The organism is Brochothrix campestris FSL F6-1037 (assembly GCF_000525915.1).
GTDB lineage: Bacteria > Bacillota > Bacilli > Lactobacillales > Listeriaceae > Brochothrix > Brochothrix campestris.
Window position 1 is genome coordinate 1 of sequence record NZ_AODH01000038.1, and the last position, 57,671, is coordinate 57,671.

The window sequence follows — 57,671 nt, forward strand, 5'->3', positions numbered from 1 at the left end:
GTCAATGAGTTGATTGCGGAGCATACGTTTGTATGTGACAATTGAGACGAAGGAGACAACGATGAAGAACGATGGTTAGATGAAATTCAAACACATGTTTGGTGACGATAGCAAAGAGGATACACCTGTTCCCATCCCGAACACAGTAGTTAAGCTCTTTAGCGCCGATGGTAGTTGGGGGTTTCCCCCTGTGAGAGTAGGACGTCGCCAAGCAATGGGGGTTTAGCTCAGCTGGGAGAGCATCTGCCTTACAAGCAGAGGGTCGGCGGTTCGAGCCCGTCAACCCCCACCATTTTTTTGCCGACTTAGCTCAGCTGGTAGAGCAACTGATTTGTAATCAGTAGGTCGCGGATTCGACTTCTGCAGTCGGCATATATTTTTTTGAAAAAAAATTCGGAAAATAGTTGTTAAAACAACAAAAAAAATGTTATACTTATCTTTGTTGACAAAAACAAACAGATAAGAGCCGTTAGCTCAGTTGGTAGAGCATCTGACTTTTAATCAGAGGGTCGCTGGTTCGAGCCCAGCACGGCTCATACGCGAAAGTAGTTCAGTGGTAGAACATCACCTTGCCAAGGTGGGGGTCGCGGGTTCGAATCCCGTCTTTCGCTTGTAAGTAGAATATACCCATATTAGCCGGGGTGGCGGAACTGGCAGACGCACAGGACTTAAAATCCTGCGGTGAGTGATCACCGTGCCGGTTCGATTCCGGCCCTCGGCATTGTAACACAATTTAAAATGAGCGCCCATAGCTCAACTGGATAGAGTACTTGACTACGAATCAAGCGGTTAGAGGTTCGACTCCTCTTGGGCGCATTACCGAACGGGAAGTAGCTCAGCTTGGTAGAGCACTTGGTTTGGGACCAAGGGGTCGCAGGTTCGAATCCTGTCTTCCCGATTGTATGAATTTACAATCGAAATATCATACCCGATTAATGGGGCCTTAGCTCAGCTGGGAGAGCGCCTGCCTTGCACGCAGGAGGTCAGCGGTTCGATCCCGCTAGGCTCCACCATTATTTTTCAATAAAAAATGCAATAAACATCATGGCGGTGTAGCTCAGCTGGCTAGAGCATTCGGTTCATACCCGAAAGGTCGTGGGTTCGACTCCCTCTGCCGCTATTATATTTCCGGAGGATTACCCAAGTCTGGCTGAAGGGAACGGTCTTGAAAACCGTCAGGCGAGTAAAATCGCGCGGGGGTTCGAATCCCTCATCCTCCTTTTTATCATGTATCATTTATATTATCGCGGGATGGAGCAGTCTGGTAGCTCGTCGGGCTCATAACCCGAAGGTCGTTGGTTCAAATCCAGCTCCCGCAATTGCAAGAGATTGCAAACACGTTTTTGGTCTGGTAGTTCAGCTGGTTAGAATGCCTGCCTGTCACGCAGGAGGTCGCGGGTTCGAGTCCCGTCCAGACCGTTTAGTAAGGCTCAGTAGCTCAGTTGGTAGAGCAACGGATTGAAGCTCCGTGTGTCGGCAGTTCGACTCTGTCCTGAGCCATTAAAATAATGGCGGTTGTGGTGAAGTGGTTAACACACCTGATTGTGGTTCAGGCATGCGTGGGTTCGATCCCCATCATCCGCCTTTTATATGCGAGTGTAGTTTAGTGGTAAAACTACAGCCTTCCAAGCTGTTGTCGTCGGTTCGATCCCGATCACTCGCTTTAGCACAAAAAACAGGGCCTATAGCTCAGCTGGTTAGAGCGCACGCCTGATAAGCGTGAGGTCGATGGTTCGAGTCCATTTAGGCCCATTGTTATCCGCAATAGCTCAGTTGGTAGAGCACACGACTGTTAATCGTGTTGTCGTAGGTTCGAGCCCTACTTGCGGAGTTAGGGGAAATACTCAAGTGGCTGAAGAGGCGCCCCTGCTAAGGGTGTAGGTCGCGAAAGCGGCGCGAGGGTTCAAATCCCTCTTTCTCCGTTTCATTTTTTAAGGCCCGTTGGTCAAGCGGTTAAGACACCGCCCTTTCACGGCGGTATCACGGGTTCGAATCCCGTACGGGTCATCTTTTAAAGCATTAGCTCGAGTAGCTGATGTTTTTTTGTTGAAATAATGGGCTCTATGTCAAATAGTGTTGGTGAGTAAACTTTCGCTTAAATTAAGAAGCTTTTTGGATTGTAGATTAAGTTCTACAATCCTTTTTTTGTATATGATTAATTAGTGATGCAGAGAAGAATGCGATTTCGAAAATTAGTGAAATTCTGATAACCAAAACTAACATGTTTGATAAGCTTAATCTTGTTATTGATGCCTTCTAAATGTCCATTTGAATAACGATAGATAAAACTATTAGTGATTGCGTCTGAATATTTACGTAACGTTCGTAGGTTTTTTAAAAATAGTGAGAAACAGCGCTATGTTTTTGATGAAGAAGTGCATTGTAAGCTTAAAAATTACGCTGGTCAAAGACAACTGTCAGTTGCTTTGAATGACTCATTCAAGTGAGTCAAGTAATTTATAATACCAGGAGAGGTCATCATCTATTTGAACAAAGGTGTATAGCGATACGCGACGTCTTAACATCATATGTGATGATGTTGAAATTTTTAGAAGTTCTGCCATAATGAGAGCAGCGCTCTGGTTTATAAGTGAGTGATTCGAAATAACAAATACCCTCAGTACCGTTCACTTTTTGACGAGAACACCAATTTTCAGTGGAGTTTATATTTACAGCTTTAATTCCTGTAGAAAATGCGATCGAATGAGTGGTATGAGACATATATAATTCCTCCTTTGGATTGGTTCAGCGACTTTATTTTAAAGGGAATTTATATATGTTTCTCTTTTTTTGCCTAAAAATAGTGTTAGCGACATATTTCGTCACCAACACTATAAATTATAGAACCCATCAAAAAAAGCCCCACTTCGGATAATCTTCGAAGTGGGAGAGCTTTAAAAGGCTAAACTAATTAATAAGGCTAAGGTCGTTAGCAATCCGTAATATTTAATCGCTTTTGAACAGTTCGCCATACCTGGAATCATTTTGATGACTTCTGTTTGACGCCAAAAGACGATGACAGAGATTGCAGCAGGAGGTATAGCGATTAGAGTTAACAATAAGAATGGTGTTAAATGAATCGTGAAGATGAGTGACCAAGTCCAACCAAAAGAAATTAACCAGAGAGCTGCATATAAGACAGTGCCCCAACGTTTCCCTAAGAGGATGGCCAGTGTTAAGCGACCGTTACGGGTATCTTCTTCAAGATCACGTAAACTATTGGCTAACAGCATATTACCAATCATTAAGATTAACGGCAATGAGAGATAAACAATCACCTGATTGATGAAATCGGTTTGAATAAAGAAACTAATGTAGGTAATAATACCACCCATGAAAAAGCCGGCCATCAATTCACCTAAAGGCGTATGAGCGATTGGCAGTGGCCCACCGGTATATAAAAAACCAACAATCATCGAAATAAGACCGATGAGGGCTAAATACCAACTAACAGTCACACATAAATACAGACCGAGTAGTAAGGCGATGATAAAACTTAAAAAGGCAAGGTTACGGATGAAGCTTGCTGACATTTTTTCGTTTGTAATAGCCCCACCATGCCCGACCTTATTTTCATCGTCGTGCCCACGTTTATAGTCGTAGTACTCATTAAACAAATTCGTACCTGTCTGAATTAAAAAGGCTGCAAAAAGCATTGCTAAAAATGGTAACACCTTAAATGTTGTATAGTGTAATGCTGCGGCGCTACCGACAAATACAGGAACATAACTCGAAGCCAACGTGTGTGGGCGTAAAAGTTTCCACCATTTATTTTGTGTTATACGAGCCAGTTTTGGTGTCTGACCTTGTTTCAAAAAAATCCTCTCCTTTTATCCAACGTTATTCAAATCTAACTATACCATATTAAAGTAGTCGAACAATAAGTAAAAGTATGATAGCACGCTATTTTTTGTTATAATTGTTGTGGCATAGTAAACATAAGCTTATTGAGAACAAGAACAGTTAGAAACTGAGGATAAGTAGGGCCACTAACATCAATAAGCCCATCTATTTAGGAGCGATATAAAATGAAATTAGTAAAGACAGTAACTGCTTTAATTGAAGAAGGAGTTGAGCGAGCAAAACAGAGCGACCAAGCCACCTTAATTAGTTGGGTGCAAACACAGTCGAACAATGACTTCAATACATTATTAACCAATTTATCACCTGGTGAAGATGCGTTTTATTGGCAAACACCTGATGATGAGTTACGCTTTTTAGGGTTGAAAAGTATCAAGGTCTTTGATACAACGACTGCTAGTATTCAGCGTGCATGGGATAACTTGAAAGCAAACGCGATTTTATATACAGATGGCTCAACACGTGATGGCGAACCGCTTATTTTTGGCGGCTTTAACTTTAATGCGGAGGTCCCAACAGATGGGACAATCTGGCAAAACTATGGCAGACAGCTGTTCATGTTGCCCGAAGTGATGTGGCGTAGTACAGTTGACCGCGATACAATCACTCTGAACTATTTAGTACAACCGCATCAAACAGTGGCAGAAGTCGAACGTGAACTGCGGTCGAAAATCGTGTTATCGGTAAAAAAACAGATTAATGAACACAATGCGATTGTGAGTGAAACGGATTTAATTACACCAGCCAATTGGACAATGATGATTCAAAAAAGCATCGATGCGATTAAGGCTACTAGTTTTACAAAAGTGGTGTTGTCGCGTCAAAAAGCAGTTGAACTTAAGCGAGACTTGCACAGTGGTCAGGTGATGGCAACGTTAATTAGCCAACAACCAAACTGCTATCGCTTTTTAATGCGTTATCAAGGAACTAGTTTTTTAGGTGCATCACCTGAACGTTTACTGTTTAAGGAAGCTGAAACGATTTATTCAGCAGGCGTAGCCGGTTCAATCGAAACCGGTTCAACAGACACCGAACGCAACCAATTAGCGCAAGTACTATTAGCCGATGCTAAAAACCGACATGAACATGCAATTGTTGTGAATATGATTACAGCTAAGCTAAAACCGTTATGTCATGATATGGTTTATCAAGAGACACCAGCCATCTTAAGCAACCGCGACATCCAACATTTATATACGCCGATTAAGGCACAATTAAATGCCGGGACATCATTTTTAAGCTTGGTCAAAAAAAATGCATCCAACCCCTGCGTTAGGAGGGTTTCCTTCACAAAAAACGCTCGAGTGGATCGCCCAAGAAGAACCACAAATTCGAGGCTTTTTCGGAGCCCCGATTGGGTGGTACGATGCGAGTGAAAATGGCGAGTTTGCCGTTGGTATCCGTTCACTTGTGGCAGCTAACCAACAGGTTCGATTATTTGCTGGTTGTGGCATCGTGGCTGACTCAGAGCCGCAAACAGAATGGAATGAAACAGCCTTGAAGTTTCAACCGATGTTAAGATTATTAGGAGGCGCTCACAATGACAAAACATCAAATTGAAATGACGCAATATTTAGCCGCATTTATCGAAGAAATCGTACAAGCCGGCGTTAAAGAGGCCGTTATTAGTCCAGGTTCGCGGTCAACCCCATTAGCGATGTTAATGGCAGAACATCCGACCTTGAAAATTTACATCGATATCGATGAACGTTCAGCTGGTTTTTTTGCACTCGGGTTAGCAAAAGCATCATTACGACCTGTTGTGCTATTGTGTACTTCAGGCACAGCAGCTGCCAATTACATGCCAGCTGTCGTTGAGGCGAATTTATCGAACATCCCGTTGGTGGTACTCACTTCAGATCGTCCACATGAATTGAGAGGTGTTGGTGCACCCCAAGCAATCGATCAAATTCATTTATACGGTCACCATGTGAAAGAATTTGTGGAGATGGCCTTGCCTGAGGCGAGTGCCGAATTACTCAACTATGCGAAGTGGCAAGGTGCTCGGGCAGTAGATATCGCCTTAAAAGCCCCTCGTGGACCTGTTCACTTGAATTTTCCATTAAGACAGCCATTGATGCCATTATTAGAGCCATCGCCGTTCAGCGGCGAACAGAAGCGCCATCACGTGCATATTTATTCGACCAACGAGACAGTCAGCTCGGAATTGTTGGCAGAAATGTTAACCCTGTGTCACGGTAAAAAAGGCTTGATTGTCATGGGCGATTTACAGGTTGCACCAGCATTAGCAGCACAAATAGTGCAATTATCACACCAACTGGGTTTTCCTGTTTTAGCCGATCCTCTGTCACAACTGCGTTCTTTTGGTCAGAATGAGTATCAGGTGATTGATCAATATGACAGTCTCTTTCGTTTCGCGAGTGTGAAAGAACAAGTTAGAGCAGAGGTCATCATCCGAATGGGGCAATGCCTGTTTCAAAATTTTTAAGTCAGTATCTTGAAACGCTTGTTGATGCTCGTCATATTATCATCGACCCAGGGTCAATGTGGCGTGATCCAATTAAAGCAGCTACTGATATGGTGCACTGTGATGAAACAGTATTTGTCGAAGGCTTGCTTGCATCAGTCGATCAAGCACAACGTGACAGTGAGTGGTATGACCAATGGCAGCGATTAAATAGGCTGAGCAAAACATGTATGAACCAATATTTAGCAGCGATTGAAACGCTCGATGAAGGCAAAGTCGTGGCACAATTACAACAACATTTACCGAATGAGGCCGCATTATATGTTGGAAACAGTATGCCAATCCGTGATATTGATACGTTCTTTATCCAGACGAATAAACAGGTGAGAATCGTCGCTAACCGAGGTGCAAATGGGATTGATGGTAATATTTCAACTGCATTGGGGATGAGCGTTACCCAACAACCGATGTATGCCTTAATGGGCGATGTCACCTTTTATCATGATATGAACGGGTTGTTGATGGCACGTACGCATCAATTAAATTTGACGCTGATTGTGATTAATAATAATGGGGGTGGTATCTTCTCATTCTTACCACAGTCCGAGAGTCCACGTCATTTTGAACAGTTATTTGGAACACCAACCGATATTTCAATTGAAAAAGCGGCCAATTTATACGATGCAACGTACCATGCTGTGCAAGATTGGGAAGATTTTCAAGACACACTTGATCGCGCCGAACACCATAAAGGCTTAAATATTATCGAAGTGAAAACAAATCGGTATGAAAATGTAGTCACACACCGCAGTGTATGGGATAATATAAAAGCAGTGATTGACCATGAGTTGTTATGAGTTAACGGTCAATGACCGTTCGTATCGCGTGATTGATGAGGGCGCAACACACCTGCCTGTTATTTTGTGGTTACATGGCTTTACCGGCAGTCCAGCAACCTTTGAACGCACGAGTTTAAAGCTATCGCATCACCGTCACCTGCGCATTGAATTAGCGGGTCACGGTCTTGCGGCACAGTCGGCCTGTTCGTATGCTGAGCAAGTGACTGATTTAATCGAAATTGTAAATGTGCTTGACATAAAGGCCTTTGCAGTTGTAGGCTACTCAATGGGGGGCAGGCTCGCACTTGGCTTGACCTGTACATATCCGGAGCGTGTCACGCACTTAGTGCTTGAAAGCAGTTCACCAGGGCTTAGGACACAAACTGAGCAAGAGGCACGTCGCGAACATGATGAACGACTGGCCCAACGTCTTGAACAGGAGGGCTTAGAGGCTTTTATTTCCTTTTGGGAAAAAATTCCCCTCTTTGTCTCCCAACAGCAGTTACCGACACCACAGCGTTTAAGACTTCGTCAACAACGCTTGCACAATAGCGTTGCGGGATTAAGTGCATCATTGCGCGGAATGGGCACCGGTGCTCAACCGAGCTATTGGTCTGAGCTATCGCAGTTGACCTGCCCAATCCTTAGTGTTGTGGGGCGCTTAGATGCGAAGTATCGCCAACTTGCTTCCGAGATGCAGGCCGTTCAGCCACAACTTGAAATTGCTACTGTCGCTAACGCCGGACACATCGTCCATTTCGAAGCGCCAGAGGCATTTGATAGACTACTAATAAAATGGTTCAAAAAATAGGAGGAATTATACAATGAAAACATTTGATTGGCAACCAGTAAAAGAGTACCAAGAAATTAAATTTGAAAAAACAAACCACGTGGCTAAAATTACGATTAACCGCCCACACGTGCGTAATGCCTTTACACCATTAACAGTAATGGAAATGATCGATGCTTTTACAATCTGTCGTGATGATGCCGATACAGGCGTTATTATTTTAACAGGTGAAGGTGACCTTGCCTTCTGTTCTGGTGGCGATCAAAAAGTACGTGGTAACGGTGGCTATGTTGGCTCAGATAACATTCCTCGATTAAACGTATTAGACTTACAACGCTTAATCCGTGTTATTCCAAAACCAGTTATCGCGATGGTTCGTGGGTACTCTATCGGTGGCGGTAACATTTTACAATTAGTATGTGATATTACAATTGCAGCTGATAACGCTAAATTTGGTCAAACAGGACCAAACGTTGGGAGCTTTGATGCCGGCTATGGTTCGGGCTACCTCGCACGCGTAATTGGACATAAACGTGCCAAAGAAGTTTGGTTCATGTGTAAACAATACTCAGCTGAAGAAGCGTATGAAATGAACTGGATTAACAAAGTTGTGCCGCTTGCAGAGGTTGAAGAAGTAACGATGGAATGGGCAACTGAAATGTTGAAGAAAAGCCCGACAGCAATGCGCTTTATTAAAGCAGCTTTCAATGCTGACACAGACGGCTTAGCTGGCTTACAACAATTTGCCGGCGATGCAACAATGCTTTACTATACAACAGATGAAGCGAAAGAAGGCCGTGACGCTTTCAAAGAAAAACGCGATCCAGACTTCGATCAATTCCCTAAATTCCCATAAGGCGAGAAGGTGCAAACATGCGTGTTAGCAATTGGTTATTACAAAGGGTGCAACAAACACCAACAGCAGTTGCGCTCATCACTGATGAACAAACGTTGACCTTTGCCGACGTATGGCAAACGGTCACTCATTTAGCTGCCAAACTGCAAACAGTCGTGGCGGCGGGTGATCATGTTGCTGTACTCGGTGAAAATAAACGCGACTTCTATGAACTGATTTTGGCGTTGCAACAAGTCGGTGCGGTGACGGTGTTTCTTAACAACCGTCTCACACCACGTGAAATTAATTATCAATTGCAGCAAAGCGATGCCACGCTGCTTCTTCATGCCACTAACTTTAAAGAGTTGGTTGATTCGTTGAACGTAACGAATCTGCCTGCTCTTTCGTTTGTATCAGTGGCTAACATGACGGCAACGCCCCTGCAATTGCGCTCAACGCTGGAGCTTAAAACAACCGCATCACTGATGTTTACCTCGGGTTCGACCGGGCATCCAAAGGCGGTGCAACAAACGTACGGCAATCACCTGGCCTCAGCGACCGGAACAGCGATGATGAGTGGTCTCTCAACGACGTCTCGGTGGTATTGTGCCGTGCCGTTGTTTCACATTAGTGGCTTATCGATACTGATGCGTTCACTCTTATTTGGCTGTGCCGTTGTGCTAGCGCCCAAGTTTAGAGCAGAGCAGTTACAACAGCTGTTAGCGACGGGCGCAATCACACATGCCTCAGTCGTTACAACGATGCTCCACCGCTTGATGCAAGCAAAAACACCGTTCACTTGTCATCCTAACGTGCAACTCGTCTTGTTAGGTGGTGGTCCTGTTACACGTGAACTCTTAACAGCCTGCCAAGCGTGGCAGCTGCCTGTGACCCCATCATATGGGATGACCGAAACAGCAGCTCAAGCGGTAGCAATGCCGTTAGATCAAGTAGCAACAAAACTCGGATCAGCAGGCATTCCTCTGTTTCAAACTGAATTACGGATTGGTAATGGCGACACGCCACCTCAAACCGTTGGCGATATTTGGCTTCGTGGTGGCAACATTACACCTGGCTACTACCAGCATCACTCGGATGATTTTATTGATGGTTGGTTTAAAACAGGTGACATTGGCTATCTTGATACTGACGGTTATTTATTCGTTAAAGAACGGGCAGGTGACCTGATTATTTCGGGCGGTGAAAACATTTATCCGACCGAGATTGAGCACGTTTTATTACAACATCCGCTCGTGAGCGATGTCGCTGTTATCGGTGAGTATCACCCTCAGTGGGAACAAGTGCCAATCGCCTACATCGTGAGCGAACACCCCTTGCACAAGGCTGATTTAGAGGCTTTCATCGCCACCAAATTAGCGAAATACAAGTGGCCGCAACGCTACGTGACAGTGGCCAAAATACCGCGGACAGCAACGGGGAAAATTCAACGGCATCGCCTCCGTAACAAAAGCTAGCGTACAGTTTGGGTCAAGCGATAACTTATGGTAAAATGAAATGAATTAAAGAAGCGATTGGAAGGGGAAATAACATGTCACTACGTAGTAAAATGGCAGCGGTAGTAGGGAAAACCGTCTACCTGACCGTTCAAAAGTTAACAAAAGGGGGCAGCAGTTTCCCAGGTCGGGTGGCGTTGAAATTAGACCCAGCCGTGTTACAAGAGATTTCACGTAACTATGAAGTCATCATTGTAACGGGTACGAATGGTAAAACAGTGACATCAGCTTTGATGCATAACGTTTTGAAGCAAGCACATCCAGACACGATTTCAAATTCAACTGGCGCCAATATGTTACAAGGGATTACATCAACCTTTTTGAAAAATTATCAACCGAGCCGTAAAGAAAAACGGGTGGCAATCTTAGAAGTCGATGAAGCCAGTTTAACGAGCATCACAAAATACGTTAAACCGCGGGCAATGGTCTTTACTAATGTTTTTCGCGATCAATTAGATCGCTACGGTGAAGTGTACACCACCTTGAAATTAATGGTTGATGGTGCGAACTTAACACCAGAAACGACTTTATTTGTCAATGGCGATGCCCCTATTTTTCACGATATGGCTGTCAAAAATCCGGTCGTTTACTTTGGCTTTGACCTCGAAAAAGGTGAGGCTCAAGAAGCGCAAACAAATGCGACAGCCACACTTTGCCCACATTGTAAGAAACCGTTAAAATATAACTTTATTACATACAACAACCTCGGTGATTATTACTGTGCAAGCTGTGAGTATAAACGTCCAGAACTGACATACCGCCTCAATGAAGTGACTCGTTTAACGGATCAAGAAGCGGATGTTCAAATCGATGACGAACCGTATCATTTAACGGTGGGTGGGTTATACAACAGCTATAACGCGTTGTCTGCCTATGCAATCGGGCGCGAATTTGGACTCACAACGGCTCAAATTAAAACCGGCCTCGTGTTGGATCAAGCGGTCTTTGGTCGTCAAGAAGCAGTTCAGGTCGGCACGAAGCGTGTGCACGTTATTTTGGTGAAAAACCCCGTTGGCTTTAACCAAGCAATTGAAACGATTGGCTTACATGACGAAGCTTTTTCACTCTTCTTATTAATGAACAATCATTATGCAGACGGCATCGATGTGAGCTGGATTTGGGATGTTAATTTTGAAAAATTAGCAGAAATGCCGATTCCAAATTACAATGTTGGTGGCGAGCGTTACTATGATCTCGGCGTACGTTTAAACGTGGCTGGAATTCCAGAAGAAGAGATTGGGGTCGTGCAACTATCGATGGCTTAGTCGATGCTATTCAAGCGGTAGAAACAGAAGACGTTTATGTTTTAGCGACCTATACTGCGATGTTGCGTTTCCGAGAAGAACTGTATAAAAAGAACATGTTGAAAGGAAAGTGGTAACATGGAAATGTCATTAAACATGTGCCATTTATATGCCAACTTGTTAAACACATACGGCGATAATGGTAACTTACTTATATTAAAACACCGTGCGCAAGTACGTGGCATTGCCTTCAATATTGAAACCGTTAGTATTGATGAAACCTTTGATGATTCAAAATATGACATGGTCTTTATTGGTGGTGGGCAGGATTATGAGCAACTGCTCGTTGCTAAGGACATGCAAACGAAAAAAAACGGCTTTAACGCAATATATTGAAGACGAGAAAGTCATGCTCGCGATTTGTGGTGGTTATCAAATGCTCGGTCAATATTATTTAGATGCCGATGGTAATAAAATTGCGGGTATTAACGCAATGCCTCATTACACCGTTAACGGCGATGAACGTTTTATCGGCGATGTTATTTTACACAATGCTGATTTCGATGAAAAATACGTGGGCTTTGAAAATCATGGCGGACGTACGTACCTTGGTGAAGGTCAAAAACCATTGGCACGGGTTGAAAAAGGCCGTGGTAATAATGGGGAAGATGGTACCGAAGGCTCAATTTATAAAAACACGTATTGCTCATATTTACACGGGGCGTTATTAGCGAATAATGCGGAGCTAACTGACCGTTTATTGTTAACGGCCTTACAACGTAAATACCCAGAGGTGAAAGAATTACCGCCGTTTGCGAGCAAGTTCCAACAAACAGCTAAGGCTGAACGCTTGGTGGGCCGCGACGCTACTGATAAGTAATAAAAGCTGAGACAGGTCATTTAACTTCGAAGCGATTGGAATTCAAGAGAGTGTCGACTATTTACCGTCGACAGGAGAGAAATTGGAATTTCAAATGTTCTGGTTGAAGGAACTAGAAAAATAAAACAAAAAGAACAGTCATGCCCATAAGGTATGACTGTTCTTTTTGTTTTATTGGCAAATGAACTTCGAATCAGTTATGATTACATGTAAACATAATGTAGAACCTATGAATAAAATACCGGTTGGACGATTTCAGAGAGGATACAAGTCAAATAATAAAATATTTTTTCACTTAGTAGTCTTATTAAATAGAAGATAAGATTATATAGCAGATGGAGGGGATAGCGTGATGAATAAAATGATTTTAGTTGGTGCAATTATTTTTGGAATCGGATTATTTATTCAATTAATTACCGCAAAATGGAGTTGGAGACTGGGAGGGTATTATAAATCGAAGAACAAACCACTTTCCCTCATTGGTTTATGTATCATCATATTAGGTTTAGTTATCATCGTGATGTCAGCAATTGCTAATGGGCAATTGAAAATCTAACAGCTTAAAGAAAAATAAAATAGGTAAATAATAAAGCATTTCTTGTTGAATTCAGATGAACTTAATTCAGCAAGAGATGCTTTTAAATAGCCATCAAACAAAGCGTTCTTGTTTGACGATTTAGTGTCGCTAGTCCACCTGTTTGTGAATTTAATCAAGCATAAGATGGAGAATAGCCAATTTTACACCTATAATTGAGAATACATTACTTGAATACCCTTTCAAAAAGGGAGTGTTCATTCGTTACACGCCAATAGCATAAGAAAATAATAGCTAATTTCCTAAGTAGGCGGAAATAATGCATTTGTATGGATAGGCAATTGAAAATATACTAAGGTTATCAACAAAGACAAACTAATAAAGGGGAGATTGAAATGGAACGTGTATTACTAATTTGTGGTGCAGGAGCATCGAGCGGTTTTATGGCACAAGCAATTCGAAAGGCAGCAAAGAAAGAAGGGTATGAGCTGAAATGTGAAGCCCGCAGTGAAGCGCAGCTAAATGAGTACTTAAGTGAAATCGATATTTTATTAATCGGGCCACATCTTGCTTATATCAAGGCTGAAATTATGAAACAAATCGGCGATCTGCCAATTAAAGTAGAGGTTATGCCTCAAAGTATCTATGGTATGTTAGATGGCAAAAAAGCGTTGGAACTTATAAAAACACTATAAGTAATTGAAGGAGGCGTATGATGAATAAGCTCTTTGAATTCATGAATACAAAGTTTGCACCAATCGCGAATAAAGTGAGTAAAAACTTTATTGTGTCGTCGATTCAAGATGCAATAATGACGATTTTGCCACTTATTTTAGTCAGTTCAATCGTAACAATTTTATCGCTCATTAATGAGATAAAACCGGATTTAGTGAATCTTGGTAAAATGTCTGATTTTTCTTTTGGAATCGTCGGCATTGGTGTTGCCTTTTTAATCGCTTACAACATTATGGAAAAAAGCAATTTAGGTGATAAAAAACTGTTGGCAGGTGTGACATCATTATCGTTATTTTTAATCAGCATCGGTCCTAAAATAACAGATACGGGCACCATAAGTTTTGAACAAGCTCGCTTTGGCGCAACCGGTTTAATCATGGCGATGATTGTTGGTATCTTTGTTGGTGTCGTGATGCGCTTGTTTTCAAAATTTTCATTTTTCAAACAGGATTCAGGGATTCCCGATTTTGTAATTGTGTGGTTTGACTCATTGATTCCCATCACATTAATGCTTGGATTCGGCTTGATTTGTACCGATTATTTTAATCTCGATATTTACAATGTGATTTTAAGTGCGTTTCAGCCGCTATCTGGTATCATCCAAACATTCGGAGGCTTTGTGCTGATTAACTTCATCCAAGCATTCTTATACTCTTTTGGTATCAGTCCCTGGATTTTAACACCGATTGCCTATCCGGTCTATATGCAAGCAATTGCAGATAATCATGCGCTTGTTGCAGCTGGTGGTGAAGCGGTTAATATTGCAACAAATGAGACTGTCTACGGTCTATTTTTAATCGGAGGCTTAGGTGCGACATTAACACTTGTGCTATTGATGGCGTTCATGGCAAAATCAATGCGCTTAAAAGCAATTGGTCGAGCGACACTTATTCCTTCACTCTTTAACATCAATGAACCGGTCATCTTTGGCGCACCAATTGCCTTCAATCCGTTCTTTATGGTAGGGATGTGGATTAATGGCTTGCTCTTACCAGCACTTGCTTATCTCTCAATGTATTGGGGCTTTGTTAATATTCCGAGTGATTCCTTTATGCTTTGGTATTTACCGTATCCACTACAGAGTTTCTTTGCCACAGGTGGCGACTGGAAAGCGATTGTTGCCTGTTTTATCTTCATGGGCGTGTCATTACTTGTCTGGTTCCCGTTATTCAAGATGTACGATGCACAGCAGCTTAAAGTCGAAGCAGATACGCAGGATTAATCAACTAAACTAACGGAGGTTACTTATGATTACAGAAGAGATGAAAGAACAGTTTAACGAACAATCAATGTTAATGATTTTACATGCTGGTGATGCGCGCGAAAAAGTTAATGAGGCGCTCGATCAAGCAATGACTGGTGCTTATAATACCGCGGCTGAACTAATTAAAGAAGCTAAAGAAAATATAAATAAATCACATAAAATTCAAACAGTTCAAGTGCAAAAAGAAGCGAAGGAAGAAGCGTATTACTATTCAATGTTATTTGCCCATGCGCAGGATACATTAATGACAGTACAAAGTGAATACAATATCACCAAAAAATTAATTCCATTACTCGAACGATTGGAACAAAAGATAAATGAAATAGCGTAAGGTTATTAACCTTAAAGGAGAACATGGATGAAAGAAGTCAAACTTTTAAACGTCTTAAAAGATAAAAAAAAGCCCTGCATCTGCCGTGTTTTGGCTGAGAGGCTGAAGGTATCGGATCGAACGATTCGTAACTATGTAAAACAAATCAATCAAAAACTAGGTGAAGAAGTTATACAAGCGAGCACTAAAGGTTACTATCTTGATAAAACACTCTATGAAAAATGTCTCTATTTGTATGAGGATAGCCGCATGCAGACAGTCAATGGCCGTATCAATTACTTAAGTGGTCTATTGCTTAAAGAAAGTGAACCTGTGACGACAGATGCCTTATTAGCTGAACTAGAAGTATCTGAAACAACATTACAAAAAGATTTACGACGTTTGAGTGATTATTTTAAAACGCATAATTTGCAATTAGTCAAAAAAGCAGGACATTATCAATTACTTGGGTCAGAACAACAAAAACGCACGCTCATTCGACAAATTTTTTCGGCAGAAACACAAGATCAAATGACCGCATTTTATACGAACCAAGATGTTTTAAAAGAATATGAAGTAACACAACTACGAGCGATTGTGGAAAAAAACATCAATAGCGCACAGTTGAAAATGAACGAGTTCGCCTTGAGCAATGTTATTTTACACTTGGTTGTTGCTATCATGCGCTTGAAACAACGGAAGTATATTGAAAGTAATGAAAGTGTTAATCGTCATAGTGAATCAGCAGAGTATCTCGTATCACAGGCTATTTTTAATGCGCTTGCAATTCAACATGACTTTCAAGTGACAATTGAAGAAGTCGAAGCGTTGCGTATTTTATTAATCGGTAACACGACATCCAACGAAGGGGATGTTGTCGACGCGGCTATGATTAAACTCACAAACGAGATTGTTGCACAAATAAACCAAACCTACTTCCTCGACTTTGATAACCATGCCTTTATACGTCGCTTCTCGATACATTTAAATAACTTAGTTGTGCGTCGAAAAAAAGGCATCTTTAATAATAATCCAATGGTTGAAATTTTGAAAAAACAAAATTTAATGATGTATGATCTGGGATTATTTGTTGCTAACATTATCGAAGCAGAGATAGGTATTGCTGTGCCTGATGATGAAGTGGCCTATCTAGCCTTACATATCGGTATCTTTTTAGAAGAAGAATCGTCTAATAATCTCGTATCTGTCGCGATTGTCTCACCCGCGTATAATGAGATGGAACAACGTATTGTACAAAACTTAGAACATTATTTTCAAGACCAAATTAATATTAAAGAGATAATAACAACCTACCCTGATAGTACAAAAGAAATCGAGGCAGATATTGTCATTTCGACCATCTCATACATAGGCACATCCGAACAAGAAGTTATCATGTTAACACCCTTTTTCAATATGTCAGATATTAAAAAGGTTGAGCGCAGTATTGCTAAAATAAAATTAGCAAAAGATGTTAAGTATTATCAACGAATGGCACATGACTATTTCGATGAAAACTTTTTTTATTACGATGTAATCAAAGAGAGTAAAGAGGACTATATCGCTTTTTTAGGGCATGAATTAGTCGATGCAAAAATTATCACGTCAAGTTATTACGAATCCGTACTCGAACGTGAAAAAATGTCTTCGACCTCCTTTAATACAGTTGCGATGCCACATTCGTTATATCGCACGGCTAAACAATCAATTTTTGCAGTCCTATACAATAAGGCCCCCATTATTTGGGATGTTCACCAAGTCGACCTCGTGTTATTTATGGCGATTTCACAAGATGATTCTGATCGGTTTAATGATTTTTTACAGCTGATTATTGAAATAGCATCGGATCCAATCGCTGTGAGGGCGATTGTGGAACAAACGCATTACGAGGGTTTTATGACAGTAATTACAACCTTAATCCAAAAAAAATTAGAGAGCGAGTGATTTTAAATGAAAAAAAATCCAACAGTATTTCCAAACGATTTTTTATGGGGTGGCGCAATTGCCGCTAACCAAGCAGAAGGGGCTTATTTAGAAGATGGTCGTAAAATGTGTGTCCAAGATATTTATCCATACGATAATACAGAAGATATTAAGAAAAAATCAAATAAAGAAATTACAACCGATGCCATTCAAAAAGCAATTGAAGACAAGGTCAATTACTATCCAAAACGTCATGGTATTGATTTTTATCATACCTACAAAGAAGATTTACAAATGCTAGCTGACTTAGGCATCAACTCATTCCGTATTTCAATTAGCTGGGCACGTATTTTTCCTAATGGTGATGATCAACAACCGAATGAATTAGGTTTGCAATTCTATGATGATTTACTCGATGAAATGATTCGTCTTGGGATGGAGCCACTTGTGACGATTTCACATTATGAAATGCCGTTGAACTTAGCGGTTAAATATAACGGGTGGTATAATCGTAAAACAATCGACTTCTTTACTAATTATGCAGAAGTCTTATTCAAACGCTATCAAGATAAGGTGAAATATTGGATTTTAGTCAATCAAATTAATCTTATTGTCCATGAATCATTTAATCATTTAGGTATTCCAGCTGATAAAGTTGAGAATTTAAAAGAAGCGAAGTACCAAGGCGTGCATCATGAGTTAGTCGCATGTGCTCAAGCAACGAAACGGGCAAAAGAGATTAATCCAAACTTTGAAATCGGTATGATGTTGTTAGGTGAATTGGCGTATGCTGAAACAGCAAAACCAGCTGATCAATTGGCAGCAATGAAGTTCAATCAAATGGAACTGTTCTTCTCCGATGTGTTAATGCGGGGCGCTTATCCTGGTTATGCTTTCCGCTACTTTGAAGATGAACAGATTAATATTACTTTTGCTGAAGGTGACGAAGAAATGCTTAAAAACACTGCCGATTTCTTAACTTTTTCGTACTACTACACAGCGATGACAAATGAAGCAGTTTATGAAAAAGGCAAGGCAAATGACACAAAACGCTTTTTGAAAAATGATAACTTAACTGAAAGCGATTGGGGTTGGTCAGTCGATCCAATCGGCTTACGAATTACACTTAATGTTTTATATGAGCGCTATCAAAAACCAATGATGATTACTGAAAATGGCATGGGAGCATTTGATGAATTGACATCAGATAATAAAATTCACGATCCCTATCGTGTGGATTATTTAAAACAACACATCGAACAAATGAAAGAGGCCATTCATGATGGTGTTGAGCTGATTGGTTATTATCCATGGGGACCAATCGATATTGTAAGTTGTTCATCGTCAGAAATGAGTAAACGCTATGGCTTTATCTATGTCGATATTGACGATTATGGTAACGGTTCAAAAAAACGAATCAAAAAAGACAGTTTTGATTGGTACCGTCAAGTCGTGACATCAAATGGTGAGCAACTGTAATAAGACGATTAAACGGTTGGAAGTGACTTCCACCGTTTTTGTCGTTTTAGAGATGAGAGGAGAATAAGAATGAAACATTTTTTTTACAAAAAAAAACAGCCATAAATGCATTGCTAATGCTTGTTGGGACGCTCTGTATCGCTATCGGAATTCACGTGTTTTTTCTACCATTTAACATCATTGCAGGTGGGATGAATGGGATAAGTATTTTATTTTTCCGTCTCTTTAATATTTCACCTGATTTGACGCTGTTTGTCTCAAACTTTCCCTTGTTACTGGTGAGTTTCTTATTTTTAGGGAAGAAATACACCCTCAATACGATTGTCTGTGCTTTTTTATTACCATTCTTCCTTTGGTTAATAGCAGATATGCCGATATACAAAGATAATGCCATGTTGGCAGCCTTATTTGGTGCAGTTATTACCGGAGCTGGGATTGGCCTTGTTTTCAAAGGAGGGAGTTCAACTGGCGGAACAGCGATTATTCAACAAATTGTGCACAATTACTTTCATATGCCGTTGGGAACCGCGGTGTGGCTGATCGATGGTCTTGTTTTATTATCCTCGTTTATTTTCTTTGACTTAAGCACGGGAATGTATTCAGTCATTTCATTGGTTATTATTGGAAAAATGGTCGATTTAATTCAAACAGGGGGGCAATCAGCGAAGACACTCTTTATAATTGCAAATGAACCAAAAGAAATCGCGAGGCAGTTAATTGTGCATCACAATTTAGGTGTGACACGAGTGGATAGTTATGGGGCCTATTCAAACAATGCGAATGGCTTGTTAATTAGTACCTGTCCACCGAGAAAAATCAAAGCGGTAAAACGAACAATTAAACAGCGGGATGAAACAGCCTTTTGTCTTGTGTTTGATACGAAGGATGTAATGGGAAACGGGTGGTGAATTATGACGAATGCATGAATAATATCGTTTGCTGAGGTCGTAATCAATCACTAATGGTATACTAAAGGTGGATTTTATCGACAAGGGAGCGAAACAGATGAAGATTACGATTGTTGGAGGCGGTATTGTCGGCATGACAGCGGCTTACCTCTTATCAAAAGAACAAGACATACAAGTGACGGTGATAGACCGTGAAGGAGCGGGGCAAGCCTCCGCCGCCGCATCAGGGATTGTGTGTCCTTGGGTATCGAAACGTCGTAATAAAACCTGGTACCGATTGGCAGTAGAAGGGGCCCGTTTTTATCGCGAGTTGATGCCACAGTTAACAGCGGAAGCCACGGTGAATCCTGGCTACGAACAAAAGGGAGCGTTAATTTTACGCGATTCACTAGCAAAAATTAACGAGTTAGCGGGGATTATTGAGGAACGTCTTGTTGAAGCCCCTGAAATTGGTGACTTAACCGTCTTATCAGCGGCAGCGATTCAACAACAGTTTCCCTTTATCGCAGAAGGACTAAGCGGTTTACATGTCTCCGGTGGCGCACGTGTGGATGGCAGTAAACTGGTGGCAGCTTTAAAAGAAGTCGCCGTTCACAACGGTGTCGATTTTATAACAGCAACAGCTCGTCTGGCGCGTAAAGACAACCGCCTCACTGTCTTGGTTGAAGGACTTGAAATCGCAGCGGATAAAGTGCTGTTAGCCACGGGAGCATGGCTCGGTGAAATGTTTGATGAAGCGGTTTATTGTGATATTACGACCCAAAAGGGGCAGTTGCTCCATTTGAAAACAATCCAAAATAGCAGCGACTGGCCGGTAATTATGCCAGCTTCAGCCTTTAGTTTTGTCCCATTTGCTGATCATGTTGTCATTGGTGCCTCACATGAAAAAAACAAAGGGTTTAATCTCGCCCCAACTATCGGTGAATTGACCGCAATTGCCAATGAAAGTTTACGGTTTGCTCCCGGATGGGAAACCGCTGAAATTATCGGTGTCCGCACAGGAACCCGGGCTTATACAGCGGATTATACGCCGGTGCTTGGTCAAGTCCCCTTCGCTGATAATGCCTATGTTGCCAATGGTCTAGGCGCCTCTGGCTTAACTGTGGGTCCTTATGTCGGCAAGGTATTAGTCGACTTAGTACTCAATCGTTCAGTCAAAATCGATTTAGCCCAGTATCCGGTTGAGCGTTACCTCCGGTTAATACACGAATAATTAAAAGTTATCCGTTCTCGCAATTCAAAGAGAAGGATAATTTTTTTTTTTCCAAAACAGGTTGCTTTTGAAGAAAAAAAACGCAAGAAATATAGAGGGAAAGGCGGTTATACTAGGACTATGTTTCAACTGAAACGAATAGATGACTAACAGTTGTTAACCGAAATGAGGTTGAAAAAGTGATTGTGCAGTTATGCAATTGCTTTTTTAATGAGGAAATAGGAGCTCGTTAACTGTGAGTGGATAGGAGGTTGTTAGATGGAAACAGTGCTCGAAAATGATATCAGTCGGAAATTAACACTTATTAGTGAGTTGTATAGCACCCATCATTATCTTGAAATACAGAAAGTCGCTTGTTTGTTAGGATGTTCAAAGAAAACCTTAATTAAAGACATTGCCCAAATCAATGAGCATCTAGCTGTTATTCAAGTGCATCGAACAAAGGGATTGTTGTTTGATCGGAGCAAAGGCGTCAATTTTCATTATTTTTACTCGGTCTATCTTAACGATTCAATTTCAGTCAAAATGTTGTATGAAATCCTTAAAAAGGAACCGTGCATTACCAGTTTGGCGCTCGATCTCTATGTATCAGAATCGAAGCTTAGAGGTCTAGTGGATAAATGGAATGCGTACTTTTTAAAACGGCAGTTGCGCATGTCAATCAAAACAAAGTTAAACGTATTATCACTGACAGGAAACGAAACAAATATTCGCTTGTTTACGCATTACATGTTATATGAACTACAATTCAATCAAATATACACCCGCGAAATCCGCAAAGATGAAGTCTATCAAGCTTATATGGCCTTTATTAGCAGTCAGTTTCAGCTCGAACACAGCGATCATTACGAAATGACACAGTCGTATTTTTACGTGTTAGCCTCAATTTATCGGACTAAAAAAGGACATTTCGACCATAATCTCCCCAATTATTACTCGGCAGTAAAACACGTCGAAACAGAAGCGTTTTCAACTTGGCAGGAAACGATGATGAAAGCCTTTCAATTGCCGTTTACGCTCACTGTAGCCAATCAATTATTGCATCGGTATTATTTAGCCCGTTATTGTCGCCAAACAGTGTTGCATTATGAGATTCAACAAAAAACCAGTCGATTCGTTGAGGTTGTCTTACAAAACTTCACAAAATTAACTGTTTCAGACCAACTGAAGCAACGAATGATTAAAGATTTAACCGTTAACTTTCAATATGAACCTGATGTTACCTTCTTTCTTTTTAACACCTCTGCGTTAATATTCAAAAGTCAGCATGAGTATTATCACCTGTTTTTTATGGAACTCGATGCGATTTTCAAAGAGAATGAACTGAAATTTTCGACAATTGCCCGTAAGCAGTCGTTTCATCGTGAAATGATTTATACGATGAATGCCGAAATAAACTTAGCGAAGTATATTTTAAAGCGGCCGATTGTAGCGGTTTATTTATTTGAACGGGAAGAAATTATTAAGGCATTAACGAATGTTTTACAGATGTTTTTTGGCGACCGCATCGAGATTCAACGCGTGATAGAGCCTAACTTGCAACTGGAACAGGCTGACTGGGTGATTACGAACTATCAATTGCCGGATGAATTTGAACAGCAGCGAATTGATTTTCAAGGGATTGTAACGATTGACTGGCTTTATCGGATGGATGAAAAAATCAAACTGCAATCGCTGCTTCGAGAATAGTAGGTGCCGTCTTATTTTGTTTGGTCGCTAGAGAGGTCACGATTAATACCAACTTGAATAAAACTAATAACGAAAATAACCACACCAATCAACAGTATGGTGAATGCTGAATAGTCCGTAAGGCAGCTGAAATAGATAGTGGCGATTATACTGAAGAGCAGCGACTTGGTGAATAGTACGCCAAGCGGCGCTGTTTTTTTGTTAGCCAAAAAAGCACTGCTAGAAACAATTAGGAGCGACATTAACATGAAAATAAAAGTGTCACGAGCCGAAAGTTGTAAAACGAAGAGAGCGAAAATAGCGGCGCCAAACGTTAAGAGATAGGGTAGAGTTTTAGTTATCATTCGTAGTCATCTCCTCTGATTAGTTATAGCTAGTATGACAGGGAGTAGCATTAGTGTCAATTTAGAACAGACGAATGTTTGATAGGCGACCGCTTAATTTGATATGCTGAAAAAAAGTGCGATAGGGGGATGGTAAATGACCTATGTAGCAGTGAAAAACGTCAGCAAGTTTTATGGGACACACTGTGCACTAAAAGCAGTGTCGCTCACAGTTAATAAAGGGACAATGGTTGCCATTTTGGGAGCTAATGGTGCGGGAAAATCGACTTTAATTAGTCTGTTATGTACTTTAACAACGCCGACTTCAGGCCAAATTAGCTTGGCGGGTGACGATTTGACGACTGCAACAACTCGTGTCCGCGCTAAAATTGGGGTTGTCTTTCAACAAAGCGTTCTTGATGAGCGTCTCAGCGTCTATGAAAACTTACAGATACGCAATCGTCTCTATCAAGGCGATGAAGTGGCTGTAGAGCGAAGTATGACCGCGTTAAACATTGGTGGGATTGCCAATCGGTGTGTTGGTGCTTTGTCAGGGGGGCAGCGTCGCCGTGCTGATATTGCTAGAGCCTTACTGCCGCAACCAGAGGTATTATTTTTAGATGAACCTACAACTGGCTTAGATGCGCAAACACGTCGACAATTGTGGTCAATCATTAAAGCAAAACAGCGGTGTGAACAGTTAACGATTGTTTTGACGACCCATTATTTGGAAGAAGCCGAACAGGCGAATTATATTTATATAATCGACCAAGGTCAAATTGTACGTGAGGGTACACCTAGTGGCTTGAAGCAACACTACACCCAAACGCGTATGCTCATTTATAAAGGCAATTTGCAACGGATTATCACGATTGAACGTGCGGCAGGACGACCGTGTGAATGGGAAAATCAGCATCTTTTAATCGTGCTAACATCAGTCGCACAATGCGTGGCGTTATTACAACGCTATCAAACAGACATCAGCCGGTTTGAAGTGAAGGAAGGCAGTCTTGAAGATGTCTACCTCAGGAGGTTAGATGATGGCTAATCCTTTAATTAGGCGGAATCTACTGCTGTTCTTCCGCGACCGTTCAGCTTTGTTTTTTGCAATGCTCGGTGTCTTTGTGGTATTGCTACTTTACGTCATTTTTTTGCGTGAAACAATGCGCGTTAATTGGGCAACAGTGCCAGCAGCGGGCGAATTACTCGATTGTTGGATTTTAGCGGGAATGCTTGCTATTACTGGCGTTTCGACGACCTTAAGTGCCTATGAGCAAATGATTAATGATCGTGCGACCGGTATCATCAAAGATTTTAGCGTGTCACCGCTCAAACAGCGGTGGGTGCTGTTGAGTTATATTAGTACCGCTGTTGTGATTGGCTTTCTTTGTACGGTGTTTGTACTCGTGTTAGGTTTGGCCTATCTCTCCTTCGTCAATGGTTTTAGCATCACCATGTTGCTCGTTATGCAGTTGCTCGGACTGAGCTTACTGTCCGTTCTAAGTGGGGCCAGTTTGAATTTAGTGATTGTGAATAGCGTGCGTTCTTACAATGTGTTTAATTCGATTGCGACGATGGTGGGAACGTTGTCGGGTTTTATAGCAGGTGTCTATGTGCCACTTGGTTCCTTGCCAACCGTAGCGCAAACAGTCATTAAATGTTTTCCAACCTCTTATGTGGCAGCCCTCTACCGGCGCGTGTTGATGACTGACGAGGTGAATAACAGTTTTATTAATGAAACTGTGGCTCAGCGCAATGATTTTGAAATACAGATGGGGATTGGTTATGAGCTGGGGCGTTTCCCAACAACCACTTGGTTGGAACTAAGTGTTGTCGTCGGAGCAATTGTCGTGTGTTTTGGAGTGGCATTAATGAAGCAACAAGCAGAGAAACGTTGATATGAATAAAAAGCAGCACACAACGATGGTCGGTTGTGTGCTGTCGCTGTATAGTGGGATTAGCCACCATAGCGGATGGCTGATAGGGCTGTTAGTTCTGTGAAAAGTACTTGTGTCGAAGGATCTAACACGAGCGGATGCTTTAATAAACACTGCGCGATGCTTAACTGCAGTCGACTTAAAATAAGAGTCAGTGATTGTGTCGGCTGTGTGAGTTCATTCCGACCACTTTCGAGAACGGTTATTAACGGCTGTGCAGTTTGAAAATCTAATGAGGCAATTAGTTTTGTAATGAGAAGTTCAGCTTCAGTTGCTCGTTCTGCACCTGATGCGTACCAATGGACCATGATAACACCTCTTTTCTTGGTATAGTGTAACATAGCAGATAGAGAAGACTAAAAGCCAACATTAAATAGTGATATTAAGTAAAAGCTTTAGAAAGTAATATGAGGATGCTCGATATCATATTAATTGCAGCACTTTAGGCTGCTCTGAAAGGGTGAAATAGGAAGAGAGCATTTAATTATTGTCTAGGAACTTTAATTAGACAGGCTCATATTGAATGAGTCCTTTTTTACTTTATTGTGGTGCACTCATAGTACAATTCGGCATGCAAAAAAAGCCAGCTTAACAAGGTGGTTTAGAGAGTAGACAAAAGCGAATTAACCTTCTTTTTTTGAAAACAACTGAAGTAACTCTGGCTACGAAATAAGCTCTCAAGTGCAATCAAGCAAAAGTTTTCAACAAATAGAACCACGTGTATCTTCAGTCTAAGCCACTTAAACAGACTGTCCAATGATATTATTTTAAAAAAGCTCCCATAGATTAGCATGCTTTTATATGTTTCTAAATAATTATGAAATGTGTAAAGATAGCGATAAATATTGTCATACCTATGTTTCACATCAATTAATAACCTGCCTCAACACTCGCATTCACGATGTACATCAAATCGTTTTTGTCACCTTTTTCAGGGATAACGATGCCATGAGTCGTAACCATTCCGCCACGTTGAGTTTCAACAGTAACTGTGCCGAACGGAATACGGGCTTTTACCGCATTAACATCTAGCTCAGACACATCTGTTGGAATCGCGAGTTTGACAGTGACACACATATTATTTAAGTCTTTCCCAGGCAATAAATCCTTAATGCCTGACATTGAATTGTGGTAGATGGCATGGTTAACGGCACGTACAGCTGCTTTCGTAACATCTTGGCCATGAACATCGACACCAAAACCGGTTTGGATAAAGAGACATTTTTTCATTTTCATTCCTCCATTCAGTTACGTTTAGTATAGATGTCAACCGCATGCAAATCAAGTTGTTAACTGTGAAACTTAAATGATATAATAAAGACACAAGCAATAGCATTGCTGAACGTGCGTTCAAGCTGTTGCTCAAATAAGGCAAGTCGAGGAGCGCTTATGACAGATAAAACAATGCGAACGATGCAAACAGAAGTCGATGATCATATTAGTCAATTTAAAACCGGTTATTTTTCACCGTTGGCAATGATGGCACGTATCACCGAAGAAACGGGGGAATTAGCGCGTGAAATCAACCACTATCATGGTGAAAAACAAAAGAAAACGACTGAGACGGAAGTAACAGTCCAAGAAGAACTAGGTGACTTATTGTTTACAGTCATCTGCATGGCCAATGCTCTTGAGATTGATTTACAAGACGCACACGATCACGTGATGCATAAATTTAAAAACCGCGACAAAGACCGGTGGGAACGAAAGGATGAAGCAAAATGATTAAAATTGCAGTGACAGGTTACACAGGACGAATGGGATCAGAAGCGGTTAAACTTGTCTTAAATGATGAGGCGTACGAACTTGTTGCGGTGTTAGGTCATTCGGCCAAACATCAAAACCTTAATGAAATTAATGCGTATGCAGAAACCGATGTGCCTGTTTATCATGAGATTGAAACGTTGTTTGCAAAAGAACAGTTCGATGTGTTGATTGAATTGACGACCCCAGAAGTCGGATACAAACATACGAAACTGGCATTATCTCACCGGGTGGCACCTGTTGTGGGCACGACTGGTTTTACGCCAGCTCAAATTGAAGAATTACAAGCGTTAGCCCTGGCAAATGAAACCGGCGGCTTAATTGCACCGAACTTTGCAGTTGGCGCTGTCTTAATGATGAAATTTGCGCAAATGGCAGCGAAATATTTCCCTGATGTTGAAATTACTGAACTACACCATGACCGTAAATTAGATGCACCATCAGGAACAGCTGTTAAAACAGCTGAAATGATTGCTGAAGTACGCCCGGCGCACGAGCAAGGACATCCCGATGAAACGGAAACAATGCCAGGTGCACGTGGTGCCAACTATGAAGGCTTGCGCATTCATAGTGTGCGTTTACCCGGTTTAATCGCTCATCAAGAAGTATTGTTTGGTGCATCGGGTCAAGGCTTAACGATTCGTCATGACTCTTATGATCGTGCATCGTTCATGTCAGGGGTTAAACTAGGAGTTGATTATGTGACGGTTCATCCAGGATTAGTTTACGGATTAGATAATATTTTAGATTAGGTTGTGAGAAGATGTTAACAGGTAAATTTTTGGAGGCGTTACCGCTCCTAGAAACATTAACAGCAGCGGGATTTGAAGCATACTTTGTGGGTGGTTCTGTCCGCGACTTCCTCTTGAACCGTGAGATTGCCGATGTCGATATCGCTACCTCAGCGTTTCCGGATGAAGTGAAGCAGCTGTTTAAACATACGATTGATACGGGGATTCAACACGGAACGGTGACGGTAATGTTAGCTAAAGAAGGTTATGAAATCACGACGTTTCGAACAGAATCGACCTACCAAGATTTTCGTCGCCCTGACGAAGTAACGTTTGTACGTTCACTTGTCGAAGATTTGAAACGACGCGACTTTACGATGAATGCGATTGCGATGGACCAATTTGGTGTCATGCATGACCCTTATCACGGCCAAGCAGCAATTAAAGCAGGTCATATCGAGGCGGTTGGCATTGCGGATGAGCGTTTTTCAGAAGATGCTTTGCGGATGATGCGGGCCCTGCGGTTTGTTAGTCAATTGGGTTTCACGCTCGATGAAGCAACGAAGGCCGCCATTACCGCCAATAAAGCGTTACTTTCGCATATCGCGGTTGAGCGTTGCTACATTGAAATGACCAAGCTATTAACTGGTGCGGATGTCATTAAAGGCTTAGCCTTAATTAAGGAGACCGGCTTATTTACCTATCTTCCGGGTATGACTTCAAGTGCAGCGACCTTAGCGCAATTGCTCAACTGCAGTTGGTCAGAGCAGCGCACACCGTTAGAGGCGTGGACACTTTTATGTGCGGTTGTTTGTCCGACAGAGGCCAAGCCCTTTTTAAAGCAATGGAAGGCTTCGAATGAGACAATGACGACCGTGGCAAAAGCGTTACGTTATTACGAAGAAATAAGTAGTTGGTCTGACTTAACCTTGTATGATGCTGGCGAAGCAACCATCAAACTAGTTGAACATCTGAAAGCGGCACAACAGATTGCAACGGATACCGCAGCTGTGTTTGCCCAATATGAGGCGCTACCAATGCACAGCCGTGCTGAATTGAAAGTGAGTGGGCATGACCTTATGGCATGGTTGGATAAAAAACCCGGTGCTTGGTTAGCAAATGCCCTACGACAAATTGAAGAGGCGGTTGTGCAAGGGGAGTTAAGCAATGACACAGCGGCAATTAAGGGGTGGGTATTAGATGAAAACAGATATTCGTAAAGCCTTGCTTGAACTTTTTTCGGCAACCGAAACAGCGTTTGTATCGGGACAAACGATTGCCGATCATTTAAACTGTTCGCGTACAGCAGTTTGGAAACATATGAACGCCTTAAAAGAAGAAGGTTTTTTAGTTGAAGCGGTCCGCAATAAGGGCTATCGACTTGAGCAAAACACCGATCAAATTTCCGAAAACGAACTGTATTTAGGGCTAAAAACAACCGTTATTGGTCAAAAAATCGTCTATCATCCTGAGACGAGCTCGACACAATTAATCGCGCAACAATTGTTGCATCAAGGCACACCAGAAGGCACATTAGTCGTGACCAATTTTCAAACCGCCGGTCGCGGACGGCTCTCACGCGTGTGGCTTTCACAACCTGGCGACAACATCGCGATGAGTTTAATCTTAAAACCACAGTTATCGATGCAGCAGTTTCCACAATTAACGTTTCTAGCATCCGTGTCGATTGTGGCTGCCATTAAAGAAGTGGTCGGTATCGATGCTCAGATTAAATGGCCGAACGATATTTTTATTGATGGTAAAAAAGTATGTGGTGTTTTGACCGAACTAGTGAGCGATCCCGAAGAAGTTAAAGCTGTTATTATTGGGATGGGCATTAACGTTAATCAAGCGGACTTTGCACCTGAAATTAAAACCATCGCAACGAGTTTACGACTTGCGAGTGGTGAAACGTTGCAACGAAGCGCCTTGATTCAAGCGATTCTAACAAAATTCGAAGCTTTTTATCAACAATATTTAACCGAAGGCTTTGCCCCGATTAAACGCAATTGGGAGGAACACGCCTTGCAATTTAATAAACACATTAAAGCGCGCTCGCTTAAAGGCGTTTTAGAGGGCGAATTTAAAGGCATTACCGATGATGGTGTCTTAGTGTTGCAAGATGCTAACGATGAATTGCATTATGTGTATTCTGCGGATATTGAAGTGTAGGAATAAAAGTGAAAGCAACCGGTTAGAAGCAAACAGCTTGGAAGATAAAAGAAAGCGACTATTTCCCGTCGCTGCCATTTATCTGAAAGTTGAAAGCTTCTGGTTGATGTAACTGGAGGAATAAAAGTGAAAGCAACCGGTTAGAGGCAAACAGCTTGGAAGATAAAAGAAAGCGACTATTTCCCGTCGCTGCCATTTATCTGAAAGTTGAAAGCTTCTGGTTGATGTAACTGGAGGAATAAAAGTGAAAGCAACCGGTTAGAAGCAAACAGCTCAGAAGAAAAATGAAAAGAATTCTTTCAGTCTTTGTGTACAATCTGGACAGTCCCTTAAGGGGCTGTTTTTTACTCTGAAAATAATAAAGGATGAGTGGCATCTCTGTTTCTAAAGACAAACAGCATAATATGATACGGGTGTTCAAAACGGTAAGGAGCAGCTTAAATGAAGAACTCCCGGAATCTATTGGTGCTTTTCATGATAGTGCCTTTAATGTCAGTAAATATCGTTAGCCAGGCAAATGAAACTCATAATAACAGACAGATGGTCAATGATCCAAGTGCGTTTGATAACAGTCAGTATTGCATTTCACAAACAGCAACTGGTCGAGTGGTTCAGGCTATAAATGGGTTATTGGTGAAAATATCAGGAGAAACTTCAGGTAGTCGAACCATTCAATTTAAGGCGGAAAGTCGCAAATAAATCGCATCTATAAAGTTATTTTAATATCAAATGGGGGTCATAAATTAGTATGGCAAGATGTTGGTCGAAAACAGCAAACAGCGACTTATTCTGCTTACGGGGGAGCTAAAGCTGATATGAAAAACAAGCCATCTTCTAACTTGAAGACAGAACATGGCTATTTACGAGTCAAGGATGGCTCTTATTGGACGGACTCGCGTCTATAAAGGAAGGAACAGCAATGTTATTTTATGATCAACTACCGAAATTTATCAAAATGGTGTTTGTCTATTTGGTGTTGTCGTATGCCTATGCGTGGAAACAAAATGAATTGTCATTACGATTATCCTCCTCTTGTTATTGCCACTCATCCACGAGTGGTTGAACTATTATCGAGTGACAAATCCATCGTAAAAAATAGAGGGAAAGGTTTGTGAGACACAAGTCGTTCTCTTTTCAGCATAAAAGCAGAGGTATCCGCATTTTAATGCATAACTGTAGGTGTTTTCTAAGAGAGGGTTGTAAGCGCTTCATGATATAATAAAAGCATCAGAGAAAGGAGCATGAATAGATGACATTAGCAGCAATTATTTTAGATATGGATGGAACCTTACTTAATGAACAGCAACAAATCAGTGAGGAGACACGCAAAAGTCTTATCGCCGCCCAACAGCAAGGCATGCAACTTGTACTGGCATCGGGCCGACCGACCAAAGCAATGTTTGCCTATGCGGCAGAACTCCAAATGGACCGTTATGATGGTTTATTGGTGTCTTACAATGGGTCAAAGGTGACCGATTATGCGACCAAAGCGGTCTTGTTTGATGAGACCATCGCGGTGCCAACCGCAAAAGCCGTATTGGAGCACTTGAAACAATTCGATGTCAAAGTAATGATTGAACGCGGCGATTACATCTATGTCAATGATGTGTATAATCAAGCGATTCAGCATGAAGGAACGACTTATAACGTATTCGAGCATGAAGCCCGCAGTGGCGATTATCGCTTATGTGAGGCGCCTGATTTAGCTGTAATGCTCGACTTTGACCTTAATAAAATTGTGGTGGCTGCCGAACAAGCCTATTTACTTGCACATCATGAGGCTATCTATGCTCCGTTCAAAGAAAGCTTAAATGCGATGTTTACCGCGCCGTTTTATTTTGAGTTCACCGCGCAACATATCGATAAGGCGGCTGCGCTTGCCGCAGTGCTTGAACCGCGTGGGATTACCCCGGCCCAAATGGTCGCCTTTGGTGATGGTTTGAACGATGTCAGCATGCTCACATACGTTGGAACGGGTGTGGCAATGGGGAACGCAGTGGCAGAATTGAAAGAAATCGCGACAACTGTGACCAAATCGAACAATGAAGACGGGATTGCACAAATGCTCCTTAGTTTATTAGCTTGTGACATGAAAAATAAGGGTCAGTAAGTTATCGATTGCTATGACTTTACTCTTATCGATGGTGGATTAGCTGTTTTTCGTATTCAACACAGTAATAAAAGAGCGTCACATCAATACTGTCTGATGTGACGCTTTTAATGTGTTTGAAACAGTGTTTTAGGAAGCTGTAGGCTGTCTTTGTAGTATTGCTGATGCTACTTGAATAGAACTTCAAAAGAAACAGCTTGTTTACTGCCAACAATGCGTTCTCTAGGTAGCGAAAAGGTAACGATTCCATCCACATCATCATGTTGTTGCCAATACTCGTTGTTTATGACTACACCGTCAGTTGTTTGAAAGGTAACGGATTGGTTAAGTCCCTGATAGTGCGGTGTTAGCCATAAAAATGGTAAAACAGATAGACTGGTTGCTTGAGGATCGGTTTTGTGGATTTTGAGCGATACTTCAATCCGATAGACATCTTCATCTCCTTGGTAGCAGGCTGTTGTTTTTGTTGCTGTGATATTAAAGTTAGGGGTACTCACATGTTCATTTAATTCAAAAGACCGTGTCTGTAGTTGCTGTGCATTGACTATGCGATTCAGACTGTAATAGCGATAACTACCACAAATCACAAGAATAGCGATTATAATTAGTGAAATCCGTTTTTTTTGTAAGGGTCATAGCAAGCGACCGCCTTCCATTGTAAAGTGTTCGTCAGCTACTTCTTCGATAAAACTAGTATCATGGCATGTTAGTAAAATGGTTGTGCCGTTGGCTGCTAACTTTTTTCAAGGTTGTTTTAAGGCGAGCGATGCTGTTAGCATCGAGGGCATTGGTCGGTTCATCTAAGACGAGCGGTTCATTATTACCTAAAAAGGCTTGGGCGAGTCCTAGTTTTTGTTTCATTCCGAGCGAGTATTTTTTTGACCTTGCGTCGATCAGAAGGATCTAAACCGACGAGGAGTAAAGCATCCTCAATATCTTTTTGAGTGGTGTTGGTCTGGAGATGGGCAATTAATTGCAGGTTTTTAACGGCTGAGAATTCGCTAATGACACTCGGGTGCTCTAGCAATGCCCCTACTTTCACAGGAAAAGGTTGGTTTAACGTAACGGGTTGTTGTTTAAGTGTAATCGAACCAGTCGTTTTTATGAGGGCTAGAATAGCTCGCAATAACATTGTTTTGCCTGAGCCATTAATACCGTTAAATCCATAAATTTTACCAGCATCGAGTGAGAAAGTTATATCATCGAGTACCGTGTAACCGTTGATTTTTTTTGAGACGTGATTAACAGAAAGGTAAGTTGTCATGATTTGGACTCCTTTAGATAAAAATATTGTCGTAAGAAAAAGTGAATGCCGCAGATTAAGACAACACCGTAAAGTAGTAGCCAACTGCTGACTTGAGCAAGGGTCGCGTCTTGCCAACGACTCAACATTGAGAAATTGAATGGGTTACAAAAAAATATTTTTTTATTGTGGTTGTAAGTAAAATGAGGCAGCTAAGTAGTGATAGCAGCGGGGTTAATTTGAGTGAAAAACATAAATGTATGTGCTGTAACAGGCACAATAGTAAGGTTTGTGAAACAAATAGTAGCGTGAACAGAATGAGCGGCTGCTGCAGACTGACTTGTCCTATTAAATGTGTAGGCAATGTTTCATCACTTAAAAGAACTAATAGCGTTAAACTAAAAAAAAGTGTAGACGGATATAAAGAGCGCCTGAATAAACAGGTGAATGAACACGATCGTTTGTCGGCGAAACTGTTGTAACAACAAAAAAGGCAAGCGATGAAAAATGAACCGTTGACAATAACCCGCTAAAAAAAGAGTGGGGCGATATAATAACTCAACCAAAAAATCGGGAAAGTAAAGCCTCTTTGAGATCCGGGCTGCCTAATACCGTCAAAAGCAGCCACAATTAAGCTGTCGTGTGATGAGCCGATTGCAAAAAAAAGCAACTAACGCAATAAGTGTAAGCAAGAACAACAGTAGTGGACGCTGCATTAGCTTGATGAAATAAGTAAGTTCACAGCGAAGTAAGTGTGCCATTGATAAAATCCTTTCTTAACATGAGCCAAGTGAGCAGCCACAATAGTAATAATTCCAGACTAAGCGTTAACAGGCCGTTACTGATAATCGCTAAAGAAGTCGGTTTAAATCCAAAAAAAAGTAATGAGGGCAGATGTGCCATCCGCAAAAAAAAAGTTACATAGCAAGAGCCCAATCGTTAAGAGTAGCGCGGAAACTGTGAGCAGTTTTGTTTCTTTGATCAGCAACGTCAAGGCACCCATAATCCCTAAACAAAGCGATTGATTGAACAGTAAGCCAATCACTTGTAATAGCTGTATGTGGGAGAGCGGTGGAAGCGTGATGAAGAGGCCGATACTGTAGAAGAAAGTCATCGTCAGTTGTAGCGATAGAATCGCGATGCGTTGTTTGACAATAAAGGTTAGACGTGTTCCGGTAGCAAACAAATCAGTTAACTGATAGGGATTCAATGAAAAAAGACAAATGATAATCAAAGGATAACAAACAAACGCATGTAACTATCATTTATTTCGTCAAAAATTAATAAGAAGCCGTCGTCTTTTGTAACGTCAATCGCGTGAAAAAGCAAGTATGACATCGTCAGGAGTATGAGTGAACAAAGAACTAATTGACGCCATTGTTGATCAAACACTGATCGAAAAAACTGTTTAGAGCCAAACATGACGTTTCACTCCAATTACATAGAACAACGATGAACAAACAATCAAGCAAAGGGCCGTACTGAGGACAACACTTAACTGCACGCTCCGCAATAAAACTGTTTCTGGTAAAAAGTCAAAGGGTGTGATGGTCGTGTTCATAAATAGGAGTGAATTGAGTAAATAAAGGAGGAGTTGTAAAAGAAAAGCGGCAAATAGTGCGACTAAAGGCTGTTTAAGCCAGAGAGATAATGCCAACGTAAAACAAGCAAACAAACCAAAACCACCGAAGATGGCAGCTAGTAAAAGGTAAAACAGTTGGTGTAATACAGGATGGCTATAATAAAGACCAACGAATAAGGTACTATTAGCCCGCATTGCGATGTTATTATTGAGGAGTTCGTCAGGAAGGTAACTCGGTAGAACTAAACTGCTTGCGACTAAATTAATCAGAAGCGGTAAAGCGATGAGACAGGCACCGCTAATGAAGGTGACCCAAAAAATGATGCGGTAATACCGTCGAATCGGCAAGCTTAATTTTATTTGTTGTAAAAATCCACTCGTAATGTCACGTTTAAGGAAATCGGCAAAGGCCAAACTACTTAAAAAGGGCAATAACAAATAAAAGAGGAGGTTGAGGACACTAAAGGAATCAATTCCAAGCCACATCGTAAACGGTGTAAACAGAACATCATTTGAGGTTATGAGTGGCAATACGCGTGTGAATACATGTAGCAAGGCGAGTAACACACCGAGCCAAATGCCGACGTGAAAACTTTGCCGCTGCATCCGCTGCCAAATAAATTTTGTCATAAAAACACGTCCTTTGATTAAAAAATAAAAGCTGCTACGGGATGATAAAAGGTTATTTTAAGCTGTCGGGACTCCAAACGCCTATGGCTGATCCATTACCAAACCGTTGCGAGTCAATTCGAACTTTTTTGCCAGGATGTTTTTCGTGGGCAAGGTTATATACAAAGGTGACATCACCTTTGTATGTTTTATACGTGTGACCGGCAGAAACATCAGTCCCATCACTTAGGGCAGCCCAGACATTAATATAAAGCAGTCCTTTAGTTAATGTCTTGATTTTTTGATAATAAGCCGTTCCATTATCTTTTTTTCGAGCAGGTGTATGGTCATTGGGACTCCAAATGCGGTATTCATTGGCCCAGTTGGTATCACCTGTATTGGCAGCTAAGACAGTGCCGTTAATGCCTAAACAGAAAAGGGTGATAAATAAAATAAGTGTGTTTTCATTGTTAATACGCTCCGTTTCTATCCCGTTAGCAACTTAATGCCACTTTAATATTTCTTTGAGCGTTTACAATGTCAAAAAAAACCGTTTAAAACAACCGATTTGATAGAACATATCTATGCGATTGTCAATAGGTTTCTTTAGGGTTACACTGATATTACTAGTAACTACAAGTATGTCTAGTTTAAAGATATTTTGTTTTTTGTGAAACAACACTCGCTTTTAAGATGATAAATCGCTATCATTTAAAGAAAGAGATAGAAGCTAAAGGAGACGACCAGATGCCAACAGAAAAAGGACAACTCAGTGTGAATGTCGCACGGCTATACTATGAAGCCGAATTAAGCCAACAAGAAATTGCCAACCAACTGCAAATATCACGACCGACTGTGTCGCGTCTGTTAGCCTATGCCAAAGAAAAAGGCTACGTCCAAATTACAATTGCCGATCCCTTCAGTGATATCGAAGGCGTGCAACGTCAATTGCGAGAGCGTTATCAACTAAAAGATGTTCAACTGGTGTTTGCACCAAGCATTTCTGAAGCTAAATTGTATGATACCTTAGGTGAGTTTGCCGCCCGTTACATCGAAACGCTAACGCAGGATGATGACGTTATCGGTGTCAGTTGGGGCAAAACGATTGAGGCGATTGCCAAACATTTGCGACCGCAAGAAACCAAAAACATCCAAGTGGTGCAATTAAAGGGTGGCATCAGCCAATCGAAGGTCGATACCAATGCCAACGAAACGTTAAATACCTTTGCCCGCGCCTTTCGGACAATGCCACACGCCTTACCATTACCGGTTGTGTTTGATAATGAAGTGACGAAACAAGTTGTAGAAAAAGACCGTCACATTCAAGCGGTAAGTAACCTTGGTAAACGTGCGAATACCGCGATTTTCACTGTCGGTACAGTACGGCCAGAAGCGCTGCTGTTTCAACTGGGTTATTTAACTGCGGCTGAAATAGAGCTGCTAAAAACAAAGGCAGTCGGTGATATTTGTTCCCGTTTTTACGACGCTAGTGGTGCCATCTGTGCACCAACGATTGATAATCGTACGATGGGAATTGAACTGGCGGACTTACAAATGAAAGAACATGCCATTCTTGTGGCCGGTGGGGTGCGAAAAGTGCAGGCGATTGATGCCGCCTTAAAGGGGAAATATGCTAACATTCTCTTGCTTGATTACGAGACAGCTAAAGCGTTGTTAACGTTTTCGACATAAAATAACTCGATGTGAACAAAAGTTCTTTGGTTGTTTGCACAAACGTTCATCATGTAGTATACTCAAGCTATTAAACGAAAAGGAGTGATTTAATCATGACATTAGCAAATATGATTGATCATACATTATTAAAACAAGACGCAACACGCGCACAAGTAGAAACATTAATTGCGGAAGCACGCGAACATGATTTCGCTTCAGTTTGTGTGAACCCTTACTGGGTGCCGTTAGCAGCAGAAAAATTAGCAGGCGCCTACGCTAAAGTATGTACTGTTATAGGTTTCCCTTTAGGTGCAACATCAACTGCTGCTAAAGTATCAGAAGCAAAAGATGCTGTGGCAAACGGAGCCGATGAAGTCGATATGGTGATTAACGTTGGTGCTTTAAAAGATGGCGATAACGCAACAGTGCAAGCTGATATTCAAGCAGTGGTTGAAGCGGTTAAAGGCCAAGCACTCGTGAAAGTAATTATCGAAACATGTTTATTAACAGATGAAGAAAAAGTACGTGCCTGTGAATTAGCAGTCGCTGCCGGCACTGATTTTGTTAAAACATCAACAGGTTTTTCAACGGGAGGGGCAACAGTAGCAGACATCGCTCTAATGCGTCAAACAGTCGGACCAAACATCGGTGTTAAAGCATCAGGTGGCGTTCGTTCAAAAGCAGACGTTGATGCAATGATCGCAGCCGGCGCAACACGTATTGGCGCAAGTGCAGGTGTCACAATCATCGCAGGTGGCACATCAGATTCGAATTACTAATCCTAATGAGCTAAGTTTTTTGAAAATTTCTCTTATTTTTCACCAATAGCCTTCAAGATGTTGTATAATATTTGATGGAAACGATTGCAATATTAAACTAATAAAAGGTGGTCTATGATGAAATATTTAATTGGTATTATCGGTCTGATTGTCGTCTTGCTCTTAGCGTGGTTATTTAGTAAGGAAAAGAAAAAAATCAAATACCGTCCAATTGCAATAATGCTCGTATTACAATTTTTACTCGCGGCATTGTTACTTAATACAAGCTTAGGTAATGTGTTGATTGGTGGGTTTGCTAAAGGGTTCGAATTCTTATTAGGGTATGCAGCCGAAGGTGTTAACTTTGTCTTCAGTGGTTTGCTTAACGAAGATGCCGGCTCAAACTTCTTCTTAAACGTCTTATTACCAATCGTCTTTATTTCAGCTTTAATCGGTATTTTACGTTATTTAAAAATCTTACAGGTCATTATGGGTGGGATTGGTTACCTCCTAAGCAAAGTGAATGGTATGGGTAAATTAGAATCATACAACGCGGTTGCTTCAGCTATTTTAGGCCAATCAGAAGTTTTTATTTCAGTTAAAGATCAACTAGGTTTATTGAATGAAAAACGTTTGTACACCTTATGTGCGTCAGCCATGTCAACTGTATCAATGTCAATTGTTGGTGCATATATGACAATGCTTGAACCAGAATATGTTGTAACAGCAATCGTCTTGAACTTGTTTGGTGGCTTTATCATCGCGTCAATCATTAACCCTTATGAGGTTGATCCAAGTGAAGATATTTTAGAAGTAAAAAAAGATCATAAACAATCATTCTTCGAAGTGCTTGGCGAATACATTATGGATGGTTTCAAAGTAGCCATTACCGTTGGTGCAATGTTAATCGGTTTCATCGCGATTATCGCCTTAATTAACGGGATTTTCTCAGCTATCTTCGGCATCTCATTCCAAGACATGCTCGGTTATGCCTTCTCACCATTTGCCTTCTTAATGGGTGTGCCGTGGTCGGAAGCAATTCATGCCGGTAGTGTGATGGCAACTAAATTAGTCTCAAATGAATTTGTTGCAATGGAATTCTTAGCGAATAATACGTATGACTTCTCTGGTCGTACAACAGCGATTGTTTCAGTATTCTTAGTGTCATTTGCTAACTTTGCGTCAATCGGTATTATTGCTGGTGCTATCAAAGGACTTAACGAAGAAAAAGGGAACTTGGCCTCAAAATTCGGCTTACGTCTTCTTTATGGTGCGACATTAGTTAGCTTCTTAACAGCAACAATCGTAGGTTTAATTTATTAATAAACAAAGCATGTGATGCTGTCAGCGTCCGCGTGCAACAGAACAAATTGATTGGTACGAACTAAATTGACAAAGGACTGGTGATTTTACATGAGAATGGTTGATATTATTGCAAAAAAAACGTGATGGTAAAGAATTAACAACAGCAGAAATTAACTTCTTCATCGACGGATATACAGCAGGCGACATTCCGGATTATCAAGCAAGTGCTCTAGCAATGGCGATTTTTTTCCAAGACATGACAGATTCTGAACGCGCGGATTTAACGATGGCAATGGTCAATTCAGGTGATACGATTGACTTATCGGGTATTGAAGGGATTAAAGTTGATAAACACTCAACTGGTGGCGTTGGTGATACAACAACGCTTGTATTAGCACCACTTGTTGGGGCGTTAGACATCCCAACAGCTAAAATGTCAGGGCGTGGCTTAGGTCATACGGGTGGAACAATCGACAAACTTGAAGCTGTTAAAGGCTTCCATGTTGAAATCTCAAATGAGAAATTCATGGAAATCGTTAACCGCGATAAGGTAGCGGTGATTGGTCAATCAGGGAACCTAACACCGGCGGATAAAAAAATGTATGCGTTGCGTGATGTAACGGGTACAGTCAACTCGATTCCCTTAATTGCAAGTTCAATTATGAGTAAGAAAATTGCCTCTGGTGCTGATGCAATTGTGTTAGATGTTAAAACCGGCGCTGGCGCTTTTATGAAAACGGAAGAAGATGCGCAAAACTTAGCACACGCAATGGTTCGTATCGGTAATAACGTTGGTCGCCAAACGATGGCCGTTATTTCAGATATGTCGCAACCACTTGGTTATGCAATTGGTAATGCACTTGAAGTGCAAGAAGCAATTGATACATTAAAAGGCGAAGGCCCTGCCGATTTAACTGAACTTGTATTAACATTAGGTTCGCAAATGGTTGTGTTAGCAAAAAAAGCGGATACGTTAGCCGAAGCACGCGTTATGTTAGAAGAAGTGATGGCCAACGGTAAAGCGTTAGCAAAATTCAAAACATTTTTACGCAATCAAGGTGGCGACGATTCAGTTGTTGATCACCCAGAACGTTTACCGCAAGCGCAATTCAAAATCGAGGTGCCTGCTAAAACAACGGGTGTTGTCGCTAACATGGTTGCCGATGAGATTGGGATTGCTGCGATGTTGCTCGGTGCAGGCCGTGCGACGAAGGAAGACGAGATTGATTTAGCAGTTGGCTTAATGCTCCGCAAAAAAGTGGGCGAGGCTGTTGAAGCAGGCGAATCACTCGTAACAATTTATGCCAACCGCGAAAATGTGGCGGATGTTATCGCTAAAATTTACGACAACATTACGATTGCCGATAGCGGTGTTGAACCAACTTTAATCCATTCAGTTGTCACTGAATAAAAAAGTACTTTCAACCGTTTATCTTCAGTCTTAAGGAACCGACAACATATTGTCGGTTCCTTTTTTGTTATCACGGTTATTCACCTAACAACTGTAAAAGTAAGGGTATATTTGTTATAATAATAGAGATTATTGTAAACAGAATGAAGGCATCAAAGAAAAGAGGGAACTCGTGTGACGCGCTACGTTGTTGTAGACATCGAAACAACAGGTCATCGTCCAAAGGAAGGCGACCGCATCATTGAATTTTCAGCGATTGTAATTGAGCATGGTGAAATTGTCCATGAGTTTTCGACGCTCGTAAATCCAGATCGAACCATACCACCGTTTATTGCAGAACTCACTAAAATAACGACTAAAAAAGTCGCTGGGGCACCTTATATCGATGATATTATGGCAATTATTGCAAGTCTTCTAAGTGATACCGTATTTGTCGCTCATAACGTCCAGTTTGACTGGCCGTTTATCGAAGCAGAAGCACATCGACTTGGCTATGATTTTACGATTGCTCGTAAAATTGACACTGTTGAGTTAATGCGTATTTTATATCCAACATTAGACAGTTATCGTCTCAGTGATTTAAGTGAAGAATTTAATATTAGCCATGATCAACCGCATTCCGCTGCAAGTGATACGTTAGCAACGGCAGCCTTGTTTTTAAAGGCAATGACTGCCATTAAACAACTGCCCTTGCCAGTCTTGCAAAAACTATACGCGTTAATGCCTGAATTGCTCAGTGATTTTTCGAACGAATTATACGAGTGTATCTCTTATAATGAGCGTCATAATCAGTTACTTGATCCGCAGTGGACGGCTTTTGAAGGGTTGGTGTTTAAAACACCTGAAGCGATTGCAAACAAGGCTGTGTCAAACAGCGTGTATCCGCATGAAGAAAGGGCCAAACAGGCCTTAATTAGTGCGGTTTTCCCCGATTTTGAACCACGTCCGAATCAATTTGTGATGATGGATACCGTCTATGAGCAATTACGACTTAATCATCATCAAGCGATTGAGGCAGGAACTGGTATCGGCAAAACGCTCGGCTACTTATTGCCAGCAGCCTATTTTTCGCAAACGGGTCAACCGGTCGTGATTGCAACGTATTCGTTGTTGTTACAAAATCAAATGATGAGTCAAGATGTGCCCCGTCTACAGCAAATGTTACCGTTTGATGTGACGGTTGCCACCGTCAAAGGCCGATTGCATTACATCAGTTTATCGAAATTTGCCACTGTGCTGCATGGGCCATCAACGAATTATGATGAGGCGTTAACAAAGGCGCAATTACTCATCTGGTTATTACAAACGAACACCGGCGATTTAACCGAACTTAATCATCCGGGTGGTGGTAAAAACATCGTCTATCAAATTACGAGTAGTGCTAAGGATGATGGCTCTATCTATGAGCCATATGATTTTTATCAGCGGATGAAACGGAAAGCGGCTGCCGCTCACTTGATTGTGACAACCCATGCCACGCTTTGGCTCGATACGGTTGAACAGGTTGATGTGTTAGGAGATTATGACCATGTCATTATTGATGAAGCGCACCATATTCCAGATTCAGCCCGCCAATTTTTAGGGGCGCAGTTTTCGTTGCAGCAGGCCCGTTTTATGCTGAATCGCATTGCCGCCCTCCATAAAGAGAACGGCTGGAGCATAATGAAAAAAGAAACGACATTACAACCGTTATTATTCGATATTGGCCTAACAGTCACGAGCCTTGACCTAGGTTTAACGCAATTATTTGATGACATTAATGACCTGTTTTTACGTGAAAAAGAGAAACGACCGAGTGCTTTTAGAGTGGCGTTGTCAGATGGGCAAACAGAAACGTTAACGCAACTGCGCCCACAGGTACAAAAAATCTATCGTCGTTGTCAACACTTATATACAACCTTAGTCACTCAACTAACTGAGCTTGAACAGCAACAAGCTGTGAAAGGTGAACCGCTGTTTGAAATAGAAGTCAGTCGTGCCCTTAGTTTTTCAATTGAGATGCAACAACAACTGACGCGCTTAATGGCTGATTCGACAGTACCAATGGTTGTTTGGTATGAAACGGACCGCAAGAACAGTCGTAATGGGAGCCGTTTGATGGGTGAACCGTTAGAAACTGCTGACCTGATTCAAAACAGTCTGTTTAGATCCAATGCAGCGGTTATTTTAACCTCAGCGACGTTGGCCACGAATCAATCGTTTGCTTACTTCGAACAGCAACTCGGTTTTAGAAAAGATGAATTACCGACGATGTTGTTGGCGGCAAGCTTTGATTATGCAACGCATGTACGCCTGTGTTTACCGAACGACATGCCATCAGTGAAAGAAGTGTCGTTGCACACTTACGTTGATCATTTGGCGCGTTATTTAAGTGAGTTGGCACAGCAAACAAATGGACGCATGCTCGTGTTGTTTACCGCCTACGACATGCTGAGTGCAACCTATCAAAAACTAAATCATAACAAGCAATTGGCGAACTACCGAATTTTGGCACAGAACCTGACCTCAGGCAGTACGCAACGTTTAATCCAACAGTTTAAGCGAACCGATAAGGCGATATTGCTCGGTACGACCAGTTTTTGGGAAGGATTAGACATTCCTGGTGAAGCGCTCAGCTGCTTAGCAATTGTCCGCCTTCCATTTGTGTCACCCGAAGATCCGTATATGAAAGCGCAAATGAAACGTTTTAAGGCACAGGGAGAAAACGCCTTTAGAAAGTACGCGTTGCCGCAAGCAATTCTGCGTTTTCGCCAAGGATTTGGCCGGTTAATGCGACATGAAAATGACCGGGGAATTATTGTTGTGTTTGACCAGCGGATTGATAAAACCGATTTTGGTCAGGCCTTCTTGCAGTCAATCCCATTCGTGGATATGGTACAGGGAAGTCGGGCAGAGATTCTACCAGCAGTGGCCGAATGGTTGCCGCTAAATAGCGAGGACTAAGCGGCTTAAACATTATGTTGAGATGATAACTTTCGCTTTATTTTAAGGCGTAAGATTGCTATAATATGCAAGTAAGACTAGCACAGGCATATGACTTTAAGAGAATTAAAATAAAGGATAGAAAGTGTGAGACTTATTAAAATAAAACTGCAAAACAAAGGCTATCAAAAGAAAAAAAAAGTGGCCTTGGATAGTAACAGGTTTGATTGTCGCTATCATTGTTTTTTTAGTTGTGAGTTATATGATTGCAACGGCACCAAAACGTGAGGCGAAGGCCGAGGCATTTAAAATTGCCCAAGCAAAAAAAAGGCATTCAATCAATTAGCGCTTTTTATTACTATAACGGCATTAAAGATACGTATTCAGTCATCGTTGGTCCAAATAAAAAAGGGGTTGAAACCGCCGTTTTTGTTCCACGTGGTAAAAAAACAAATAAAAGTTCTAAAGTTGTTAGTTATCGAATGAGTGATGGTATTAGTAAAAAAGATGCTAATAATATCGCCATCAAAGAGAAACAGCCAGCAAAAATCTTAACGACCAACATTGGGATGGATGAGGGAACACCAATTTGGGAAATTTCATATCGTAAAGAAGATGGTACCTTGAATTATTTTGAAATTAACTTTATTACAGGTGCTTGGTATCGTCAGATTAACAACTTATAAGGGGGTCGTAAAGATGAGTTTTACATTATCGCAACGCGCGTTAAATATTACACCATCAGCAACATTAGCAATCACAGGTAAAGCAAAAGAAATGAAGGCCGCCGGTATGGATGTGATTGGCCTTGGCGCAGGTGAACCGGACTTTAATACACCTGAGTACATCTTAACGGCTGCCAAACAAGCGATGGATGAAGGGAAAACAAAATACACCGCAGTCGGTGGTGTGATTGAACTGAAACAAGCGATTGTTGATAAGTTAGCTGTTGATAATGGTTTGACGTATACAACAGACGAAGTGATTGTTACAACCGGCGCTAAAAATGCAATTTACACATTATGTCAAACAATCTTAAATCCAGGCGATGAAGTCATTGTTCCATCACCTTATTGGGTGAGCTATACTGAGATGGTTAAATTGGCCGATGGTGTACCCGTTATTATCGAAGGGAAACATGCCAATCAGTTTAAAGTGACTGCCACAGCAATTGAAGCAGCAATCACACCAAAAACAAAGGCCCTTTTTATTAATTCGCCTAGTAATCCAACCGGAACGGTATATAATAGAGAAGAGCTTCAAGCGATTGCGGATGTGGCTGTCAAACATCAAATTATGGTTATTTCGGATGAAATATACGAAAAATTACTTTTTGGTGAGGCAGAACATGTTTCAATCGCCTCATTAGGTCAAGCGATTAAGGCGTTAACCATTATTATTAATGGTGTCTCTAAATCGCATGCAATGACGGGTTGGCGAATTGGCTATGCAGTTGGTGATGCGACGGTTATTAAAGCGATGACCCAATTAAATGGTCACGCGACAAGTAACCCAACCTCGATTGCCCAATATGCAGCCTTAGGCGCATATACAGGCGATCAAACGGCCATCGCGACAATGAAACAAGCCTTTGGTGAACGTTTAGATACGATTTACCCACAAATCACTGCGATTCCAGGCTTTCAAGTCGATAAACCGAGCGGTGCGTTTTACCTCTTTATCGACGTCAGTGAAGCGGCAGCTAACTGTGGTTATGACACGGTGGATGCCTTTGCTACCGCCTTGTTAGAAGAAGCACAGGTCGCAGTTATTCCTGGCTCCGGCTTTGGAACACCACGTTACATTCGTATCTCGTATGCAACATCGTTAACCTTGCTAGAAGAAGCAGTACGACGAATGAAAAACTTCGTAGCAACGAAACAACACTAATATTTATTGGAGGAACACAAGTGAAAATTACAATTAAGCAAGCTAAAGATTACGTTGGACAAGTCGTTACAATCGGTTGTTGGTTAGACAACAAACGTTCAAGCGGAAAAATCGCCTTTTTACAATTGCGTGATGGCTCTGGTTTTATGCAAGGTGTAGTCGTTAAAGCCGAAGTGTCAGAAGAAATGTTCGATTTAGCAAAACACATTACACAAGAAACAAGCCTTTATGTAACAGGTGAAATCCGTGAAGATTCACGTTCTAAATTCGGCTTTGAAATGGGTGTTCAATCAGTTGAAGTAATTGCTGAAGCGAAAGATTACCCAATCACACCAAAAGAGCACGGTACTGAATTCTTAATGGATAACCGTCATTTATGGTTACGTTCAAAACGTCAACATGCGATTATGAAAGTACGTAACGAATTAATTCGTGCAACGTATGAATTCTTTAACGACAATGGCTTTACAAAAGTGGACCCTCCGATTTTAACAGGAAGTGCACCTGAGGGCACAACTGAATTATTCCATACAAAATATTTCGATGAAGATGCCTTTCTTTCTCAAAGTGGTCAATTATACATGGAAGCTGCAGCAATGGCTTTGGGTCGCGTGTTCTCATTCGGACCAACCTTCCGTGCTGAAAAATCAAAAACGCGTCGTCACTTGATTGAATTTTGGATGATTGAGCCTGAAATGGCCTTTGTTGAACACGAAGAAAGCCTCGAAATTCAAGAACAATATGTGTCTTATATTATTCAATCAGTGCTTAAAAACTGTGAACTGGAATTAGATGTACTTGGCCGTGACACATCAAAACTTGAACTTGTAACAGGCGACTTCCCACGTATCACTTACGACGAAGCGATTGAATTGTTACATAAATTAGACTTTGATGATATTGAATGGGGCGATGACTTTGGTGCGCCACATGAAACAGCGATTGCGAACCACTTCGATAAACCTGTCTTTATCACAGAATACCCAACAGCCATCAAATCATTCTACATGCAACCAAAACCAGGCCGCCCAGAAGTCGTATTATGTGCGGACTTAATTGCGCCTGAAGGTTACGGTGAAATCATTGGTGGGTCAGAACGTATTCACGATGCAGAATTAATGTTACAACGCGTTAAAGAACACGGTTTAGATCCAGAAGCTTACTCATGGTACCTCGATATTACTAAGTTTGGTGATGTGCCACATGCTGGTTTTGGTTTAGGATTAGAACGCCTTGTTGCTTATGTAACAGGTGTTGACCATGTTCGTGAAACAATTCCATTCCCTCGTTTATTAAACCGTATTTACCCATAGGGATATGAAAAACAAAAGTGGCTTCAACCGTTCTGAACTGTAGAAATTGGAACTGTCGACCATGCCGATTTTTTTCATCGGCAAAGGAGCCAGTGAAATTAAGTTAGTCAATCACACATTTAAGCGCAGCATCATGTCAGCATGGTGGTGCGTTTTTATTCAGAGAAGGAGGAATCCAGATGGATTATCAATTTTTAGCAAAAAGCATGATGAGTGGAGCGGCAAATGTGCCATTACCCTTGTTGCAATATCACCATCAATTAGGTCTTAGCGATGCGGATGTACTGTTGCTGATTCACTTGCATGCCTACATTCAGCAAGGACAAGTACTGCCACCAATTACTGAATTAAGCACACGGATGTCAGTCTCACAAAGTGAGTGTTACATTCGCATTCAACGCTTAATTGATCAAAAAGTATTGAAGATTAACACCGAAATTGATGCGCAACGACGTGTAACAGAACGTTATGATTTAACCCCATTATGGGAAAAAATTGCCTTGCAAGCTTTGAATCAAATTGAAGAAGCCCAAGTTGAACAAAAAGCCCAACTCGATATGAGTGTTTATGCGTTAATTGAGCAAGAATTCAGCCGCCAATTATCGCCAATTGAAGGAGAAACGATTGCCAATTGGACAAAAGAACAGCATTCAAATGAGTTGATTAAAGAAGCTTTAAAGGAATGTGTTATTGCGGGTAAAAAGAATATCCGTTACATTGATCGTATTTTAACAAATTGGCGCAATGAAGGTGTAAAAACACTTGAAGATGCTAAAAAAGCGAGTGAACAATTTGGGGCTTACACGATGAAAAATCATACAGGTTCGACCCGTAATCTAACATCTGAAGCAAAACCAGTTAAACCATTTAAAATGTATAACTGGCTCGAAGATAATCAATCGAAGTAAGCCATAGGAGGTCATTATGCTTTCAAAACAAAAAACAACCGAAGTCGTTGCTGAAATGGGCCGTCTTTATCCGAATGCTCATTGTGAACTTGTTCATGCAAATCCATTTGAATTACTCGTCGCTGTGATGATGAGTGCTCAGTGTACCGATAAACTTGTTAATCGTGTCACCGCCGACTTGTTTGCCAAATATCACTGTCCCGCTGATTATCTCGCGGTACCACTCGAGGAACTGATGGACGATATTAAATCGATTGGACTCTATCGCAACAAGGCAAAAAACATTCAAGCGACTGCGAAGATTATCCATGAACGCTATCACGATACCGTGCCTGAATCAATGAGTGCCTTAGTCGCTTTGCCGGGAGTAGGGCAAAAGACCGCCAATGTTGTTATGTCAGTTGCCTTTGATTATCCCGCGATTGCGGTCGATACACATGTCGAACGTATTTCGAAACGTCTAGGTATTTGTCGTTACAAAGACAATGTCAAAGAAGTCGAGTCAACCTTGCAAAAAAAAAATACCAAAAGAGTTGTGGTCAGTCTCACATCATCGCATGATTTTCTTTGGTCGTTATTTTTGCACTGCCCGTAATCCGAGATGTCCCGAATGTCCTTTTCTAGATATATGTCGCGAAGGTAAACAGCAAGCAAAGGCACGTGGCTTTGATGGCTAGCGCAATTGACAAATAATCAGTCAATCGTTAAGATAAACACAGAAGTAACACAGCTCCAATTCCTTTGAAGGAGGCAACTTCGATGGTTAAACAAACTAATCGAGCGTTAGAAATGCAAAAAACGCGACAACGAATCATCGTTACAGCAGAGCGTCTTTTTATGGATAAAGGCTATCGTTTTGTAACAACGCGTGAAATCGCGAAAGAAAGTAATATTACGCAACCAGCACTCTATCATCATTTTAAGGATAAAGAAATGATTTATGTCGCAGTCCTTCAAGCAGTTACCACAGATGTCCGTCAAGGCATCGATAAGCTCAAAATGGAAAGAAAAACAGCTAAAGAAGCATTGACGGCATATTTTAAATTATTAATTGTGGAACATCCCTCAAATTTAGCGATGATGGTCAATGATATCAATTCACAAATATCAGCAGAAAATCAATTGTTATTGTTTCAATTATGGCAATCGACCTACTTTATCCCAATGATTGCTTTTTTTGAAGAAAAACAAGGTGCGAATGAAATAAGAGCTGATAAATCCGCTAAAGCAATGACACAATATACCTTTGGAGTCCTGATGTCACTTGTATCTTTAAAGATACCCTACCAAACAGAAGAACAACTGCTAATTAAAGTAAGCGAAAGTGTTGATTTTTTATTGGAAGGTATAGTAAGATAAACACATGATTTAGTTGCCTTTTAACTAAGGCTTTTTTTACGGAAATTCACTTATCAAACGATAAGTAAAAAAGGAGAGACAGACGATGTTTTTAGGATGGAAAGAAATAAAGCATGCCAAATTACGTTATGGTTTAATTATTGGTGTGTTAGTCTTAGTGAGCTATTTAGTATTTGTGCTATCAGGTTTAGCAAATGGTTTGAAAGATTTAAATCGTGAGGCCGTTGATTCATGGGGTGCATCAGCCATTATTTTAACAGCAGATTCAGATATTAGTTTACCATCATCATCATTTTCGTTAGCAGAGGGTAAAAAGATTGATGTACCAGAAAAAAACAAAGCCTACTTAGGTAACTTATCAACTGTTATTCAAAAAGTAAAAACAGAGGATAAAGAAAAGGTATCAATTTTCGGAATTGATGAAAAGTCATTTGTAATGCCTGAGCTTTCGTCAGGTAAAGCATTTAGCAAAATCGGCGAAGTTGTGGCCGCAGATGCGCTTAAAGAAGATGGTTATAAAGTAGGGGATACATTTAAAGTAGCGTCGTCAGATAAGAAGGTGACGATTGTTGGTTTTACACCAAAAGCTAAATTTAATGCAGCACCTGTTTTATATACATCAATGGATACATACCAAGACATTAAATTCGACCGCATTGCTGAAGATGATAACTTTGCAATTAATGCGATTGCCTTAAAAGGTAATAAGGCAAGTAAGGTGGACGTAAACAGTGATTTTGAAGTCACAACAACAGAAACATTCATTGAAAAATTACCGGGTTACTCGGCACAAAGTTTAACATTAAACTTCATGATTATTTTCTTGTTTGTGATTGTGTCAATCATTATCGCTATTTTCTTATATGTGTTAACAATTCAAAAAGTGAGTATGTTCGGTGTGATGAAAGCTCAAGGGATTTCAAGTGGTTTCTTAGCCCGCTCAGTTGTAGCACAAACATTTATTTTAGCATTTATCGGCGTTGTGATTGGGTTTGGGTTAACGGCGATTACTGGAGCTGCCTTACCAGCTGCCGTACCAATTTCAATCGATTACATTACACTTGTCTTTTATGCGATTCTTTTTATCATCGTAGCGATTATCGGTGCACTTGTATCGGTTCGTACGATCGTGAAAATTGATCCATTGAAAGCAATCGGAGGTTAGGATATGTCAATATTACAATTGAAAGATGCCAATAAAACATACGGTGAAGGTCATAAAAAGGTTGAAGCAATGAAAAACACTAATTTTGTCGCTGAACAAGGTGAACTCATTGCGATTATAGGGCCATCTGGTTCAGGTAAAAGTACCTTTTTAACGATTGCAGGCGGACTGCAATCACCAAGTGAAGGCAGTGTCTTCATCAATGGTCATGATTTTACTAACATGAAAGAAAAACAACGAGCTGCGACGCGTTTACAAGAAGTCGGTTTCATCTTACAAGCGTCAAACCTTGTGCCGTTTTTAACTGTTGCAGAACAGCTAACGTTATCGGATAAGGTGAAAAAAGATAACATGAACGCAGCAGAACGAGATCGTTTATTAACTGAATTAGATATTACCGACTTATTAAAAAAAATACCCTTCTGATTTGTCAGGCGGGGAACGTCAACGTGTGGCGATTGCAAAAGCGCTCTATACGAAACCAAGCTTGATTTTAGCCGATGAACCAACAGCTTCATTAGATTCAGACCGAGCGTTTGAAGTGATGAAAATTTTATCGCGTGAAACAAAAGAAAATAAAAAGGCGACAATTATGGTTACTCATGATCAACGTCTAACTAAATTCTGTGACCGCGTCTATAAAATTGTTGATGGTAAATTGAGCGAAGAACCACATACAAAAGCTCAATAAAAAAAAAAGAAACCCGTAGCGGTTTCTTTTTTTTTATTGAGTATAATACTACTCACATCGTAAAAAATAATATTATAAAAAAGAAACTTAAGTATTCCTATTATCGTAAGGTCGTAATGCTAAACTAAAACAAGTAATACAGATAGAAAGGGATGATTAGGTTGGGGAAAGCAATAACAGGACAAACAAAAAAAAAAATCAGTTTCTCAATATTTTCGAGACATTTGGTCGGTCATTTTTATTACCAGTATCGGTATTGCCAGCTGCTGGTATTTTAAAAGGTATCGGTTCTGCTTTTACGAATGAAAATACAATGGCGATGTATCCATGGATGAATAACGTAGCCTCCAATTTATTATGGGGATGTTTAATATGTTAGGCAGTGTCGCCTTTGATAACTTACCGGTTGTCTTTGCAGTCGGTGTTGCAGTTGGCCTAGCGAAACATGAGAAAGGTTCAGCGGCTTTATCTGGTTTACTTGGCTTTTTAGTCCTTCATAACACCTTGAATTTTTTATTGTCGGCTAGTGGTAAATTGGTCGATACGTCGGCTGAAAACGCAAGCGCTTTAATAGCGAAAAGTATGCAGACAACCGTTTTAGGTATCCAAACAATGGATCTCAATGTCTTTGGTGGTATTATTACGGGTGTCATCGTTTATCTCGTTCATAAACGCGCGATTAAAATACAGGTTCCACAGGTGTTCGGCTTTTTTAGCGGTCCACGCTTAGTTCCGATTCTAATTATTCCAGTGATGGCAATTGTCGCTGTAGGTTTCTTTTTTATTTGGCCCTTATTACAACAAGGCATTAACGTCTTATCAGAACTCATTTTAAAATCGGGCTATATCGGTACATTTGCTTATGGTGTGATTGAACGCTTATTATTGCCATTTGGCTTACACCACGGTGTGAATTGGCCAGTACGTACGACTCCACTAGGTGGTGTCTTTAATATCGATGGTGTTGATTATGCTGGAACGGTCAATGCTTACATGGCTGCGTTGGGGAGCAATGGCGCGATTGATCCAATGATTACTCGTTTCTCATCTGGGAAATTTGTAATGAACATGTTTGGGTTAGCTGGTGCTGCCTTAGCAATGTATGTGACAGCAAAACCTAAAAATAAAAAAAATTGTGGGTTCATTGTTATTGACGGCTGCACTGACAGCTTTCCTAACAGGTATTACCGAGCCACTTGAATTCACCTTCTTATTTATTGCACCTGCATTATATGCAATTCATGCACTGCTAGCTGGTGTCACCTTATTAGTAACTAATATGTTAGGTGCAGCCTTTTTAACACCGACTGGTCATGGCTTGATTAACTTTATTATTTATGGTGTGTTACAAGGCGAGCGAACCAAATGGTATCTACTTCCAATCATCGGTGTATTCTGTTTTGCAATGTACTTCTTTGTATTCCTATTCGTAATTAAAAAGTTTAATTTCAAAACACCAGGTCGTGAAGATGACCCGTCAACAATTGTTTTGCATGGAAAAGATGAGACCCGTAAAAAAATGGGGGTTGAAACACAAAAAGATCTAGCAGCCAATCAAGCGATTAGTAAAAAACTTGATTTAACAACGCAGGCAGAAGCTTTAATTGCCGCTCATGGTGGCGCAGACAATATCGAAGCAGTTGATGCCTGTATCACCCGTTTACGTATTAACGTAAAAGATGCCAGTGTAGTTGATAGTGAACATATAAAACGTGATCTAGAGGCGTTAGGTTTTAATCAATCGGGTATGCAAATGCAGTCGATTTACGGCGGTCGCGCTAACCAATTAAAAATTGAAATCCAAGACATGCTAGGGATGGGAGACTAGAAGATGACAAAAACAAAAGTGCTAATGACTGATCTGGACGGCACCTTAGTGAAGGACTCAAAGACTGTCACTCAGACCGATAAAGCAGTGTTAATTACGCTAAGTAAAGAGTATGAAATTGGTATCGCAACGGGTCGTTCAATTAAAGAAATCGGATATGTTGAAGCGATAACGGGAGTGTTCGCAGTTTATAAGATTGGGTTTAATGGTGCAATCATTGCTGTCAATAATACGATTGTTTATGAGAAACCGATTGCTCAAGCCGAATTGAATCAGGTGTTAGATTTTATTAAAAAACAGAAATTGTTGTTTGATGCCTTAGATGGTGAAGTCCGTATCGGAACATACAGTGAAGCTGATCAGACACGTCTTTGGAATATGGAGCTGATTACAACAAAAGACCCTTATGCCGATATCGCGACACGCAAAATTTTCAAACTCAATATTAGACCACAGGCTGCTAAAGCTGATGAGGTGTTGAATGCGTTACAAGTGGCGTTTCCATCGTTAGCAATTTGTAAAAGTGGCCCGCGTCGAATTGAAGTGACAGCCGCGGATGTTACGAAAGGTAACGCAATTGCCTATTTACGTCAACACTATCCTGCTTCATATATCGCAGTGGGAGATTCCGAAAATGATGTGTCGATGTTTGTCGAAGCTGATACAGCTTATGCGATTAGTGATACGACGACCGTGACAGAGGTGACGACTGCTGCTGATTATATCATTTCTAATTTTCATCGCTTAGGTAATTACCTATAATAAAAAAGGCTGTATCCAATAAGGAGACAACCTCAGTCTGAAGTAGTAAACCATTAGGGTTTGCTACTTTTTTTCGGATTTTTATGATCGAGTATTATTTTTTTGCATCATCAACGTTTCGTATAAGACTTCGGCAGCGACTGAAAGCATTAAGCGTGAGCGATACTTGCGTCGACCTTGTAATGATTGGTGAGTCATGATTGCAAGATTACTTAAGTTATTGAGGCGATTGACAGAGAGGCCAGTCACTGATAAAATTTGGCAACCACTTGCCTTACAAGACGAAATGAAATCAATGATTTGTGGCTCAGCCCCGCTTAAAGAAAAGACTAAGATGGCATCGTTGGCTTGAATGATGTCGGCAATATCACGAATTTGAAAAATTTCGGAGTACTCATTGGACCAAAAACCAGCACTCTTAAGTCGGCGATTAAAAGTATGTGCAACACTAGCACTTGAGCCGATCCCCACACAAAAAACGCGGCGACAGGTTAACAGTGTATCAGCCATTGCGATTATTTTTGTTTGATCGAGCATAGCCATTGTTTTTGTGAAATCAGTTTCAATAAGGTCGGTGATTTGGTCAAACGAATTAAGTTCCGTTGTTGTTGGTGTAACATCTGCATTAGTATTTAACAGAGCATATTTAAACGCTGTAAAAGAAGGGAACTGTAACTTTTTGATTGCTCGAACGATAGTTGGTGCACTGACGTGTAGTTGTTCTTCGATGATTTTCAGCTTGAGTTCGGTAGCGTCGGGGTAGCGTAACATAAAATCAATGACTAATTGTTCTGTACTTGAGAGCGTGTCATAATGGTTTTGTAAGTGTAAAAAGACAGAGTTCATTATCATCATCCGATCATTTAAGGTTTTATAAAAAGTATAGCATAAAAATAATCGCTTATCTATAGCTGTTGTAAGCGGTTTAAATCGCAAGGGAACTCAAATTAATTTTTCGATAGATAACGTTTTCATTCGATGGTTGTGTTCTTTTTCCAGAGAATAGTACGAAAAGACAAGCCATTTGACTCAAAATAAGTTATAATTAAAAGCGAGTGTAGTGCGATCATGAACGTAAAGGAATCGCAACGAAGGAGAGAAATCGAATGACAGATAAAAAAAACGAAATTTGATATTTTTGGTTTTAAGCCATTTATCAACGAAGCAATTGCTAAAAAGGCATTCTTTAAACCAACAAAAATACAAGAACAATTAATTCCAACAATCCAACGTGGAGAGTCGGCAATTGGGCAATCACAAACAGGGACAGGTAAAACACATACGTATTTACTCCCTCTAATGGATAAAATTGACCCAAGCTTGAATGAAGTCCAAGTGATTATTACAGCACCTAGCCGTGAGTTAGCTTCGCAAATTTACGAAGAAGCCCGCCAAATGGCAAAATTATCTGATCCGGAAATTCATACCCGTCTGATGATTGGTGGAACAGATAAAAAACGTGCGATGGGACAATTAAAAACACAACCGCAAATCGTTGTCGGTACACCAGGTCGTATTTATGACTTGATGCGTGAAAAAGCATTAGAAGCTTATACAGCAACAACACTCGTTGTCGATGAAGCCGATTTAATGTTAGATATGGGCTTTTTAGAGGACGTTGATAACATTGCCAGCCGTTTAGCTGAAAAATTACAAATCCTTGTTTTCTCAGCCACTATTCCAGAGAAATTGAAACCATTCCTTAAAAAATACATGGAAAACCCTCGCTATGCGCATATTCAACCCGAAGCGATTATTTCGCCAACAGTAACGAATATCTTGGTTGACTTAAAGTCGAAATCACGTGAACAACTTGTTTATGATATTACGACAACGATGACACCATTCTTAGCTTTGATTTTCTGTAATACGAAGGCAGAAGCTGACGTATTAACAACGTTCTTGTTAGAGAAACAAGTAAATGTTGCTAAGATTCACGGTGGTGTGCCTGCCCGTGATCGTAAACGAATTATGAAACAAATTCGTAACCTTGATTATCAATACGTTGTAGCAACTGATTTAGCTGCCCGCGGTATTGACATCGAAGGTGCCAGCCATGTTATTAACCATAATTTACCAGATGATCCTGATTTCTTTATTCACCGTGCTGGCCGTACTGGTCGTGCCGGTCAAGAAGGTATTAGTATCTCAATTTACGAACCAGATGATGAAGAAAAATTAGTGGCGCTTGAAAAACGTGGCGTTGAGTTTTCTTACCAAAATCTTAAAAAAGGTGAATGGATTCAAATGGCTGACCGTAACCGTCGTAAATTCCGTAAAGAAAAACGTGACGATGTTGATGCACGTATCGGTGGAATGGTTAAAAAAGCGAAAGCGAACATCAAACCGGGTTATAAGAAAAAGATTAACCGTGCAATTGAAAAAAATAAAGAACGTGCCAAACGTGCCGGTACCCGTGCTGGTAAAAACTCACAAGGTAAACATAATTAAGTAGGAGGTAGCGTATGTTGAAAATTGGCTCACATGTCTCAATGGCCGGGACGAAAATGTATGCTGGAGCAGCAGAAGATGCTCATAGTTATGGTGAAACAACGTTTATGGTTTACACAGGCGCACCGCAAAATACGCGCCGTAAGCCGATTGAAGACTTGAAAATTGCTGAAGGACAAGCGCTAATCGAGCAATATGGCATGAGCGACATCGTTGTGCATGCCCCATATATTATTAATTTAGCGAACACAACAAAACCAGCAACTTTTGAATTAGCAGTTGAGTTTTTAACAAAAGAAATCGTTCGAACAGAAGCGTTAGGCGTTAATCAAATCGTCTTACATCCCGGTGCTCACGTTGGTGCTGGTGCAGATGTTGGAATTGCGCGTATTATCGAAGGTCTCAATCAAGTGTTGCACTCTGGTCAAACAGCGCAAATTGCGCTTGAAACAATGGCGGGAAAAGGCACTGAAATCGGCCGTTCATTCGATGAACTCGCGCGTATTATGGACGGTGTTACTCATAGTGATAAGTTATCTGTCACGATGGATACGTGTCACGTCAATGATGCGGGTTATAACGTTAAAGAAGACTTTGATGGCGTGCTCAACGAATTCGATAAAATCATCGGGTTAGATCGTCTCAAGGTGCTACATATTAACGACAGTAAGAACGAACGTGGTGCAGGCAAGGATCGACATGCCAATATCGGCTTTGGAACGATCGGTTTTGCCGCCCTTAATTACATTGTTAACCATCCACAACTGCAACATTTACCGAAAATTTTAGAAACACCGTTCGTTGGTGAAGATAAAAACAATAAAAAAGCACCTTATCGTTTAGAAATCGAAATGTTTAGAAAACAAACATTTGATCCGGATATTTTAGCGAAAGTGTTAGCTGAATAATAATGACAACCACTCGTACGTTAGGGTGGTTTCATTTTTACTAAAAAGAGAAAAGAGAAAAGAGGAACAGACAGATGAGTTTATGGATTGTAGCAGTTATTCTTGGAATTGTCGAAGGATTAACAGAGTTTTTACCTGTGTCGTCAACCGGCCATATGATTTTAGCAGCAGAACTGATGGGTGTACAGGATACCTGGAAGCAAATCAATACGTTTGAAGTGGTGATTCAACTCGGTTCAATCATGGCGGTTGTCGTCGTCTTTTGGCGTCGTTTATGGGCCGTTGTAGGTGTCCGCACCGGTGAGTATAAAAACAAACAAGGTCAACTGAATTTAATGCACGTTATCGTCGGCTGTATTCCAGCGATTATTGCGGGTCTATTGTTTGATGACTTGATTGATGAGCATTTATTTTCGTATCAAACGGTCATTGTTGCGTTAATCGCGGGTGGTATTTTAATGTTAATCGCCGAAAAAGTAGCGGCGAAAAACAATCATTTATCAGAGTCATTGGATAAATTATCATACCGTCAAGCCTTTTACATCGGCTGTTTTCAACTGATTGCTTTGTGGCCAGGTTTTTCTCGTTCAGGGTCAACGATGTCTGGTGGGTTAATCGTTGGCGTTGGACGTAAGACCGCTGCCGAATTTTCGTTTATTATTGCGGTGCCAATGATGATTGGAGCGACCGGTTTAAAAGTGTTTAAAGCACTTGATACAATGAGCATGAGTGATGTGCCCGTCTTTATCGTCGGTGCAATTGTCGCATTCATTGTCGCGATGATTGCCATCGTCTTTTTCTTGAAACTAATTAGTAAAGTCACCTTAAAAGGCTTTGCGTATTACCGCTTTGCCATCGCACTGGTATTCATCGCTTATATGATTTGGCGTTAATAAAAGCATCGAATAAAAGGCCCGTAATCAACTGATTACGGGCCTTTTATTGTTAATTATCGTTTTTTTTATCTTGATCAGTAGGCGGTTTAGGAACTTTGACGGCTTCTTTCGACTCTGATTGACTACTTGAAGATGGTGGAGTCGTAGCGCTAGTCGAACTGCTCGATGTTGATGTGCTTGAACTGCTTGTACTTGATGACGTTGAACTTGCAGTTTGTTCTTGCGTTTCCTTTGCAGTGGAAGAACGAGCAGCTTCTTTTTTCTTTTTTGTTTGGCAGCTTCAGCTTTTTTCTTAGCTGCCGCCTTACGTTTCTCGGCATCAACAGGAGATACTCCGTATGAAGTTGGCTGTGTGCCATCAATAAACAATTCTGTAACAGCAGTCGTTCCTTTAGCTGCTAATAGTGGTGGATTTGATTTGGCCGCAATACTACGGCTGACTACGTCGTTTGGCTGAACAAAGTCATTTGTTGAAACCTTGCTGGACATATAGCTCATCATTTCACGATAAA

Annotated in this window: 50 protein-coding genes, 19 tRNA genes, 1 rRNA gene and 6 pseudogenes (1 of these 76 running past the window's edge); 65 read left to right on the top strand and 11 right to left on the bottom strand. The window is 41.0% G+C overall.

The window, feature by feature from the left end:
- Positions 1–97: 97 nt before the first annotated feature.
- From rrf to BCAMP_RS08520, 20 genes are all read left to right on the top strand, one after another.
- Positions 98–213, top strand: a 5S ribosomal RNA gene (gene rrf / locus BCAMP_RS08425).
- A gap of 3 nt (positions 214–216) precedes the next feature.
- Positions 217–292: transfer RNA gene (locus BCAMP_RS08430), tRNA-Val, on the top strand.
- A gap of 7 nt (positions 293–299) precedes the next feature.
- A tRNA-Thr gene (locus BCAMP_RS08435) sits at positions 300–372 on the top strand.
- Positions 373–463: 91 nt separating this feature from the next.
- Positions 464–536, top strand: a tRNA-Lys gene (locus BCAMP_RS08440).
- Positions 537–539: 3 nt separating this feature from the next.
- Positions 540–611, top strand: a tRNA-Gly gene (locus BCAMP_RS08445).
- Positions 612–635: 24 nt separating this feature from the next.
- Positions 636–721: transfer RNA gene (locus tag BCAMP_RS08450), tRNA-Leu, on the top strand.
- Positions 722–742: 21 nt separating this feature from the next.
- Positions 743–816 (top strand) — tRNA-Arg (locus BCAMP_RS08455).
- An 8-nt stretch (positions 817–824) separates the two neighbouring features.
- A tRNA-Pro gene (locus tag BCAMP_RS08460) sits at positions 825–898 on the top strand.
- Between the two features lie 39 nt (positions 899–937).
- Positions 938–1,013, top strand: a tRNA-Ala gene (locus tag BCAMP_RS08465).
- Between the two features lie 33 nt (positions 1,014–1,046).
- Positions 1,047–1,120: transfer RNA gene (locus BCAMP_RS08470), tRNA-Met, on the top strand.
- A 10-nt stretch (positions 1,121–1,130) separates the two neighbouring features.
- Positions 1,131–1,220, top strand: a tRNA-Ser gene (locus BCAMP_RS08475).
- A gap of 25 nt (positions 1,221–1,245) precedes the next feature.
- Positions 1,246–1,319: transfer RNA gene (locus tag BCAMP_RS08480), tRNA-Met, on the top strand.
- A 26-nt stretch (positions 1,320–1,345) separates the two neighbouring features.
- Positions 1,346–1,419, top strand: a tRNA-Asp gene (locus tag BCAMP_RS08485).
- Between the two features lie 8 nt (positions 1,420–1,427).
- Positions 1,428–1,500: transfer RNA gene (locus tag BCAMP_RS08490), tRNA-Phe, on the top strand.
- An 11-nt stretch (positions 1,501–1,511) separates the two neighbouring features.
- Positions 1,512–1,584: transfer RNA gene (locus tag BCAMP_RS08495), tRNA-His, on the top strand.
- Positions 1,585–1,592: 8 nt separating this feature from the next.
- Positions 1,593–1,663: transfer RNA gene (locus BCAMP_RS08500), tRNA-Gly, on the top strand.
- A gap of 15 nt (positions 1,664–1,678) precedes the next feature.
- Positions 1,679–1,752 (top strand) — tRNA-Ile (locus BCAMP_RS08505).
- Positions 1,753–1,758: 6 nt separating this feature from the next.
- A tRNA-Asn gene (locus BCAMP_RS08510) sits at positions 1,759–1,831 on the top strand.
- A 3-nt stretch (positions 1,832–1,834) separates the two neighbouring features.
- Positions 1,835–1,922: transfer RNA gene (locus BCAMP_RS08515), tRNA-Ser, on the top strand.
- A gap of 13 nt (positions 1,923–1,935) precedes the next feature.
- A tRNA-Glu gene (locus tag BCAMP_RS08520) sits at positions 1,936–2,007 on the top strand.
- A 148-nt stretch (positions 2,008–2,155) separates the two neighbouring features.
- On the opposite strand, the pseudogene BCAMP_RS13150 reads toward BCAMP_RS08520, so the two are convergent.
- Positions 2,156–2,329: pseudogene (locus BCAMP_RS13150) on the bottom strand (transposase); the annotation flags it as partial.
- 565 nt (positions 2,330–2,894) lie between these two features.
- Entirely contained in the window at positions 2,895–3,815 is a 921-nt protein-coding gene (locus BCAMP_RS08525; protein ID WP_051456984.1) for a 1,4-dihydroxy-2-naphthoate polyprenyltransferase, read from the bottom strand.
- Between the two features lie 213 nt (positions 3,816–4,028).
- On the opposite strand from BCAMP_RS08525, the gene BCAMP_RS08530 reads away from it, so the two are divergent.
- From BCAMP_RS08530 to BCAMP_RS08605, 18 genes and pseudogenes are all read left to right on the top strand, one after another.
- A complete protein-coding gene (locus tag BCAMP_RS08530; RefSeq protein WP_051456985.1) occupies positions 4,029–5,237 on the top strand; it encodes a chorismate-binding protein in 1,209 nt (402 codons plus the stop codon).
- Positions 5,170–5,421, top strand: a complete 252-nt coding sequence (locus BCAMP_RS15090) for a chorismate-binding protein (RefSeq protein ID WP_408605189.1) — start codon at positions 5,170–5,172, stop codon at positions 5,419–5,421. Before BCAMP_RS08530 ends, BCAMP_RS15090 begins: the two co-directional genes overlap by 68 nt.
- Positions 5,402–7,146 (top strand): annotated as a pseudogene (menD, locus tag BCAMP_RS08535) (2-succinyl-5-enolpyruvyl-6-hydroxy-3-cyclohexene-1-carboxylic-acid synthase). Before BCAMP_RS15090 ends, menD begins: the two are co-directional and overlap by 20 nt.
- Positions 7,133–7,939, top strand: a complete 807-nt coding sequence (gene menH / locus BCAMP_RS08540; protein WP_035315000.1) for a 2-succinyl-6-hydroxy-2,4-cyclohexadiene-1-carboxylate synthase — start codon at positions 7,133–7,135, stop codon at positions 7,937–7,939. The pseudogene menD and the gene menH overlap by 14 nt, the downstream one beginning before the upstream one ends.
- A gap of 13 nt (positions 7,940–7,952) precedes the next feature.
- Complete coding sequence (menB, locus tag BCAMP_RS08545) at positions 7,953–8,774, top strand: 1,4-dihydroxy-2-naphthoyl-CoA synthase (RefSeq protein ID WP_035315001.1); 822 nt, start codon at positions 7,953–7,955, stop codon at positions 8,772–8,774.
- A 17-nt stretch (positions 8,775–8,791) separates the two neighbouring features.
- Positions 8,792–10,228, top strand: a complete 1,437-nt coding sequence (locus tag BCAMP_RS08550; protein WP_035315002.1) for an o-succinylbenzoate--CoA ligase — start codon at positions 8,792–8,794, stop codon at positions 10,226–10,228.
- Positions 10,229–10,302: 74 nt separating this feature from the next.
- Positions 10,303–11,532 carry a Mur ligase family protein gene (locus tag BCAMP_RS08555; RefSeq protein WP_232217960.1) on the top strand — a complete coding sequence of 410 codons (1,230 nt, stop codon included), beginning with the start codon at positions 10,303–10,305 and terminating at the stop codon, positions 11,530–11,532.
- Positions 11,533–11,649: 117 nt separating this feature from the next.
- Positions 11,650–11,907 carry a hypothetical protein gene (locus BCAMP_RS14760; protein WP_269479280.1) on the top strand — a complete coding sequence of 86 codons (258 nt, stop codon included), beginning with the start codon at positions 11,650–11,652 and terminating at the stop codon, positions 11,905–11,907.
- A 13-nt stretch (positions 11,908–11,920) separates the two neighbouring features.
- Complete coding sequence (locus BCAMP_RS08560; protein ID WP_269479281.1) at positions 11,921–12,391, top strand: type 1 glutamine amidotransferase; 471 nt, start codon at positions 11,921–11,923, stop codon at positions 12,389–12,391.
- Between the two features lie 349 nt (positions 12,392–12,740).
- The gene (locus BCAMP_RS08565) at positions 12,741–12,947 is read left to right on the top strand and encodes a hypothetical protein (RefSeq protein WP_156921197.1); all 207 of its coding nucleotides are present in this window, start codon (positions 12,741–12,743) and stop codon (positions 12,945–12,947) included.
- 374 nt (positions 12,948–13,321) lie between these two features.
- The gene (locus BCAMP_RS08570; RefSeq protein WP_035315004.1) at positions 13,322–13,621 is read left to right on the top strand and encodes a PTS sugar transporter subunit IIB; all 300 of its coding nucleotides are present in this window, start codon (positions 13,322–13,324) and stop codon (positions 13,619–13,621) included.
- 17 nt (positions 13,622–13,638) lie between these two features.
- A complete protein-coding gene (locus tag BCAMP_RS08575; protein ID WP_198015755.1) occupies positions 13,639–14,883 on the top strand; it encodes a PTS sugar transporter subunit IIC in 1,245 nt (414 codons plus the stop codon).
- A 25-nt stretch (positions 14,884–14,908) separates the two neighbouring features.
- Complete coding sequence (locus BCAMP_RS08580; protein ID WP_035315006.1) at positions 14,909–15,256, top strand: PTS lactose/cellobiose transporter subunit IIA; 348 nt, start codon at positions 14,909–14,911, stop codon at positions 15,254–15,256.
- A 27-nt stretch (positions 15,257–15,283) separates the two neighbouring features.
- Complete coding sequence (locus BCAMP_RS08585) at positions 15,284–17,179, top strand: BglG family transcription antiterminator (RefSeq protein ID WP_035315007.1); 1,896 nt, start codon at positions 15,284–15,286, stop codon at positions 17,177–17,179.
- Between the two features lie 6 nt (positions 17,180–17,185).
- Positions 17,186–18,637 (top strand): glycoside hydrolase family 1 protein, encoded by a 1,452-nt coding sequence (locus BCAMP_RS08590; RefSeq protein ID WP_035315008.1) that lies wholly within the window; start codon positions 17,186–17,188, stop codon positions 18,635–18,637.
- A 116-nt stretch (positions 18,638–18,753) separates the two neighbouring features.
- Positions 18,754–19,545, top strand: coding sequence for a YitT family protein (locus BCAMP_RS08595; protein WP_084038723.1), 792 nt, complete (start codon positions 18,754–18,756; stop codon positions 19,543–19,545).
- 97 nt (positions 19,546–19,642) lie between these two features.
- Complete coding sequence (locus BCAMP_RS08600) at positions 19,643–20,758, top strand: NAD(P)/FAD-dependent oxidoreductase (RefSeq protein WP_035315009.1); 1,116 nt, start codon at positions 19,643–19,645, stop codon at positions 20,756–20,758.
- Positions 20,759–21,016: 258 nt separating this feature from the next.
- Positions 21,017–22,447, top strand: coding sequence for a helix-turn-helix domain-containing protein (locus BCAMP_RS08605; RefSeq protein WP_035315010.1), 1,431 nt, complete (start codon positions 21,017–21,019; stop codon positions 22,445–22,447).
- Positions 22,448–22,458: 11 nt separating this feature from the next.
- Here BCAMP_RS08605 and BCAMP_RS08610 read toward each other — a convergent pair whose 3' ends face one another.
- Positions 22,459–22,791, bottom strand: coding sequence for a hypothetical protein (locus BCAMP_RS08610; protein ID WP_035315011.1), 333 nt, complete (start codon positions 22,789–22,791; stop codon positions 22,459–22,461).
- A 136-nt stretch (positions 22,792–22,927) separates the two neighbouring features.
- Between BCAMP_RS08610 and BCAMP_RS08615 the strand changes: the two genes are divergently transcribed.
- Positions 22,928–23,818 carry an ABC transporter ATP-binding protein gene (locus BCAMP_RS08615; protein ID WP_035315012.1) on the top strand — a complete coding sequence of 297 codons (891 nt, stop codon included), beginning with the start codon at positions 22,928–22,930 and terminating at the stop codon, positions 23,816–23,818.
- On the top strand, positions 23,808–24,668 hold the full coding sequence (locus tag BCAMP_RS08620) for an ABC transporter permease (RefSeq protein ID WP_084038725.1): 861 nt from the start codon (positions 23,808–23,810) through the stop codon (positions 24,666–24,668). The genes BCAMP_RS08615 and BCAMP_RS08620 overlap by 11 nt, the downstream gene beginning before the upstream one ends.
- A gap of 59 nt (positions 24,669–24,727) precedes the next feature.
- Here the strand turns inward: BCAMP_RS08620 and BCAMP_RS08625 are convergent, their stop codons facing one another.
- Together BCAMP_RS08625 and BCAMP_RS08630 are read right to left on the bottom strand one after the other, a co-directional pair.
- Positions 24,728–25,015 (bottom strand): hypothetical protein, encoded by a 288-nt coding sequence (locus BCAMP_RS08625; protein ID WP_035315013.1) that lies wholly within the window; start codon positions 25,013–25,015, stop codon positions 24,728–24,730.
- Positions 25,016–25,577: 562 nt separating this feature from the next.
- Positions 25,578–25,937 carry a Lin0512 family protein gene (locus tag BCAMP_RS08630; protein ID WP_035315014.1) on the bottom strand — a complete coding sequence of 120 codons (360 nt, stop codon included), beginning with the start codon at positions 25,935–25,937 and terminating at the stop codon, positions 25,578–25,580.
- 159 nt (positions 25,938–26,096) lie between these two features.
- On the opposite strand from BCAMP_RS08630, the gene BCAMP_RS08635 reads away from it, so the two are divergent.
- From BCAMP_RS08635 to BCAMP_RS08660, 6 genes are all read left to right on the top strand, one after another.
- On the top strand, positions 26,097–26,432 hold the full coding sequence (locus BCAMP_RS08635; protein ID WP_035315015.1) for a nucleotide pyrophosphohydrolase: 336 nt from the start codon (positions 26,097–26,099) through the stop codon (positions 26,430–26,432).
- Positions 26,429–27,223, top strand: a complete 795-nt coding sequence (dapB, locus tag BCAMP_RS08640; RefSeq protein WP_035315016.1) for a 4-hydroxy-tetrahydrodipicolinate reductase — start codon at positions 26,429–26,431, stop codon at positions 27,221–27,223. Before BCAMP_RS08635 ends, dapB begins: the two co-directional genes overlap by 4 nt.
- An 11-nt stretch (positions 27,224–27,234) precedes the next feature.
- Positions 27,235–28,422 carry a CCA tRNA nucleotidyltransferase gene (locus BCAMP_RS08645; RefSeq protein ID WP_035315017.1) on the top strand — a complete coding sequence of 396 codons (1,188 nt, stop codon included), beginning with the start codon at positions 27,235–27,237 and terminating at the stop codon, positions 28,420–28,422.
- Positions 28,403–29,374, top strand: a complete 972-nt coding sequence (locus tag BCAMP_RS08650) for a biotin--[acetyl-CoA-carboxylase] ligase (RefSeq protein WP_035315018.1) — start codon at positions 28,403–28,405, stop codon at positions 29,372–29,374. Before BCAMP_RS08645 ends, BCAMP_RS08650 begins: the two co-directional genes overlap by 20 nt.
- A 441-nt stretch (positions 29,375–29,815) precedes the next feature.
- Positions 29,816–30,073 carry a hypothetical protein gene (locus BCAMP_RS08655; RefSeq protein ID WP_035315019.1) on the top strand — a complete coding sequence of 86 codons (258 nt, stop codon included), beginning with the start codon at positions 29,816–29,818 and terminating at the stop codon, positions 30,071–30,073.
- 550 nt (positions 30,074–30,623) lie between these two features.
- Complete coding sequence (locus BCAMP_RS08660; RefSeq protein ID WP_035315020.1) at positions 30,624–31,484, top strand: Cof-type HAD-IIB family hydrolase; 861 nt, start codon at positions 30,624–30,626, stop codon at positions 31,482–31,484.
- Between the two features lie 167 nt (positions 31,485–31,651).
- Here the strand turns inward: BCAMP_RS08660 and BCAMP_RS08665 are convergent, their stop codons facing one another.
- The 4 genes and pseudogenes from BCAMP_RS08665 to BCAMP_RS08685 all read right to left on the bottom strand — a co-directional run bounded on the left by BCAMP_RS08665 (position 31,652) and on the right by BCAMP_RS08685 (position 34,939).
- Positions 31,652–32,071, bottom strand: a complete 420-nt coding sequence (locus BCAMP_RS08665; protein WP_035315021.1) for a hypothetical protein — start codon at positions 32,069–32,071, stop codon at positions 31,652–31,654.
- Positions 32,072–32,180: 109 nt separating this feature from the next.
- Positions 32,181–32,748 (bottom strand): annotated as a pseudogene (locus tag BCAMP_RS08670) (ATP-binding cassette domain-containing protein).
- A gap of 844 nt (positions 32,749–33,592) precedes the next feature.
- Positions 33,593–33,937, bottom strand: a complete 345-nt coding sequence (locus BCAMP_RS08675) for a hypothetical protein (RefSeq protein ID WP_156921198.1) — start codon at positions 33,935–33,937, stop codon at positions 33,593–33,595.
- A 198-nt stretch (positions 33,938–34,135) separates the two neighbouring features.
- Positions 34,136–34,939, bottom strand: coding sequence for a hypothetical protein (locus BCAMP_RS08685; protein ID WP_035315024.1), 804 nt, complete (start codon positions 34,937–34,939; stop codon positions 34,136–34,138).
- Between the two features lie 726 nt (positions 34,940–35,665).
- On the opposite strand from BCAMP_RS08685, the gene BCAMP_RS08690 reads away from it, so the two are divergent.
- From BCAMP_RS08690 to BCAMP_RS08760, 16 genes and pseudogenes are all read left to right on the top strand, one after another.
- Positions 35,666–36,610, top strand: a complete 945-nt coding sequence (locus tag BCAMP_RS08690; protein ID WP_035315025.1) for a sugar-binding transcriptional regulator — start codon at positions 35,666–35,668, stop codon at positions 36,608–36,610.
- A 95-nt stretch (positions 36,611–36,705) separates the two neighbouring features.
- Complete coding sequence (gene deoC / locus BCAMP_RS08695) at positions 36,706–37,371, top strand: deoxyribose-phosphate aldolase (protein WP_035315026.1); 666 nt, start codon at positions 36,706–36,708, stop codon at positions 37,369–37,371.
- 117 nt (positions 37,372–37,488) lie between these two features.
- A complete protein-coding gene (locus tag BCAMP_RS08700) occupies positions 37,489–38,673 on the top strand; it encodes a NupC/NupG family nucleoside CNT transporter (RefSeq protein WP_035315027.1) in 1,185 nt (394 codons plus the stop codon).
- 90 nt (positions 38,674–38,763) lie between these two features.
- Positions 38,764–40,066, top strand: a pseudogene (locus BCAMP_RS08705) (pyrimidine-nucleoside phosphorylase).
- A gap of 174 nt (positions 40,067–40,240) precedes the next feature.
- On the top strand, positions 40,241–43,009 hold the full coding sequence (dinG, locus tag BCAMP_RS08710) for an ATP-dependent DNA helicase DinG (protein WP_051456989.1): 2,769 nt from the start codon (positions 40,241–40,243) through the stop codon (positions 43,007–43,009).
- 290 nt (positions 43,010–43,299) lie between these two features.
- A complete protein-coding gene (locus BCAMP_RS08715; RefSeq protein ID WP_051456990.1) occupies positions 43,300–43,674 on the top strand; it encodes a cell wall elongation regulator TseB-like domain-containing protein in 375 nt (124 codons plus the stop codon).
- 13 nt (positions 43,675–43,687) lie between these two features.
- Positions 43,688–44,878, top strand: coding sequence for a pyridoxal phosphate-dependent aminotransferase (locus BCAMP_RS08720; RefSeq protein WP_035315028.1), 1,191 nt, complete (start codon positions 43,688–43,690; stop codon positions 44,876–44,878).
- A gap of 20 nt (positions 44,879–44,898) precedes the next feature.
- Positions 44,899–46,191 (top strand): asparagine--tRNA ligase, encoded by a 1,293-nt coding sequence (asnS, locus tag BCAMP_RS08725; protein ID WP_035315029.1) that lies wholly within the window; start codon positions 44,899–44,901, stop codon positions 46,189–46,191.
- Positions 46,192–46,370: 179 nt separating this feature from the next.
- The gene (locus BCAMP_RS08730; protein WP_051456991.1) at positions 46,371–47,099 is read left to right on the top strand and encodes a DnaD domain-containing protein; all 729 of its coding nucleotides are present in this window, start codon (positions 46,371–46,373) and stop codon (positions 47,097–47,099) included.
- 16 nt (positions 47,100–47,115) lie between these two features.
- A pseudogene (gene nth / locus BCAMP_RS08735) lies at positions 47,116–47,776 on the top strand (endonuclease III).
- Positions 47,777–47,858: 82 nt separating this feature from the next.
- Positions 47,859–48,458, top strand: a complete 600-nt coding sequence (locus BCAMP_RS08740) for a TetR/AcrR family transcriptional regulator (protein WP_035315030.1) — start codon at positions 47,859–47,861, stop codon at positions 48,456–48,458.
- Between the two features lie 85 nt (positions 48,459–48,543).
- Positions 48,544–49,623, top strand: a complete 1,080-nt coding sequence (locus tag BCAMP_RS08745) for an ABC transporter permease (RefSeq protein ID WP_035315031.1) — start codon at positions 48,544–48,546, stop codon at positions 49,621–49,623.
- Between the two features lie 3 nt (positions 49,624–49,626).
- Positions 49,627–50,314 (top strand): annotated as a pseudogene (locus BCAMP_RS08750) (ABC transporter ATP-binding protein).
- Positions 50,315–50,677: 363 nt separating this feature from the next.
- Positions 50,678–51,514, top strand: a complete 837-nt coding sequence (locus tag BCAMP_RS14395) for a PTS transporter subunit EIIC (protein ID WP_269479282.1) — start codon at positions 50,678–50,680, stop codon at positions 51,512–51,514.
- Positions 51,465–52,142, top strand: a complete 678-nt coding sequence (locus tag BCAMP_RS14765; RefSeq protein WP_269479283.1) for a glucose PTS transporter subunit EIIB — start codon at positions 51,465–51,467, stop codon at positions 52,140–52,142. The genes BCAMP_RS14395 and BCAMP_RS14765 overlap by 50 nt, the downstream gene beginning before the upstream one ends.
- Before the next feature lie 3 nt (positions 52,143–52,145).
- Entirely contained in the window at positions 52,146–52,904 is a 759-nt protein-coding gene (locus BCAMP_RS08760; RefSeq protein ID WP_035315032.1) for an HAD-IIB family hydrolase, read from the top strand.
- Positions 52,905–52,985: 81 nt separating this feature from the next.
- Here BCAMP_RS08760 and BCAMP_RS08765 read toward each other — a convergent pair whose 3' ends face one another.
- Complete coding sequence (locus BCAMP_RS08765; RefSeq protein ID WP_035315033.1) at positions 52,986–53,750, bottom strand: MurR/RpiR family transcriptional regulator; 765 nt, start codon at positions 53,748–53,750, stop codon at positions 52,986–52,988.
- A 267-nt stretch (positions 53,751–54,017) separates the two neighbouring features.
- Between BCAMP_RS08765 and BCAMP_RS08770 the strand changes: the two genes are divergently transcribed.
- The 3 genes from BCAMP_RS08770 to BCAMP_RS08780 all read left to right on the top strand — a co-directional run bounded on the left by BCAMP_RS08770 (position 54,018) and on the right by BCAMP_RS08780 (position 57,156).
- Complete coding sequence (locus BCAMP_RS08770; protein ID WP_035315034.1) at positions 54,018–55,355, top strand: DEAD/DEAH box helicase; 1,338 nt, start codon at positions 54,018–54,020, stop codon at positions 55,353–55,355.
- Positions 55,356–55,372: 17 nt separating this feature from the next.
- The gene (locus BCAMP_RS08775; protein ID WP_035315046.1) at positions 55,373–56,263 is read left to right on the top strand and encodes a deoxyribonuclease IV; all 891 of its coding nucleotides are present in this window, start codon (positions 55,373–55,375) and stop codon (positions 56,261–56,263) included.
- Positions 56,264–56,337: 74 nt separating this feature from the next.
- Positions 56,338–57,156, top strand: a complete 819-nt coding sequence (locus BCAMP_RS08780) for an undecaprenyl-diphosphate phosphatase (RefSeq protein ID WP_035315035.1) — start codon at positions 56,338–56,340, stop codon at positions 57,154–57,156.
- 27 nt (positions 57,157–57,183) lie between these two features.
- Here BCAMP_RS08780 and BCAMP_RS08785 read toward each other — a convergent pair whose 3' ends face one another.
- Positions 57,184–57,671 carry the 3' end of a transglycosylase domain-containing protein gene (locus BCAMP_RS08785; RefSeq protein WP_156921199.1) on the bottom strand. The gene runs 1,786 nt beyond the window's last position, so only the last 488 of its 2,274 coding nucleotides appear in the window; its start codon lies off the right edge, out of view; its stop codon occupies positions 57,184–57,186.

What these genes read in the sequence shown, in the direction of transcription:
- BCAMP_RS08530 (WP_051456985.1), top strand. Translation starts at nt 4,029, where the DNA reads ATGAAATTAGTAAAGACAGTAACTGCTTTAATTGAAGAAGGAGTTGAG.
- menH (WP_035315000.1), top strand. Translation starts at nt 7,133, where the DNA reads ATGAGTTGTTATGAGTTAACGGTCAATGACCGTTCGTATCGCGTGATT.
- menB (WP_035315001.1), top strand. Translation starts at nt 7,953, where the DNA reads ATGAAAACATTTGATTGGCAACCAGTAAAAGAGTACCAAGAAATTAAA.
- BCAMP_RS08550 (WP_035315002.1), top strand. Translation starts at nt 8,792, where the DNA reads ATGCGTGTTAGCAATTGGTTATTACAAAGGGTGCAACAAACACCAACA.
- BCAMP_RS08555 (WP_232217960.1), top strand. Translation starts at nt 10,303, where the DNA reads ATGTCACTACGTAGTAAAATGGCAGCGGTAGTAGGGAAAACCGTCTAC.
- BCAMP_RS14760 (WP_269479280.1), top strand. Translation starts at nt 11,650, where the DNA reads ATGGAAATGTCATTAAACATGTGCCATTTATATGCCAACTTGTTAAAC.
- BCAMP_RS08560 (WP_269479281.1), top strand. Translation starts at nt 11,921, where the DNA reads ATGCTCGCGATTTGTGGTGGTTATCAAATGCTCGGTCAATATTATTTA.
- BCAMP_RS08570 (WP_035315004.1), top strand. Translation starts at nt 13,322, where the DNA reads ATGGAACGTGTATTACTAATTTGTGGTGCAGGAGCATCGAGCGGTTTT.
- BCAMP_RS08575 (WP_198015755.1), top strand. Translation starts at nt 13,639, where the DNA reads ATGATGAATAAGCTCTTTGAATTCATGAATACAAAGTTTGCACCAATC.
- BCAMP_RS08580 (WP_035315006.1), top strand. Translation starts at nt 14,909, where the DNA reads ATGATTACAGAAGAGATGAAAGAACAGTTTAACGAACAATCAATGTTA.
- BCAMP_RS08585 (WP_035315007.1), top strand. Translation starts at nt 15,284, where the DNA reads ATGAAAGAAGTCAAACTTTTAAACGTCTTAAAAGATAAAAAAAAGCCC.
- BCAMP_RS08590 (WP_035315008.1), top strand. Translation starts at nt 17,186, where the DNA reads ATGAAAAAAAATCCAACAGTATTTCCAAACGATTTTTTATGGGGTGGC.
- BCAMP_RS08595 (WP_084038723.1), top strand. Translation starts at nt 18,754, where the DNA reads ATGCTTGTTGGGACGCTCTGTATCGCTATCGGAATTCACGTGTTTTTT.
- BCAMP_RS08600 (WP_035315009.1), top strand. Translation starts at nt 19,643, where the DNA reads ATGAAGATTACGATTGTTGGAGGCGGTATTGTCGGCATGACAGCGGCT.
- BCAMP_RS08605 (WP_035315010.1), top strand. Translation starts at nt 21,017, where the DNA reads ATGGAAACAGTGCTCGAAAATGATATCAGTCGGAAATTAACACTTATT.
- BCAMP_RS08610 (WP_035315011.1), bottom strand. Translation starts at nt 22,791, where the DNA reads ATGATAACTAAAACTCTACCCTATCTCTTAACGTTTGGCGCCGCTATT.
- BCAMP_RS08615 (WP_035315012.1), top strand. Translation starts at nt 22,928, where the DNA reads ATGACCTATGTAGCAGTGAAAAACGTCAGCAAGTTTTATGGGACACAC.
- BCAMP_RS08620 (WP_084038725.1), top strand. Translation starts at nt 23,808, where the DNA reads ATGATGGCTAATCCTTTAATTAGGCGGAATCTACTGCTGTTCTTCCGC.
- BCAMP_RS08625 (WP_035315013.1), bottom strand. Translation starts at nt 25,015, where the DNA reads ATGGTCCATTGGTACGCATCAGGTGCAGAACGAGCAACTGAAGCTGAA.
- BCAMP_RS08630 (WP_035315014.1), bottom strand. Translation starts at nt 25,937, where the DNA reads ATGAAAAAATGTCTCTTTATCCAAACCGGTTTTGGTGTCGATGTTCAT.
- BCAMP_RS08635 (WP_035315015.1), top strand. Translation starts at nt 26,097, where the DNA reads ATGACAGATAAAACAATGCGAACGATGCAAACAGAAGTCGATGATCAT.
- dapB (WP_035315016.1), top strand. Translation starts at nt 26,429, where the DNA reads ATGATTAAAATTGCAGTGACAGGTTACACAGGACGAATGGGATCAGAA.
- BCAMP_RS08645 (WP_035315017.1), top strand. Translation starts at nt 27,235, where the DNA reads ATGTTAACAGGTAAATTTTTGGAGGCGTTACCGCTCCTAGAAACATTA.
- BCAMP_RS08650 (WP_035315018.1), top strand. Translation starts at nt 28,403, where the DNA reads ATGAAAACAGATATTCGTAAAGCCTTGCTTGAACTTTTTTCGGCAACC.
- BCAMP_RS08655 (WP_035315019.1), top strand. Translation starts at nt 29,816, where the DNA reads ATGAAGAACTCCCGGAATCTATTGGTGCTTTTCATGATAGTGCCTTTA.
- BCAMP_RS08660 (WP_035315020.1), top strand. Translation starts at nt 30,624, where the DNA reads ATGACATTAGCAGCAATTATTTTAGATATGGATGGAACCTTACTTAAT.
- BCAMP_RS08685 (WP_035315024.1), bottom strand. Translation starts at nt 34,939, where the DNA reads ATGACAAAATTTATTTGGCAGCGGATGCAGCGGCAAAGTTTTCACGTC.
- BCAMP_RS08690 (WP_035315025.1), top strand. Translation starts at nt 35,666, where the DNA reads ATGCCAACAGAAAAAGGACAACTCAGTGTGAATGTCGCACGGCTATAC.
- deoC (WP_035315026.1), top strand. Translation starts at nt 36,706, where the DNA reads ATGACATTAGCAAATATGATTGATCATACATTATTAAAACAAGACGCA.
- BCAMP_RS08700 (WP_035315027.1), top strand. Translation starts at nt 37,489, where the DNA reads ATGAAATATTTAATTGGTATTATCGGTCTGATTGTCGTCTTGCTCTTA.
- BCAMP_RS08720 (WP_035315028.1), top strand. Translation starts at nt 43,688, where the DNA reads ATGAGTTTTACATTATCGCAACGCGCGTTAAATATTACACCATCAGCA.
- BCAMP_RS08730 (WP_051456991.1), top strand. Translation starts at nt 46,371, where the DNA reads ATGGATTATCAATTTTTAGCAAAAAGCATGATGAGTGGAGCGGCAAAT.
- BCAMP_RS08740 (WP_035315030.1), top strand. Translation starts at nt 47,859, where the DNA reads ATGGTTAAACAAACTAATCGAGCGTTAGAAATGCAAAAAACGCGACAA.
- BCAMP_RS08745 (WP_035315031.1), top strand. Translation starts at nt 48,544, where the DNA reads ATGTTTTTAGGATGGAAAGAAATAAAGCATGCCAAATTACGTTATGGT.
- BCAMP_RS14395 (WP_269479282.1), top strand. Translation starts at nt 50,678, where the DNA reads ATGTTTAATATGTTAGGCAGTGTCGCCTTTGATAACTTACCGGTTGTC.
- BCAMP_RS08760 (WP_035315032.1), top strand. Translation starts at nt 52,146, where the DNA reads ATGACAAAAACAAAAGTGCTAATGACTGATCTGGACGGCACCTTAGTG.
- BCAMP_RS08765 (WP_035315033.1), bottom strand. Translation starts at nt 53,750, where the DNA reads ATGAACTCTGTCTTTTTACACTTACAAAACCATTATGACACGCTCTCA.
- BCAMP_RS08780 (WP_035315035.1), top strand. Translation starts at nt 56,338, where the DNA reads ATGAGTTTATGGATTGTAGCAGTTATTCTTGGAATTGTCGAAGGATTA.